The 57671-nt window shown below is 66.0% G+C and carries 46 protein-coding genes and 1 tRNA gene (2 of these 47 cut by a window edge); 6 read left to right on the top strand and 41 right to left on the bottom strand.

Translation table 11 applies throughout. The annotated features are described in order from the left end of the window. The 12 genes from ABQJ54_RS13350 to ABQJ54_RS13405 form a co-directional block, all read right to left on the bottom strand. Positions 1 to 1225 carry the 5' portion of a TnsB C-terminal domain-containing protein gene (locus ABQJ54_RS13350; protein WP_367854797.1) on the bottom strand. Its footprint begins 803 nt before the window's first position, so 1225 of the gene's 2028 nt are visible here — the first part of the coding sequence; it begins with the start codon at positions 1223 to 1225; its stop codon lies off the left edge, out of view. Further along, a complete protein-coding gene (locus ABQJ54_RS13355) occupies positions 1201 to 1992 on the bottom strand; it encodes a PDDEXK family nuclease (protein WP_367854798.1) in 792 nt (263 codons plus the stop codon). Before ABQJ54_RS13355 ends, ABQJ54_RS13350 begins: the two co-directional genes overlap by 25 nt. 1001 nt (positions 1993 to 2993) lie before the next feature. Next, complete coding sequence (locus tag ABQJ54_RS13360) at positions 2994 to 4307, bottom strand: hypothetical protein (RefSeq protein ID WP_367854799.1); 1314 nt, start codon at positions 4305 to 4307, stop codon at positions 2994 to 2996. 154 nt (positions 4308 to 4461) lie between these two features. Beyond that, positions 4462 to 5193: a hypothetical protein gene (locus ABQJ54_RS13365; protein ID WP_367854800.1), complete on the bottom strand. Its 732-nt coding sequence runs from the start codon at positions 5191 to 5193 to the stop codon at positions 4462 to 4464. Next, positions 5193 to 6473, bottom strand: coding sequence for an HNH endonuclease (locus ABQJ54_RS13370; RefSeq protein ID WP_367854801.1), 1281 nt, complete (start codon positions 6471 to 6473; stop codon positions 5193 to 5195). Before ABQJ54_RS13370 ends, ABQJ54_RS13365 begins: the two co-directional genes overlap by 1 nt. Before the next feature lie 250 nt (positions 6474 to 6723). Continuing rightward, on the bottom strand, positions 6724 to 7116 hold the full coding sequence (locus ABQJ54_RS13375) for a hypothetical protein (RefSeq protein ID WP_367854802.1): 393 nt from the start codon (positions 7114 to 7116) through the stop codon (positions 6724 to 6726). Positions 7117 to 7131: 15 nt separating this feature from the next. Beyond that, a tRNA-Ile gene (locus tag ABQJ54_RS13380) sits at positions 7132 to 7230 on the bottom strand. 284 nt (positions 7231 to 7514) lie between these two features. Further along, positions 7515 to 8984 carry an ATP-dependent nuclease gene (locus ABQJ54_RS13385; protein ID WP_367854803.1) on the bottom strand — a complete coding sequence of 490 codons (1470 nt, stop codon included), beginning with the start codon at positions 8982 to 8984 and terminating at the stop codon, positions 7515 to 7517. A gap of 317 nt (positions 8985 to 9301) precedes the next feature. Then, positions 9302 to 13417, bottom strand: a complete 4116-nt coding sequence (locus ABQJ54_RS13390) for a HigA family addiction module antitoxin (protein ID WP_367854804.1) — start codon at positions 13415 to 13417, stop codon at positions 9302 to 9304. Positions 13418 to 13664: 247 nt separating this feature from the next. Next, positions 13665 to 14435 (bottom strand): TSCPD domain-containing protein, encoded by a 771-nt coding sequence (locus ABQJ54_RS13395; RefSeq protein WP_367854805.1) that lies wholly within the window; start codon positions 14433 to 14435, stop codon positions 13665 to 13667. 245 nt (positions 14436 to 14680) lie between these two features. Further along, a complete protein-coding gene (locus ABQJ54_RS13400) occupies positions 14681 to 15280 on the bottom strand; it encodes a hypothetical protein (RefSeq protein ID WP_367854806.1) in 600 nt (199 codons plus the stop codon). A 45-nt stretch (positions 15281 to 15325) separates the two neighbouring features. Then, the gene (locus ABQJ54_RS13405) at positions 15326 to 17488 is read right to left on the bottom strand and encodes an adenosylcobalamin-dependent ribonucleoside-diphosphate reductase (RefSeq protein WP_367854807.1); all 2163 of its coding nucleotides are present in this window, start codon (positions 17486 to 17488) and stop codon (positions 15326 to 15328) included. Between the two features lie 340 nt (positions 17489 to 17828). Here ABQJ54_RS13405 and ABQJ54_RS13410 point away from each other — a divergent pair, with 340 nt between their 5' ends. The 5 genes from ABQJ54_RS13410 to ABQJ54_RS13430 all read left to right on the top strand — a co-directional run bounded on the left by ABQJ54_RS13410 (position 17829) and on the right by ABQJ54_RS13430 (position 24857). Then, a complete protein-coding gene (locus ABQJ54_RS13410; RefSeq protein ID WP_367854808.1) occupies positions 17829 to 19211 on the top strand; it encodes a Do family serine endopeptidase in 1383 nt (460 codons plus the stop codon). A gap of 298 nt (positions 19212 to 19509) precedes the next feature. Beyond that, complete coding sequence (locus ABQJ54_RS13415; protein ID WP_367854809.1) at positions 19510 to 20733, top strand: substrate-binding domain-containing protein; 1224 nt, start codon at positions 19510 to 19512, stop codon at positions 20731 to 20733. Positions 20734 to 20737: 4 nt separating this feature from the next. After that, positions 20738 to 21436, top strand: a complete 699-nt coding sequence (locus ABQJ54_RS13420; RefSeq protein WP_367854810.1) for an HAD family hydrolase — start codon at positions 20738 to 20740, stop codon at positions 21434 to 21436. Between the two features lie 73 nt (positions 21437 to 21509). Beyond that, entirely contained in the window at positions 21510 to 22892 is a 1383-nt protein-coding gene (locus tag ABQJ54_RS13425) for a leucyl aminopeptidase family protein (protein ID WP_367854811.1), read from the top strand. 234 nt (positions 22893 to 23126) lie between these two features. Then, positions 23127 to 24857, top strand: a complete 1731-nt coding sequence (locus ABQJ54_RS13430) for a M1 family metallopeptidase (RefSeq protein ID WP_367854812.1) — start codon at positions 23127 to 23129, stop codon at positions 24855 to 24857. A 139-nt stretch (positions 24858 to 24996) separates the two neighbouring features. Here the strand turns inward: ABQJ54_RS13430 and ABQJ54_RS13435 are convergent, their stop codons facing one another. From ABQJ54_RS13435 to ABQJ54_RS13515, 17 genes are all read right to left on the bottom strand, one after another. Beyond that, positions 24997 to 25596 (bottom strand): DUF4126 domain-containing protein, encoded by a 600-nt coding sequence (locus ABQJ54_RS13435; protein WP_367854813.1) that lies wholly within the window; start codon positions 25594 to 25596, stop codon positions 24997 to 24999. Positions 25597 to 25746: 150 nt separating this feature from the next. Further along, positions 25747 to 28002, bottom strand: coding sequence for a carboxy terminal-processing peptidase (locus ABQJ54_RS13440; RefSeq protein WP_367854814.1), 2256 nt, complete (start codon positions 28000 to 28002; stop codon positions 25747 to 25749). Between the two features lie 22 nt (positions 28003 to 28024). Next, on the bottom strand, positions 28025 to 29026 hold the full coding sequence (gene lipA / locus ABQJ54_RS13445; protein WP_367854815.1) for a lipoyl synthase: 1002 nt from the start codon (positions 29024 to 29026) through the stop codon (positions 28025 to 28027). Positions 29027 to 29035: 9 nt separating this feature from the next. After that, positions 29036 to 29704 carry a lipoyl(octanoyl) transferase LipB gene (gene lipB, locus ABQJ54_RS13450; RefSeq protein ID WP_367854816.1) on the bottom strand — a complete coding sequence of 223 codons (669 nt, stop codon included), beginning with the start codon at positions 29702 to 29704 and terminating at the stop codon, positions 29036 to 29038. 75 nt (positions 29705 to 29779) lie between these two features. After that, positions 29780 to 30070 carry a DUF493 family protein gene (locus tag ABQJ54_RS13455; protein WP_367854817.1) on the bottom strand — a complete coding sequence of 97 codons (291 nt, stop codon included), beginning with the start codon at positions 30068 to 30070 and terminating at the stop codon, positions 29780 to 29782. Further along, positions 30070 to 31332: a D-alanyl-D-alanine carboxypeptidase family protein gene (locus ABQJ54_RS13460; RefSeq protein ID WP_367854818.1), complete on the bottom strand. Its 1263-nt coding sequence runs from the start codon at positions 31330 to 31332 to the stop codon at positions 30070 to 30072. Before ABQJ54_RS13460 ends, ABQJ54_RS13455 begins: the two co-directional genes overlap by 1 nt. A 66-nt stretch (positions 31333 to 31398) precedes the next feature. Next, on the bottom strand, positions 31399 to 32310 hold the full coding sequence (locus ABQJ54_RS13465) for a septal ring lytic transglycosylase RlpA family protein (RefSeq protein ID WP_367854819.1): 912 nt from the start codon (positions 32308 to 32310) through the stop codon (positions 31399 to 31401). Beyond that, a complete protein-coding gene (gene mltB / locus ABQJ54_RS13470) occupies positions 32307 to 33251 on the bottom strand; it encodes a lytic murein transglycosylase B (protein ID WP_367854820.1) in 945 nt (314 codons plus the stop codon). Before mltB ends, ABQJ54_RS13465 begins: the two co-directional genes overlap by 4 nt. Positions 33252 to 33410: 159 nt before the next feature. After that, positions 33411 to 35003, bottom strand: coding sequence for a tetratricopeptide repeat protein (locus ABQJ54_RS13475; RefSeq protein WP_367854821.1), 1593 nt, complete (start codon positions 35001 to 35003; stop codon positions 33411 to 33413). Positions 35004 to 35305: 302 nt separating this feature from the next. Next, positions 35306 to 36691 carry a c-type cytochrome gene (locus ABQJ54_RS13480; protein ID WP_367854822.1) on the bottom strand — a complete coding sequence of 462 codons (1386 nt, stop codon included), beginning with the start codon at positions 36689 to 36691 and terminating at the stop codon, positions 35306 to 35308. Continuing rightward, positions 36688 to 38463 carry a GMC family oxidoreductase gene (locus ABQJ54_RS13485; RefSeq protein ID WP_367854823.1) on the bottom strand — a complete coding sequence of 592 codons (1776 nt, stop codon included), beginning with the start codon at positions 38461 to 38463 and terminating at the stop codon, positions 36688 to 36690. Before ABQJ54_RS13485 ends, ABQJ54_RS13480 begins: the two co-directional genes overlap by 4 nt. After that, entirely contained in the window at positions 38460 to 39167 is a 708-nt protein-coding gene (locus ABQJ54_RS13490) for a gluconate 2-dehydrogenase subunit 3 family protein (RefSeq protein WP_367854824.1), read from the bottom strand. The genes ABQJ54_RS13485 and ABQJ54_RS13490 overlap by 4 nt, the downstream gene beginning before the upstream one ends. Before the next feature lie 359 nt (positions 39168 to 39526). After that, the gene (gene rodA, locus ABQJ54_RS13495) at positions 39527 to 40642 is read right to left on the bottom strand and encodes a rod shape-determining protein RodA (RefSeq protein WP_367854825.1); all 1116 of its coding nucleotides are present in this window, start codon (positions 40640 to 40642) and stop codon (positions 39527 to 39529) included. Continuing rightward, the gene (gene mrdA / locus ABQJ54_RS13500) at positions 40639 to 42624 is read right to left on the bottom strand and encodes a penicillin-binding protein 2 (RefSeq protein ID WP_367854826.1); all 1986 of its coding nucleotides are present in this window, start codon (positions 42622 to 42624) and stop codon (positions 40639 to 40641) included. Before mrdA ends, rodA begins: the two co-directional genes overlap by 4 nt. 16 nt (positions 42625 to 42640) lie before the next feature. After that, entirely contained in the window at positions 42641 to 43126 is a 486-nt protein-coding gene (mreD, locus tag ABQJ54_RS13505; RefSeq protein ID WP_367854827.1) for a rod shape-determining protein MreD, read from the bottom strand. Continuing rightward, positions 43123 to 44133, bottom strand: a complete 1011-nt coding sequence (gene mreC, locus ABQJ54_RS13510; protein ID WP_367854828.1) for a rod shape-determining protein MreC — start codon at positions 44131 to 44133, stop codon at positions 43123 to 43125. Before mreC ends, mreD begins: the two co-directional genes overlap by 4 nt. Positions 44134 to 44151: 18 nt before the next feature. Next, the gene (locus ABQJ54_RS13515) at positions 44152 to 45198 is read right to left on the bottom strand and encodes a rod shape-determining protein (RefSeq protein ID WP_077482186.1); all 1047 of its coding nucleotides are present in this window, start codon (positions 45196 to 45198) and stop codon (positions 44152 to 44154) included. 271 nt (positions 45199 to 45469) lie between these two features. On the opposite strand from ABQJ54_RS13515, the gene ABQJ54_RS13520 reads away from it, so the two are divergent. Continuing rightward, positions 45470 to 46405: a carbohydrate kinase family protein gene (locus ABQJ54_RS13520; protein WP_367854829.1), complete on the top strand. Its 936-nt coding sequence runs from the start codon at positions 45470 to 45472 to the stop codon at positions 46403 to 46405. An 83-nt stretch (positions 46406 to 46488) separates the two neighbouring features. On the opposite strand, the gene glpK is transcribed toward ABQJ54_RS13520, so the two are convergent. The 12 genes from glpK to ABQJ54_RS13580 all read right to left on the bottom strand — a co-directional run. Continuing rightward, positions 46489 to 47988, bottom strand: coding sequence for a glycerol kinase GlpK (glpK, locus tag ABQJ54_RS13525; protein WP_367854830.1), 1500 nt, complete (start codon positions 47986 to 47988; stop codon positions 46489 to 46491). Between the two features lie 130 nt (positions 47989 to 48118). After that, positions 48119 to 48601, bottom strand: coding sequence for a hypothetical protein (locus ABQJ54_RS13530; protein ID WP_367854831.1), 483 nt, complete (start codon positions 48599 to 48601; stop codon positions 48119 to 48121). A gap of 162 nt (positions 48602 to 48763) precedes the next feature. Next, positions 48764 to 49117, bottom strand: coding sequence for a hypothetical protein (locus ABQJ54_RS13535; protein WP_367854832.1), 354 nt, complete (start codon positions 49115 to 49117; stop codon positions 48764 to 48766). Between the two features lie 135 nt (positions 49118 to 49252). Continuing rightward, positions 49253 to 49552, bottom strand: a complete 300-nt coding sequence (locus tag ABQJ54_RS13540; RefSeq protein ID WP_367854833.1) for an STAS domain-containing protein — start codon at positions 49550 to 49552, stop codon at positions 49253 to 49255. A 10-nt stretch (positions 49553 to 49562) separates the two neighbouring features. Next, entirely contained in the window at positions 49563 to 50741 is a 1179-nt protein-coding gene (locus ABQJ54_RS13545) for a methyl-accepting chemotaxis protein (protein ID WP_367854834.1), read from the bottom strand. A 16-nt stretch (positions 50742 to 50757) separates the two neighbouring features. Further along, positions 50758 to 51849: a protein-glutamate methylesterase/protein-glutamine glutaminase gene (locus ABQJ54_RS13550; protein WP_367854835.1), complete on the bottom strand. Its 1092-nt coding sequence runs from the start codon at positions 51847 to 51849 to the stop codon at positions 50758 to 50760. Positions 51850 to 51919: 70 nt separating this feature from the next. Next, the gene (cheD, locus tag ABQJ54_RS13555) at positions 51920 to 52570 is read right to left on the bottom strand and encodes a chemoreceptor glutamine deamidase CheD (protein ID WP_367854836.1); all 651 of its coding nucleotides are present in this window, start codon (positions 52568 to 52570) and stop codon (positions 51920 to 51922) included. Beyond that, the gene (locus ABQJ54_RS13560) at positions 52570 to 53454 is read right to left on the bottom strand and encodes a CheR family methyltransferase (RefSeq protein WP_367854837.1); all 885 of its coding nucleotides are present in this window, start codon (positions 53452 to 53454) and stop codon (positions 52570 to 52572) included. Before ABQJ54_RS13560 ends, cheD begins: the two co-directional genes overlap by 1 nt. Positions 53455 to 53456: 2 nt before the next feature. After that, on the bottom strand, positions 53457 to 55172 hold the full coding sequence (locus ABQJ54_RS13565; RefSeq protein WP_367854838.1) for a methyl-accepting chemotaxis protein: 1716 nt from the start codon (positions 55170 to 55172) through the stop codon (positions 53457 to 53459). 13 nt (positions 55173 to 55185) lie between these two features. Beyond that, the gene (locus ABQJ54_RS13570; RefSeq protein WP_367854839.1) at positions 55186 to 55692 is read right to left on the bottom strand and encodes a chemotaxis protein CheW; all 507 of its coding nucleotides are present in this window, start codon (positions 55690 to 55692) and stop codon (positions 55186 to 55188) included. Positions 55693 to 55794: 102 nt separating this feature from the next. Further along, positions 55795 to 57513, bottom strand: coding sequence for a methyl-accepting chemotaxis protein (locus ABQJ54_RS13575; RefSeq protein ID WP_367854840.1), 1719 nt, complete (start codon positions 57511 to 57513; stop codon positions 55795 to 55797). A 40-nt stretch (positions 57514 to 57553) separates the two neighbouring features. Further along, on the bottom strand, positions 57554 to 57671 hold the 3' portion of the coding sequence (locus ABQJ54_RS13580) for a chemotaxis protein CheA (RefSeq protein WP_367854841.1). The gene runs 1871 nt beyond the window's last position; the window shows 118 of its 1989 coding nt (coding positions 1872-1989); its start codon lies off the right edge, out of view; it ends in the stop codon at positions 57554 to 57556.

Consider the following 57671-nt stretch of genomic DNA (forward strand, 5'->3'; position numbering starts at 1 on the left):
CCAATAGCCTGTTGTTGAAAGTGCGGAAGAATCGCTCCAGCTTGCCCTTGTACCAAGGCTTCTTCCGCGGACAGAACTGAAGCTTGATGCCGAAACGCTCGATCGCATGCTCAAGCGCCGTACCGTGAAGTTCGAGTCCGTTATCTGCCACGAGGGTAGAAAAGATGCCCCAGGCGTCCCACGCGTTGACGACTTGCGGATGGGCGGTAAGCAGCTCCGTCTTGGGCATCAGGGCTTGAGAAACAGCTCGCCCGACGCTGACCGCACTGGGCTCTTCGAAACCGATGTAAAAGCCAAGGACGTACCGGCTTCTCTCATCCAGGATCAGCGTGAGCCACGGTCGGCCCAAGGGCAGCCGACTTTCCTCATCCACCACCATGAGATCGAGGCGGCAATGATCGATGCTTGCGCGGGCCAGTAGCTTCTCTGCAGGCATGCCCAGACCCGCGGCACGAAACTTGATATCCGCGAGGCGCTTCCCATAGCGCGCCACGCATCTGTCATAGACTGGAATCTCGCTGATGCGACGCTTAACGTAATTGAAGCTGGGCCGGGGTAGCTTCTCCGAGGCCAGCCGCCCCAGGTTCTGCTGAGCCACTCTCCCCCTCAGCGTCTCCAGCACTTCCTGAGCGGTTCGCCGCTCGAGCGTCATGTAGACGGTTTCGATCACGTCATCGGCGATCGTCTCCATCAACTCGCCAAGCCGGCTTTCTCGATTTCCCTTGTCCGTGTGCCGATCGATGAGGGCTCTGATGTCTTCGCCTGCTTTACGGTAATCGCGTATCCATCGGGCAACAGTGGTGAAGTGCGGCGGCCGCACCATAGGCCAGTCGGGTAACTTCACCGCTTGCTGCCAACTTTCCTCAATAAGCGGGCTCATCGCCGTTTCGGAAGAAGGAACTGCGGCCAGCTTTCTTACGAAGAAGAGCTTGGCCACCGCCCTCTTCCAGAGCGCATCGGGATAGCTTTGGCGGTATGCATCCTCAACGGCACTCGCCAGTGCCACGGACTTCGCCGACGGACGTGGAGCGATATCGGCGCCTTCATAGAATCGCAGTTCACCGCAACTCCATCGATGCAGGAGGCTTGCCTGGTCTTCTTCGCGGAAAGACCCTGTTCCGAGATCCTCCACGACCCAGGCACCGTCACCCACAGGGCGATACAAACGGAACGAAGTCTCACCACAAACGAATCGCTGACCTACTTGGAAGCTGCCGGTAGCCATAGCCGGTTCTCCTGATTGAGATCTTTGGCCCGATAAACCAGTGTCGAGGAAGTGATCTGTCTCGACATGTCGACATGCAGGTGGCCGTCGATGATCAGCCTGGCTACGCCAGCAGCTTCGACACTTCCGCTCACCGACCAGGAGAACTCGGACAGTGGTATGGCTCCGCGGCGCCGGATGGCATCGCAGGTTTGGATGACCCAGAGTTCTGAAGGAACAGCCCGGCCGCGCATAAGCAACATCTCCGCGTTGGCCAGTGCACAGCCCGCACGAATCGCTCCTTGGGTGACGAGCCGGTAGTTGATGCGGAAGGGGCGCAAGAGCTCCTGCAGCAACTGGGTCCTATTTCGAATCTCGCGATTCAGGTCGCGGGCGAATTTGACCTCGACAAACTCCACGTCATCGCCTGTTCTGACAACGAAGTCAGGGATATGCCATTTCACGTTGCCGTCGTGCCAGTAACGCAACTCGGCGGCCTGCTCTGCGAATGCTGTAACGCCTGGGCAAGCGTCGAGAATGGACGCAAGGTCAGCCTCCAGTACAGATTCGCATTGCACGATGCGGCCTAGGGTGACAGACGGCACCTTGGTCACAGGGCGCGGCGCGCCCCGATAAACCAAGTGGTGAACGCGTACTTCGCCGGGAGCCGGAAGCCTGATTGAGATGCCCGCCGCTGAGTCGGTACCGTCAACTGGTATGCGTGACAGCGCCGCGACGAGCGACGTCCACCCGGCACTCTCAGGAAATGCCCTGGAATAGGTTTTCATGGATTGGTCCGTTCAATTCGGCGTGTGCCAGACGCACACGCCGTAGGAGGGACCGGGCAACACCTGCCCGTCGAGCCCGGTCTGGCTCGTTGAAAAAGCCGGACGGACTCGTTGACAGAAGACGCAGGTGGGGCGCACCATTACGACAAAGCGGACGAAGCTCTATCGCTTTTAGGCCCAGCGCTCCTGGCAGAGCGCTGGGCTTTGTGCTTTCTGGACCCGGCATCAGCAAGAAACTCAGAAGCCGTGTTTAGGTCATAGGGGCGCTCCTCTTCCGTAGGGCAGTCGACTGAGCCGCTTCAATTCTCTTGGGGCGGCGTCCAGGCGCCGTGGGCTCGGATGCTGCGCTCGGCGAGCGCAAGCTATCCAAGTAGCGGGCCACATCGTGGGGCGTTGTCCACCAACCACGCCGGTGGGGGATGCGCATCATCGGTAAGGCAAGAGCGCCTCGCGACCGGGCTTTGATCAGCGCTTCGGCGGAGGGATAGCCGAGAACCTTGGCGGCCGTCGCCGAGTCGAGGAGTCCTCCGTACCGCTGGAAGAGGCTCGACTCGATGTGCTGTGCAGTTTCGAGCAAGACGGGGGTATCCGGCGCAAGACTGACCCGGACAGTAGCGGACCGCAAGAAGTCCGTCAACACGTTGATTTTACTGCATTTTCGTTAGAGTAAAAGGACCGCCTTTACCCCAACGATAGTCGACATGATGAGTGTCGCGATCGCGCGATGCGCCCTCAGCCACTGCAGTGCCTCGGTTTGAGCATCTGCTGAACTTCGATTGCTAGATGCCCCCAGGGGAACCCGCGCAGCGCGTAGTGCTTTGGCGTCTACAAGTGCGTGGTGGCAGCTTCGTGCATCCTGGGGATGCCCCCTCTCCCAACATTCCACGACCCTACTCAATACAGTCGCCAACGGCTCAATCCGCACGGCTATCGCACAAGAACGGCTGCGCTACGCCGCATAGTGTTCCGACTGAACGTTACGCGCTACAAGCCGAGCAGCGTTATCGGAGAGGCGCGATGGCAGGGTCGATCTCGCCGAAGCGAATTTCGACCCAATCGTCGTTATCGTCCTCGTCTGTCTTGATGATTTCGATTGACGCCGGCAAGCGGCCGTCCCTCAAGTTGCGCAACACGATGGCCTGCAACTGGCTCGGTTCCTGAGGCAATTTCCTCGCCGCTTCGATGTTTTTGGCGCCATTGTCCTGGAGTGTCCGTAGCCCCGCGAAGATCTCTGTAAATTCGCGTAAGCCGAGGCGCACCACACCTGAACCCGTCATAGAAAAGCCTCCGTGGTGACCTAGATCGTAACCTTCTTCGCAAGCCCGAAACGCACCGTTAACTGGCATCATCGCAGGCTTTGGGAAGTGCTCGAGCATCGCCTGGAACAGAGTGCTCAACTCGGAACGGGCGTCACAACCGTCGCGAACAAACAGGCGTGCATCGTTCTGCAGCACTGGTGGTGGGTAAGATGACCAGCCATGTCGACTTTCACGGACGCACAGGAGCAGGACGAAACCGACCGACGAGAATTGCCGGAAGAACTCCGCAACGATCTGCTCGGTCGACACCTCGTCCCAGTTCGCCGATCGGTCCGAAAGTGCAGCGCAATTGCCGTCGCCAACGATGATTCCGGTGGTACCTTCTGCACCACGAAGCTGCTCAGCTTTGGCCTTGAGAGCGTTATAGAGAGGATTTCGGTCCCTGATCTTGGGCGCGTCATAAGTGGCAAAGCCGGCCGAGCTGTAGGGTGACCTAATCGGATCGATAGTGATGTCGAGGCTGACATCAGCCTCATCGATCGCAATGCGCAGCGGAGATGCTCCGGCAGTCATCTGCTCGCGCAACTGCGGCAGAATCAACTGGTTAACGAACTCCTGCAGCTTCCCCCGAGGTGGCAGCAGCAGCACTGTACGGTTCCCACGCTTCGTACTCTCGTGCTTAGCCCGGATACGCAAGTCGACGCCGCCGATAGGTAGCTTGAGCTTGCACTTGGCGGCTTCGATCAGTTGACTTAGCTCGCGGTAGGGATTGTTGTTGTTGAGACCTTCGTCCGAAACCGCCGTCACGTCAGCGGTCAGCCGCAAAGCATCCCGTTCGAACAGGATGTCAGGCCGCCGCATGGAAGCTAGGGCTACCTCGTTCTGCAGGGAGCCGCAATTCGAAAGGCCGTGCATCACGACTACTTCCCACATGGCCGCGACTCGATCTTTGCCGGGCCGGTTGAGGCGTTCCGCCAATTTTTCGACCGCCTCATCGCCCAACACGTCGCGAAGATCGTTAAGGCGGCGCTGAAGGGCTCGTCTTCGGTAGATCATGTCGAGGGCTCCAAACACATTGCGTAATGCTCGGTTAGCTCGCATACGCCACGCACCACCTCATGCGGAGATGCAGCCACTGCAGCGCTCTGGTTTTGAGCACCTGCGATCTAGGAAGGCGTCGGCGATCGTCGGCCCGCCAAGGCGGCATCTTTTACCTCAGCAGGTCGAGTCGGTCAGAAACACGCTCAACAAGTCCCACGAGGTTGGAGTCCATCGGGTCACAGGTCTGATCCACGCGCCTGAGCTCGCCCCGATGATGTCGTGGAACCCGGAGACCGTACTTGTCGCTGACATAGACGCACCTCTTGCGCTTGCCGCGGATCGCCGCAAAGGCTGGGTCTTTCATCAGCTCTTCGGCCAGTTCATCTAGGGTTTCTTCATCCAGCTGGAGTTGTGCATCCTTCGCCTCTGCACGCCGATCTTCAGCGTTCTCGCAGAACGCCTGCAGCGCAGCCAGCAAGTCTTCATAGGCCTGGGCTAGCACCCCAGCTAGGACAAACCCGCCCTGGTGGAGCACATTGAGTTCAGCGTAGAAGTGAGAAGAACACGCGGCCTTGGCACGCTTCACCAGCAACGCATGCTGGGTTTCGAAAGCGCGCACCATCAAAGCGGGATCCTCGCCCTCCTCGCACACGTCTTCGATCCTGGAACTAATGCGCACCGAGACGTCGCAATCGCCCCGATACAGAAACACCATGGGCTGAGCGGTCGCCTTGATGAAATCGCGGAAACCCTCAGTGGGCAGGATGACGCAGTTGGCGTGCTCCTGAATGAGGTCGGTACACTCCACAATCACTATGCCGGCGGCCTTTAAGGCCTGAGTTTCCTCATCCACCCACTCCTGCACGTCGCCGTTGTATCGCTCATGCGAATCGAGGTCCATCAGGATTCCCCTTGTCGAGCTGGAAGTCGGGCGGTGTGCTTCCGATGGTGTGTCAGGTGTTCCGCGTGCGGCTGCACCGCAGGATCCGCCGGCGCGCGGAGCTTATGCCCCCGTAGTGGCCCGTACTCGCTTCCGGACAACTTCTCATCGAGCTGCACGAAGCCTTCGGCATCGACCCAGATCAGGCCCTTGTCGAAGAGGGTGTGGATGTCAGCACGGAGCAACAGGCCATTGTCCGTGCGATGGGTGTACTCGCCACGGTATGGCCGGATGTGTGCGGCCTCCAGGATTTCCACGACGCCGCAGCCGGTGATCGCGCATTTACGGTCATAGGCATCCAGGAGCGCCGCGCGGAAGTCGCTCTGACCCTCACGCAAGGCCACGGCACGGAGTTCGTACACACGCGCATCGTGGTCATTGCCGATGGGAGGTACTGGTTCGGACGCGACGAGTACGCGTGCTTCGCGCAGCGCATGATCCACGGGACTCACCGGACCTTCCAACTGCTTGGCCACCCACTTTCCATCCTCTTCCAGGATGTCCCAGAAGCCATGGACCGAAGGGTCATAGAGCTCGTAGCTCACATCACGATGACGACCCACGCGGTACAGGGCATCCTTGGGGTTGCCCTGATCCGTTCGGAAGTCTTTCCGACCGTGATCGTGATGGCGACGATTGGCGTCGTTCACCGACAGCAAGCACGCATTGTCGCGCGCGTCGCTGCTATCTTCGTGGGGGTAATTCTCTCCCAGCCAGGTGGTGATTTCCTTGACTGATACGGAGCCACCCAGAGCGCGTACAGCTTCAAGAACGTGCCAATACTTCCAATCGCCCAAGGCTGGTAACGGCTCGTTCGCTTCGAGTGCGGCGCGCTCTGCCAGCAAGACGATCACCGTTTCTCCAACGGCTGGGTCGATGTGCTCCTTCGTTTGCCTCGGCGGGTGCGTGCCTACCTTGGCCGCCCGAATGCCATGGGACACATCCCGGACGAAAGGACCCCACTGAACCTTACGCTCATGCTGATGCGAGGACAGAGAACCCTCGGGAACATCCTTGTGGAGCTGGTAGCTGCCGGTACCGAGCACTCGGCCGGCGCCAACAAATCCAGGACCATTACAGTAAGCAAGAACCCAATCGCCCTCTTCGAGCTGATTGAGTACCTGATCGCCACGATCACCGGCCTCTCCATCCCAACCAGCGGTGATGACGCCACGCGCCAAATTTTCTTGCCACCACGCGGTCGTTGGCGGATGACCAATGTTGAAAGTGTAGTAGGCCATTCCGTGGGCTCCCCCAATGCTGAGCCGTCAGTTTACTGGGGGAGTGGTCTCATGGATGGAGATCGGAGCTGGACGACGGGCACCACTGGCTACATGCGCATTATCCGGGTGTCGGTGACCTTGCCTACGACGCGGAGCGTGGCCCACATTGCGGGAAGCGGTGGGCCCACACGCAGGCCCAGAAGCGACCGACTGCATCCTCGATACCCTGACGCGCCGCGACTATCTCGACGCAGCAATAAGTGAATGATCAATGCATCCGCCTGCAAGATTCGCAGAGGGTGGAGCACCATCCCTTCGCTACAAGGGTTCCAGGCGCACCGCAAAGCTCGCAGATCGTTGCTGACTCTTGCTCAGCCGCCGCGATTAGCCCAAAAACCTCCTTGTCTCCGCCATCGATATAGAATCGCAACGTGCCGAACTTCTCCTTCACCTGCGTCGCAACGATGTTCAGCCCGGTGGATTCGATGTGCTTGGAGATAGCCTGGCTAAGGCGATAGACCAAGTCCATCCAGCCATCACCGCACTCGAAACCCCAGAGCGCGAGTACGGTAGGTTGATCTTGGCGAAGAGGATCAAGTCTTTGTGATCGGTACAGCAGCGGAAAGTCCGACTGCAGTCGTCGAGAATTTTCAGGATTCATATGGGCACCTTGAATTGGTGCCCCCGGCAGGACTCGAACCTGCATGGGTGGCTTATCTGGCCACTGCCTTTATCCGGATATAAGCCGGACGCCTAACCTCTCGGCCACGGGGGCGAACAACACGCGAGCATGCTTCAGCTGCTCGTCGGTATTCGCTCGCGGTGGAAGGCAAGACGGATCATGTTGCGAGCCTACCAGATCGCGCAACGACATGGGTGTACGTTTATGGGATGCGCACGGACAGGGACTTGAGCCTCACGAACGACGCTCGGAACGTATGCGCTCCATCCGCAACAATTCTGATTGCCTTGCCGACATACCGATCATTGCCAGGGTCGGCTGATTTCGACCTAAAACGACCGGCTTGTCCCCAAGCGGTCGCTAGGCATCAACCCTCATTATCCGAGGGTCGCTTCGCCTTCGAACGCTAAGCGAATTGATTCGAAGATTGACACCATCGGCTCGCGATATTCTTCGCGCAGGTCTCTGGCGTTTTCGAGCAAGCCGGTTACCGCGTGGCGTGCGATGACAGCATCTTTGTCACGCACGTCCTTGGCTGGGATCGAGAAGAACTTGTAGTTCGGGAAATCCTGTTCGAGCTTGGGCAAGGTCGCCGCCTGGTCATTGTCCAGAAGCCCAGCCACCTTCTTGTAGCCCATGTCCTGCAGAAGACGGCAGAGGTGCTGCATGTTCCCGGCACCGCCGACGCCCCAGCCGAAGAGGTGGCCCGGCACACGACCGATCGGAAGCTGACGCGCCACGATCGGGTACAGCATCACGTCGTCCTGGCCCTCGGTGAGCACGATGCCGTCATCCTGGAAGAACAGCTCACGGGCATCCAAACCAAATGTGTGTGGTGCCTTGGTGTTCGGGCTCTCTGGATCATGGATTTTCTTGAGCGCCATCCGGCCTTGGTCGCTGAGCTGGTAGACGTTCGAGCCAGCACCCTCGGAGGTAACCCGGACGAGTGCAGCACCTCGTGCGATCGCTGCGGGGTCGACAAAGTACGGGGAATGCGTCGCGACGATGATCTGCCTTTCGGCGGACAACCGGACGATGGCGCGCACAAGACGTCGAATGATCGCCGGGTGCAGGGACAGTTCGGGCTCGTCAATGGCGACGATGCCGCCGGGAGGGGTGCTCGTGAGCGCATCGGCGATGGAGAACAGGCTGACAATTCCTTCGCCCGCACCATCACTGGAGTGGCTCGCATCCCCATTGCGTAGACGAATGTAATAGTTGCCCTCCGATGACTGGTCGATGGTCCACTTGGGGGTGTACCCCAGCAGCTCACCGAGCAATGCGTTGAACTTGCTCGGCTCTTTCTCGATCTCGAAGAGCCGCATCTCAAACGAGGACAGCTCCGCCATCCGGCGAGCTGGTAGGCCACTCTGTCGTTGATAGTCCTGCAATGTTCCCAGCGAACGCTGGAAATACGGCTGGAAGCCCCGGCGCGAGGGAACCACGCGGATTGGATCTGATTCACGCTCGCTCCAATTCGTGATCTCGACGCCCGCTTTTTTATGAACCGATTGGCTGCTGCCCGCTGCCTTACTCTCGATCACCTCAGTCAGACTTTCGAGAAGGACGGGCTGATCGCCCTCTGCCTTGGACCGTTTCTCGAATTCGAATCCTATCCGCACGAAATCCGCCCGCTTATTGCGAATCCCCTCGGAGAAGCTTGGCGTCTGGTGGCCTGATCGTGCACGTAGCGCCTCGATCACCGTGGACTTGCCCGAGTTGTTGGCGCCGGTAATGACCGTCAGGCCACTGCCTTCGTGCTGATCCTTGGGCACGGCCAGATGAATCACTCGGAGCTCGTTGAAACCGCGGTACCCGGCGATCGAGAGTGACTTCAAAAAGCTCAAGGGGAACTCCGAGGTTAGCTGGGGGCAGTTTGGTTATGTTGTCGACGCGCCCTAAGCGCGGCTTGATATATGCATTACGCATGCGCAGAGGCTTCAGTGAGTTCTATCGCAAGGCAAACGTTGAATTCGGGAAAGTCGCCTATAGAGCCTTTCAGTGTGCCGTGCCTCATTGAACCCCATGCGATCGTCCACACGATGCCGCTGCCGAGATGCCCAACGGATCAAACGAACTGCTCTCGGCAGTGCTTGAGATAACCTGTGACACCTATCTATCGCGTCCCTGCAGATAACAAATACATCGCCCGCGAAATCTGACCTCAGCGCAGGCGCCTACGCAGAGTCGACGCGGTGTCTTCGTCACTGGCCTCGCGCTCGTAAGTTCTGACCATGCCCATGAGCAACTTTGAGGATACAAACGGATGTGAGATCTGCAGCGCCTTGGCCCAACCCCGGTACTTCTCCGCCAAGCCCCGTTCCTGGTCACCACCTTCACCCCGCCAGTGGACACCCCGCAAGTTGTACAGGCCCGTATGTGCGCCATGCATCATGTCCTCGAGTTGCAGTTCTTCCATGACATCGCGGACTGGCTTGCAAGGCCACACCCCGTCCTCTCCGGCTGGAGCGTGTGCCAAGAGCTTGCCAATCGATACATCGGCGATTTCCGTCCGATCGAGTTCAGCGGCCATTTTTCGAACCGTCGCGATCCACCTTGAAAGCCGGGATGCGTCTAGGTTGCCTAGATCATCATGGCCAGGGATACGACGGATTGCCTCCAACAGATGATGGCCGCGTTTCGCCATCTCTCTCACTCGATCGGGCGCGATTCGAAACGGTTCGGGGTCAGTTTGCTTGTCTCCTCGCCGGTAAGCCCAAACAAGAGCATGCACGTACATTTCCGGATTGGCCTCGATATGCCGCTCTAGATTGGGAATGCCATAGCCACTGCCCCCACCTCCAAGTTCTCTGAGGCCTTCCATGTAGGCGAATTCCAAGGACGCCATCTGGTCGATGGTAAATCGCCCGCTTGAATCAAGGCGTTTGAAGGCCTCTGCAATATGGTAGGTGTCGAGCTGGTACTCGCCCGCCTTATCGTTTCCGTCTTTGGCGATCGCCGACATCAGGCTGAAGAGCAACTCCGCATCGAGAATCTCCAGGTCGTACTTGACACTGTAAAACCCAGCACGCGGACGACGAGCGTTGATCAGCCTCATCACTCCCTCTTGCTCTTCGTCTGCCTCTCCCCGCTTAAAGTTCGGCCTGACCTCTTCCCAATACTTACTCGCAGCTTCCTTTCCGAGGCCGTCAACTAGCTTCCATGTGCTTCTTACAAATGGCGCCAGCATCAGCAACCGTGCCCTTTCAAATTCGGAGCGTGTGGCAGAAACAGCCTCAATCACAGCCTCGCGCCTCGCATCGTCTGCAATTGCATGGAGCGCCCCTTCAATTAAGTTGGCATACGATGCTATCTCCGACGCACCTTGCACCACTGCATCAAATGCTGCCGTCAGGAGCGATTTCAGGTCACTCTCCATCCCTATCGCTTCGGGAGCCAGTACTCCGACGACCCATGACGCACGGCCGCGACTCGCCAGCTCCAGCAACCCCGTAGCTCCCACAGACCTATAAACCTCTCGCAGCGCACTCATGCGCAGGGCGCTAAGCCTCTTCTCGCGCTCCTGATAGTCGATCTTTTCGACATCTTCCAATTCATCGACAGATTCATCGACCCAGTGATCCTTGAACAGCCACAGGTGCTTGTTGACGATCCCTGTGGGCTCGAGCGCCTGGAACGCTGCCTTAGCTGCGGTCACCAGCGCCTTGTCGCCACCCTTCCTTTTTCCTTGCAAAGCTGCGCGTCTTGATAACGCAGACGTGCGAATTTTTTCGCGCAATAAGGCTTTGTCTGAGTCACTCGCTGAGCCGACTCCCCAAGCAGCAACCAAGTCCCACACCCTGACTTGGTGCTCCGGCGACAAGAGCTGCATGCGCTCCACCAGATCAGAAAGTGTCTCGAGCGAGTGCTCCTCCCGCGAAAGTGCGAGTTCCACCATGTCGCGCTGAAAAGCGTGGATAGGGCCCCACGTCGGAAACGGCTCTCCAAATCCATAACCATCTGGGCGCCATCGAGGTTTGTGGCTGTAGTGCCCGGATCCGTGATGCACTAACTGGCCCATGCAGATCTCCCAGCCAATGCGAGGAAATTTCTGCGCCAGCATCTTCACCACGTTGACACGCGTGCTGTGGTCAGCCGCGGTTTGCGGCATCCATGCACGAAAGATTGACTGCAACGAATTGATCGGCTTATTGGTCCAGTTGTCGTTGATTTCGACACTAGCCAGCAGTGCAAGCACCAAAGCAGTTCGCGGCAGTAGATCCGGATTCCATGCCAGCCCTTCCAAAGCCCACAGCAATCCGGTCCGGACTGGGCTGCTGAAGAAGTCCCCACCTACTGGCCTCATCAATCCCAGCGATGCCGCTGAGTCGGTTCGGAGATCGCGTTCGATGATCCCCAGGAACTCCTCGGGCGCCGCTTCTGCGTAAAGGGGCAAGTCGCGATCATTCGCTTCGAGGGCGCGAGTCGTCAGCGGGTCGGGGAGTAGCTCGCGCACCACCCTTACCGCTTCCAACTCAGTATCCACCCCAAGTCGATGTTTGAAGAGTTGGGGGCCTTGCACTGCGAGCAAGACCAGCGTCTCCGAGATGCCTTCACGGAAGGCGCTGGAGAACTGGCGTGTTTTCCCGTGTATAGAAGCCGCCCAACGCTCGTTCTCTTCGAGGTCAAGTGAAGGATCGTCTTCCCCCAAAACTCGCCGCGCCACTTGGAAAAAGGCATTTAGGTCGTCTTGGGTTACGACACCGGCGATCGCGTGCAGAAGGTCAAGCTTAGACACAACGCCGCGAAACGTACCGATTGACCAAGTCGGCGCATCGTCCAGCAAGACCAGACCCTGACAATCTTTTTCTAGTTCCACGTAGCTCTTGCCACCAGCGACAAGAGACAGGGCGCTCTTATCCGCTTCATTGGTGCTATCCCACGCACCGACGAGCAGGAAGGGAACCAGCTTCCTTGCCAACTGAAGATCGCCTGCCCATTGCGGCACTTTAATGGCAGGCACCATTGAAAGCTGACGTCGCAGCACCGTCAGCGAACGACCTGAATCGGACGAAAGCCTGCCGATTTCATCGCGCTGCTTGCCCATCGCTTCCAATGCAGCTTCGAAAACCTCGTGGCTTGCAGGTTCGAGAACCACATCAGGCTTTCCCGGGGCTGCATTGCGGGGGTAGATCGCGATCGTGTGCAGGTTCTTGGCATAGGGAGCGAACTCTCGCTCCACATCACGCGAGTGAGTAACCGCAATAAACCCTTGCGCGGAGGCAGCCAAACCAGGAAAAACTCCCGGCTTGTCAAAGACCAAGACACGATCGCGAAAGGAGTGAAGCTCCTCGTCGCCAGTCAGCAGCTGCGCAAGGAAGGCCGTAGCCTCTTCGTGCGAGTCTGCCGCCAGCAAAATCGGACCTTCGCTTGGCTTGGAGAGTCGCGACCTGATTGTTCGATTGCTCGCCTCGATCGCGGACTTGAACAGCATTCCGGACAAAGGTGGCGATGACACATTCGCCCAATCGGCCCAGCAACTGTCGAGCGTACGGACATCGCGCGACAGACGATTAGTTTCGTTGGCAAACCAAGCTTGACCTTGTAGGGACTGTTCGAGCCACTGCTCCAGATCACTGGCGTCGTAGACCAGAACGTCTTTCCACTGGCCAAGCTGCTTCTTTTCCTTGCGCCACGCATCCTTTGCCGTCCAGCGACGTGGAGAAACGAACACGAAGGTCATCTCGGCGCGCTCGCCTGCCTCCATCCCATCGACACTCTTGTCGAAGTCGTGGTCAGCCTTGCGCTTCACGTTCTCGTCAGTTCCGAATTCCCACGCAGACCGTCCGCTTGGAACCCACGGGCTACCTTCATTTGCTTCCACCTGACCATCACAGCCTTTTCGCTGGGAATCGTCATTGCCCGGAAAATCGACCTTCGTAAGGCCCCTTCCGGTGGAATGCACCAGTGTCCGAAGTAGCACGGCCAATCGAGCGCGTGCTTGGAGGTTGTTTGTTGCCCAGGCCTCGATGTCGTTGGCTTTGATCTGCAGGAAGGGAGGCACGTACGCTGCAATATTGGCGGGAGCGGTGCGACTTCGTGCTTGGGCCGCGCCAAAGCGCGCCTGCATTTCCATCAAATCGGCCCTAGGCACTTGGAAAGCTTTCTCCAGGCGCGAGGCCATCTCTGGCGAGAGGGAGGCGTTGCCGTTGAGGAGGTTTGAAAGCGCCGGGCGCCCCACCCCCATGAGCTTGGCGGCCTTGGTAACCGACATGCCACGTGGAATTACTTCGGCCCGAATCCGGCTTCCGGGATGGGCTGCGTCATCTTGGGGTGCCATGGCTGCCTCCTTGAAAGGCCGACATGGAAACTGTAGCGTGTTACGCTACACAATACAAACAACGTCACCGAACCGACTACGGGCTGTCGAAGGTGGCTATTCGACGAAAAAGGGCCCGCTTGGGCCCTCTAGGTGCTCGGTATGTCCACTAGCACTTTATGGCGTCAGCGCTAGCGACTTATGGGGCCCCAACTAGCGCCTTTTGGCATTCCCCACACAACACCCCCTGATCAACAGTCAGCGGGGCTCACCCGCACTTCGAATACCCGCAATTCAAGCAAGTCTGGCACCCGTCCATCAGCACCAGCGCCTGGGTATTGCACTTGTGGCAGAGCGTGGCGCCCGGCGGGAAGCTCCCGGCTCCGGCTTCAGCCTGCGTGGTCGCGGCTGAAGCCGCTCCTACGGGAGAGGTGGTGCCGTCGTCAGAGTTTTTTTTTGCGCTGGCCGCCTCGTAGGCGGCACGCTTCTCGGCGATCAGCGCACGCTGGCTGTCGCTCATCTCGGGATCATGGATCAGCCCGATGTTCTTCATGTGCTGCTCGATCACCGCGCCGATCTCGGCGACGATGCTGGGCATGTAGACGCCGCCGGCCTTGAAGTAGCCGCCGCGCGGGTCGAACACGGCCTTCAGCTCTTCCACGATGAAGGTGACGTCGCCGCCCTTGCGGAACACGGCGGAGAGGATGCGGGTGAGTGCCACGATCCACTGGAAGTGGTCCATGTTCTTCGAGTTGATGAAGATCTCGAAGGGGCGGCGCTGCTCGTGTTTGGTGCCGGCGTTGAGCACGATGTCGTTGATGGTGACGTACAGCGCGTGCTCGAACAGCGGCGACTTGATCTTGAAGGTGGAGCCGACCAGTGTCTCGGGACGCTCCAGGCTCTCGTGCATCTGGATGACTTCGGCCTGCTTGGGCTCGGCGGCCTTGGCCTTGGTTTCGGGTGCGGCGGCCGGCGCGGCCTTGTCCTCGGGCTTGACGACGTTGTAGCCCTTGATCTTCTTTTCGATCTTGATCGCCATGGGGTGTTCTTTCCTGATGTGGATGGCGGCGCGCGGCGCGTGGAAAACGGACTTGCGGACTTCCAAAGCTTGTCATTCCGACGCACGCCGGAAGCACTTCAAAACAGCGAAGCTGGTCATCCAGTGTCTCCGGAGCATGACGAAAACACTGGACCCCGGCCTTCGCCGGGATGACGAGCCTCAAGCCCGGGGCATTGAGAAAGCACGGCCGGCCCAGCGCGAAGCCGGGCCGGCCGTGTCGGGACTTACTTCTTGCGGGCGGCCTTCTTGGCGGGCTTCTTTGCCGCCTTGACGCTCGCCTTCTTGCTGGCAGTGGACCTCTTGACCGCCTTGGCGGCCTTCTTCACGGCAGCCTTCTTGGCTGTCTTCTTGGGAGCGGCTTTCTTTGCCGTCTTCTTGCTGCTGACCTTCTTCTTTGCGGCCTTGGCGACCTTCTTCGCCTTGCCGGCAACCTTCTTCGCGGCCTTCTTCACCGCTTTCTTGGCGGCGGCCTTCTTCGCGACTTTCTTCTTGGCGACTTTCTTGGCAGCTTTCTTGACTGCCTTCTTCGCCGTCTTCTTGGCAGCGGCCTTCTTCACGGCCTTCTTCGCCGTCTTCTTGGCGGCCGCCTTCTTCACGGCTTTCTTGGCCACCTTCTTCGCGGCAGCCTTCTTGGCCGGAGCCTTCTTCGCGGCGGCCTTCTTCGGCGCAGCCTTCTTCTTGGCCGGCTTCTTCACGGCCTTCTTCGGCGCTGCTGCCGGGGCGGCCGGCGCAGGCGCGGCGGCGACCGGAGCGGCGACCACCGGTGCCGCGGGGGCGTCCGGCGTGACGGCGTCTTTCACTTCGAATTCGTTATCGATGGACATACGGGTGTTCCCCTCGGGCGGTGATCGTTGCGTCGTGGATACGGGTCAGAATTTGCCGTAATACCCTTCCTTCAAGGCATCGAACAGGTTGGCTGCGGTGTGCAGTTCGCCGTCGTATTCCACTTCCTCATTGCCTCGAAGTTCGATAACGCTACCGTCTTCCAGTTCGAAGTGGTAGAGGGTGTTGGCAAGGTCGGCCTCCTTCACCAGCACGCCCTGGAAGGCGGCGGGGTTGAAGCGGAAGGTGGTGCAGCCTTTCAGGCCCTGCTTGTAGGCGTAGAAGTAGATGTCCTTGAAGTCTTCGTAGGGGTAGTCGGTGGGCACGTTCGCGGTCTTGGAGATCGACGAATCGACCCACTTCTGCGCGGCGGCCTGGATGTCCACGTGCTGCTTCGGGCCGATGTCGTCGGCGGCCACGAAGTAGTCGGGCAGCCTGGCCTGCGGATCGTCGGAGAACGGCATCGCGTTCGCGTTGATCAGGGCGCGGTAGGCCAGCAGCTCGTAGCTGTAGACCTCGACTTTTTCCTTCGATTTCTTGCCTTCGCGGATCACGTTGCGCGAGTAGTGGTGGGCGAAGCTGGGCTCGATGCCGTTGGAGGCATTGTTGGCCAGCGACAGCGAGATGGTGCCGGTGGGCGCGATCGAGCTGTGGTGGGTGAAGCGCGCGCCGGTCTCGGCGAGCTGCGCCACCAGGTTCGGCGCCACTTCGGCCACGCGCTGCATGTAGCGGCTGTACTTCGCGTGCAGCACGCGGCCGGGGATGGCGTCGCCCACCTTCCAGCCGTCGGTCGCCATTTCCGGACGGCGGCGCAGCATGTCGCCGGTGACGGTGTAGTCCTTGGCGAGGATCGGCGCGATGCCCTTCTCCTTCGCCAGGTCCAGCGCCACTTCCCAGCCGGCCACCGCCATCTCGCGCGAGACGTCTTCGGTGAAGGCCACCGCCTCGGCGCTGCCGTAGCGGTGCTTGAGCATGGTGATGGTGGAACCGAGGCCGAGGTAGCCCATGCCGTGGCGGCGCTTGCCCATGATCTCGTCGCGCTGCTGCTGCAGCGGCAGGCCGTTGATCTCCACCACATTGTCGAGCATGCGGGTGAAGATCTTCACCACCTCGCGGTACTCGTCCCAGTCGAAGCGTGCCTTCGGTCCGAACGGGTCGCGCACGAAGGTGGTGAGGTTGATCGAGCCGAGCAGGCAGGAGCCGTAGGGCGGCAAGGGCTGCTCGCCGCAGGGGTTGGTGGCGCGGATGTGTTCGCACCACCAGTTGTTGTTCATCTCGTTGACCTTGTCGATCAGGATGAAGCCGGGCTCCGCGTAGTCGTACGTGGAGACCATGATCATGTCCCACAGGTGCCGCGCGCGGATGTGGCCGTAGATCTTGCAGGCCACGAGACCGTCTTCGCGGTCGACGTAGTTCTCGTGGGTGGGCCACTCGCGCCACACCACCTTGGCCGGATCGTCGAGGTCGACCTCGTCACGTTCCTTGACGTGCACCGGGAACACCAGCGGCCAGTCGTGATCGTGCTCCACCGCCTGCATGAAGCCGTCGGTGACCAGCAGCGAGAGGTTGAACTGGCGCAGGCGGCCGTCCTCGCGCTTGGCGCGGATGAATTCCTTCACGTCCGGATGGCTGACGTCGAACGTGCCCATCTGCGCGCCGCGGCGGCCGCCGGCGGACGAGACGGTGAAGCACATCTTGTCGTAGATATCCATGAAGGACAGCGGGCCGGAGGTGTACGCACCCGCGCCCGACACGTACGCGCCGCGCGGGCGCAGCGTGCTGAACTCGTAACCGATGCCGCAGCCGGCCTTCAGCGTGAGGCCCGCCTCGTGCACCTTCTCCAGGATGTCGTCCATCGAGTCGCGGATGGTGCCGGACACGGTGCAGTTGATGGTGGAGGTGGCGGGCTTGTGCTCCAGCGCGCCGGCGTTGGAGGTGATGCGGCCGGCGGGAATCGCGCCGCGGCGCAACGCCCACAGGAAGCGCTCGTTCCAGTGCTCGCGCAGTTCGGGCGTGGCCTCCACCTCGGACAGGGCACGCGCCACGCGTCGCCAGGTGCCGTCGATGTCGGCGTCGACCGGCTCGCCGGCCTTGGTACGCAGGCGGTATTTCTTGTCCCAGATGTCCTGCGAGGCGGGCTGCAGCGGGATCGCCGTGGCGGCGTCGCGTTGCAATTCCGAACCCGTGACTGGCGCACGCGCTGTGCTCATCGGCTTCCTGACCTCCCAGTGCGGCCTCGCGGCCGTTCTTGCCTTGTTGATGTCGATCCACGCCATCTGCAGTGACGCGGCAACGGGCGGATGCCGCGGCGACGCCATGCTGATCGACTGCCGGACCCGCCCCCGAATGCGATCCACCCCACCAGTGCTTGTCCGATCGTTTGCGAGCAGACACAAGATGTTGTGGTTGCGACCAGGTGGCAAGTTACCCCCGGGAAAGCCCGATGTAAAGTGGCGCGAGCGCCCGATGGAATGCACCGGCCGCGGGGAACCACGGCAAGCCGCCAGCAGTCGAAGGCGCGCCGTTCTTGATTCGACAGGAGTGAGTCCGATGTCATCCCGTCATCCGCGTTTTCCGCACTGGCTGACCGGCGCGCTGGCGCTGCTGCTCGGCGTCGCCTTGCCCGGCTTGAGCCGCGCCGCGATGCCGCCGGCGGTGGACGGCCAGGCAATGCCTTCGCTGGCGCCGATGCTGGAGCACGTGACGCCGGCGGTGGTGAACATCTCCAGCAAGACCCGGGTGCAGGTGCGCAACGCGTATTTCGACGATCCGATCTTCCGCCAGTTCTTCGGACTGCCCGCGGTGCCGCGCGAGCGGGTGGAGCAGAGCCTGGGCTCGGGCGTGATCGTCGACGCGGCGAAGGGCTATATCCTCACCAACAACCATGTGGTGGGCGGCGCCGACGACATCACGGTGACCCTGCAGGGCGGCCGCACGTACAAGGCCACCCTGGTCGGCACCGACCCCGACACCGACGTGGCGGTGGTGCAGATCCACGCGCCGGACCTGCAGGCGCTGCCGCTGGCCGATTCCTCGAAGCTGCGCGTGGGCGACTTCGTGGTGGCGGTGGGTGAGCCGTTCGGGCTGAGCGAGACGGTCACCTCCGGCATCGTCTCCGCGCTGGGGCGCTCGGGGCTGGGTGGTTCCGGCTACCAGAACTTCATCCAGACCGACGCCTCGATCAACCCGGGCAATTCCGGCGGCGCGCTGGTGAACCTGCGCGGCGAACTGGTGGGCATCAACACCATGATCTTCTCGCCGTCAGGCGGCAACGTGGGCATCGGCTTCGCGATCCCCAGCGACCTCGCCGCCGAGGTGATGCAGCAGCTGATCGCGCACGGCAAGGTGCAGCGCGGCACGCTGGGCCTGCAGTCGCAGGACATCACCCCGCGCATCGCGCGCCTGCTGAACCTGGCGCAGGACAAGGGCGTGGTGGTCACCGGCGTCAACGCGGGTTCGCCCGCCGAACAGGCCGGCCTGCAACCCGGCGACGTGCTCACTACGATCGACGGCAAGCCGCTGCACGACGTGAACGAACTGCGCAACACCGAGGGCCTGCTGCCGGTGGGCAGCACGGTGCGACTGGGCGTACTGCACGACGGCAAGGCGCGCGAGGTCAGCGCCGTGCTGCGCCCGGAGAAGATCGCCAGCCTCGACGGCGCCAGGCTCGATCCGCGCCTGGCCGGCGTCACCTTCAGCGAACTGGGCCAGACCGAGCGCAGCCAGGGCATGTACGGCGTGGCAGTGAGCACGGTGCAGCCGAGCAGCCGGGCAGCGGCCGCCGGCCTCAGCGTGGGCGACATCGTGATCGGCGTGGGCAACATGCGCATCACCGGCCTGCGCATGTTGCGCGAACTGGCTGGCGCGCGGCCGCGCCAGCTGGTGCTGGTGGTGGCCGACACCGACGGCACGCATTACGTATTAATCCAGTAGGAGCGGCTTCAGCCGCGACTAGGACTGAGGAATCGCGGCTGAAGCCGCTCCTACAGTCGCTCCGCCTGGCAGCGGCTCGCCCACCGCAGCCCCCATGCGCCGACGCATGGGGCTTGCATGACGGAACGCACCCGTACGGGTGCGTCTGCGTCGCACAAGCGCATGGGCACGCTTGATGTTTTCTGTTCAGGCCGATGAAATATCCTGCGAGCATCCACCGTCGTGCGTCGGCCGGGATCACGCGCCGCCACCCTCACCACTTCCACCCACCCATCCTTTGTCGGGGTTCTCCGTCATCATGTCCGTTCGTGCTGTTCGCCTGTTGCCCGCCCTTCTGCTCGGCGCCTGCCTCGTCGCACCCGCCGTCGCCAAGACGACCCATCACCCCGTCCACCACAAGACCACCAAGAGCAAGGCGCCCGCGCTGATCTGGCGCGGCGACGTCACCACCGCGCACGGCGTGGTCACGGAGATGGCCAAGCTGTGGGAGCAGGAAGGCCACGGCCGCGTCGAGCTGCAGCCGTTCAACACCGCTTCGGGCATCGATGCGGTGGCCAGCGGCGCGGCCGACATCGCCGGCAGCGCGCGCCCCAGCGACGGCAGCCCCGAGGACAGCCACCTCACCTTCACCCCGGTGGCCTGGGACGGCCTGGCGATGATCACCAATCCGGCCAACCCGGTGCGCAGCCTCACCCTGCGCCAGCTGCACGAGATCTATTTCGGCAAGATCACCAACTGGAAGGACGTGGGCGGCAAGGACGCGCCGATCGACCTGTACGCGGTGATCAGCCCCAACGACGGCGTGGAATACAGCCTGCGCAGCCTGCTGTTCGGCCGCGGTGACCAGCAGATCTCCGCCCCGCGCCTGTACCTCAACACCAAGGCGCTGGAGGAAGGCATCGCGCTGAACCCGAACGGTCTGGGCCTGTCCACGCTGAGCAACGTGGTCGGCAACCCGAAGCTGCGCACGATCCCGATCGACGGCGTGGCGCCCACCGTGGCGAACATCGCCGACGGCAGCTACCCGCTGTACATCCCGCTGTTCCTGGTGACCAACCCGAACAGCCCGAAGGCAGCGCAGACCCAGGCTTTCCTCGACTTCCTGCAGACCGACAAGGCCAAGACCGTGCTGCGCGACCACTCGGTGCTGCCGTACCAGGACGGTGCCGCGCTGGTGTCGATGAACGAGGCGCGCCGCGACAAGGTCTACGCCGAGTCGACCGCCTCCTCGGCCAAGCCGCCGCTCGCCGCACCGGGCGCCAGCTATGCCGCGGCCGCCGCCGTGGCGCCGACCTCGGAGCGCACGCTGGCCGCGCGCAGCGCGATGGAAAAGCGTGATGCCGATGCCACGGCCGCCGCTTCCACTGGCGGCACGGGCAAGACCTACACCGTGGTCAAGGGCGACACCTTGTCCGGCATCGCCAAGAAGCAGGGCGTGACCGTGACCGACCTGCGCGACTGGAACCACCTGAAGAACGACAACATCAGGCTCGGCCAGTCGCTGCAGGTCAGCCGCAACTGACATCGTGCCGATCCGCGCCGTCACGCTCGATCTCGACGACACCCTGTGGCCGGTGCTGCCGGCCCTGGAGCTGGCGGACCGGGCGGTGGACGACTATCTGCGCGAGCACTGGCCCGAGGTGGCTCGCGCGTGGCCGATCCCGGCCATGCGCGAGCTGCGCGCCCAGGTGGCGGCGGAACGACCCGATCTCGCCCACGACTTCACCACCCAGCGCCGACTCACCCAGCAGCAGGCCTTCGCCGCCTGCGGCATCGCCGACGCGCCGCTGGACACGCTGTGGGAGATCTACTTCGCCGCGCGCAACGCGGTGGAGCCCTGGCCCGACAGCCTGCCCGCGCTGGAGCGCCTCGCCGCACGCTGGCCGCTGGCCAGCCTCACCAACGGCAACGCCGACCTTGCGCGCACCGGCGTGCAGGCGCATTTCGCCCATCATGTCTGCTCGCGCGACGTGGGTGCGGCCAAACCCGATCCACGCATCTTCCTCGCCGCCGTGGCGCAGTTCGGCGTGACGCCGGACGAAGTGCTGCACGTGGGCGACGACCCCGAACTGGACGTGATCGGCGCACGCAGCGCCGGACTGCGCGCGGTCTGGATCAACCGCCACGGCGAAACCTGGCCCGCCGTACTGGGGCCGGCACCCGAACTCGAACTGCGCGACCTTGGCGAGCTGGCCGACTGGCTGGAATCCCACGCCACAGCGTGACACCGACAGCGTGACCCCTTGGCGGCATCGGCGCATCATTGGTGTTTGCGCGCCCGTCCGCTGAAGGAAAGTCATGTCCGCCCTGATCGACCGTTCGTCCGCTCCCCGTCACCTCGTCACCATCGAGGCCACCGACGCCCGTCACCTGCCCGCCGCGAGAAAGCGGCTGGACACCGCGCAGCGTCGCTGGCTGGACACGAACGGCTTCGACGCCAAGCCGGGCAGCGCGATCCTGCTCGCCGATGCGCAGGGCAAGCCGGCGCGCGTGCTCGCGGGTGTGGACGCCGCCGACCCGCTGGCCGCGCTCGCCGCGCTGCCGATGACGCTGCCCGAAGGCGCCTACCAGCTCGCCACCGAGGGCGTGGCGCTCGATCCCGTGCAGGCTGCGCTGGGCTGGGCGCTGGGCGCCTACCAGTTCACCCGCTACCGCAAGGCGAAGCGCGCGCCGGCCACGCTGGCGGTGGACGCCGCCACGCTCGCCGCCGTGCAGCCGCTGGTCGAAGCCACCGCGCTGGTGCGCGACCTGGTCAACACGCCCACCGAGGACATGGGCCCTGAACAACTCGGCAAGGCGATCAAGCACCTCGGCAAGACACACAAGGCCAAGGTGCGCGACTGGGTCGGCGACGAACTGCTGCAGGCGAACTTCCCCACCATCCATGCCGTGGGCCGCGCCAGCCATCGCGAGCCGCGGCTGGTGGAGCTGAGCTGGGGCAAGGCGGACCACCCGAAGCTGGTGATCGTGGGCAAGGGCGTGTGCTTCGACACCGGCGGCCTCGACCTCAAGCCCTCCGACGGCATGCGCTGGATGAAGAAGGACATGGGCGGCGCCGCGCACGCGATCGCGCTGGCCGGCCTGGTGATGCAGGCCAAGCTGCCGGTGCGGCTCACCCTGCTGGTGCCCGCGGTGGAGAACGCGGTGAGCGGCAACGCGTTGCGCCCCGGCGAAGTGGTGGTCACCCGCGCCGGCCACAGCGTGGAGATCGACAACACCGACGCCGAGGGCCGGCTGGTGCTGTGCGACGCGCTGGCCTACGGCGCCGAGCAGCAGCCCGAACTGATGATCGACTTCGCCACGCTCACCGGCGCCGCGCGCGTGGCGCTGGGTCCGGACCTGCCCGCGCTGTTCGGCAACGACGACGCGTTGGCGGAAGCCGCGCTGGCCGCGGGCAGGATGGTGGCCGATCCGCTGTGGCGACTGCCGTTGTGGCGCCCGTACCGCAAGATGCTCGATTCCTACCTCGCCGACTTCGCCAATGCCGGCCCCTCGCGCCATGCCGGCGCGATCACCGCCGCGCTGTACCTGGAACGCTTCGTGCCCGACGGCCTGCCCTGGCTGCACCTGGACACCTACGCCTGGAACGACGCCGACCGTCCCGGCCGCCCGCGCGGCGGCGAGGCGATGGGTCTGCGCGCACTGTTCGCGCTGCTGGAGCAGCGCTACCGCAAGGGTTGATCCTCCCAAGCCCCGCTCCAGCCCGCCGGATGCTGGGCAAAGGGATTGGAGTGAGGGTTCGGTAACACCGCGACGCCGCGCTCCGACCGGACCCTCACCCGGCTGCCGCCACCCTCTCCCAAAGGGAGAGGGATTCACCCGGCGGCGGAACAGCCATGCATGACTTCCGGCGATGTCGTGCCGGCACGCGAAGTGGCATGGTGCGGGGCTGGCCCTTCCGCGGAGAATCCCCCCATGCGCCACCACCTGCTCGCGCTCAGTCTCGCCATCGGCCTCGGCATCGCCGGCCCGGCACTGGCCCAGACCGCCACGCCCAGCCAGCCGCCGCTTACCGCGCTGACCAAGGATTCCGGCACGCCGGAACCGGCCGAGCAGAAGCGTGTGCATTTCGACCACGCCGAGCTGCACATCGCGGTCAAGCCCGCCACGCAGAGCATAGCCGCCAGTGCCACGCTCACGTTCAGCGCGCTGGCGCCCACCGACGTGCTGCTGGTAGACCTGGATCGCAACCTGCCGGTCAGCGCGATCAGCGTGGACGGCAAGGCGCTGCCCGCCAGCGCTTGGAGCAACCCCGAGGGTCGCCTGCGCATCCAGTTGCCGCACGCCGTGGCCAAGGGCGGCAAGGTCAACGCCACCATCGCCTACGGCGGCAAGCCGCACGTGGCGAAGAAGGCGCCGTGGGACGGCGGCTTCGTGTGGAGCCACACCAAGGATGGCCAGCCCTGGGTGGGCAGCGCGGTGGAAGGCGAAGGCTGCGACCTGTTCTGGCCCTGCGTCGACCAGCCCGACGGCAAGCCCGACCTGGTGGATCTCTACGTCACCGTGCCCAAGCCGCTGGTGGCGCCGGGCAACGGCGTACTGGTCGGCGTGACCGAGCAGGGCGACACGCGCACCTACCACTGGCGCGCCAAGCACCCGACCACCTACGCCATCTCGATCAACGTGGGGCCGTACCAGGAACTGAAGGGCGAGTACCACAGCCGCTACGGCAACACGATCCCGCTGTACTACTGGTACCTGCCCGGCGAGGAAACGCAGGCGAAGGCGCTGTTCGCCGAGTTCCCGCACATGCTGGATTTCTTCGAGGCGAAGATCGGCCCCTACCCCTGGGGCGACGAGAAGATGGGCGTGGTGGAAACCCCTTACGAGGGCATGGAACACCAGACCATCAACGCCTACGGCAACCACTACGCGAAGGACGGCAACGGTTTCGACTGGCTGCTGCAGCACGAGTTCTCGCACGAGTGGTTCGGCAACCAGATGACCAATGCGAACTGGGACGACATGTGGTTGCACGAGGGCTTCGCCACCCTGATGCAGCCGCTGTACGCGCGCTACCTTGACGGCGATGCGGCGTACTACGCCTGGCTCAACCGCCTGCGCATGATGGTCGGGAACCGCCACCCGGTGGTGTCTGGCCAGCCGCGCACCGAGGAAGAAGTCTACGACGACAGCCGCGGCGGCCCCGGCCAGGACATCTACAACAAGGGCGCGCTGATGCTGCAGACCCTGCACCACCTGATCGGCGACAAGGCGTTCTACGACAGCATCCGCGAACTGGTCTACGGCCGGCCCGACCCGAAGCCCGGCAACTTCCAGCCGCAATACCGCACCACCGCCGACTACATGCGCATCGTGGACCAGGTGACGGGCAAGGATTACGACTGGTTCTTCAAGGTCTACCTGTACCAGGCCGCGCTGCCCAGGCTCGACGTGCAGCGCCACAACGGCACGCTGGACCTGCGCTGGCAGGCGCCCGCCAACCTGCCGTTCCCGATGCCGGTGGAGGTGCAGGTGGATGACGCCGTGCACACCGTGCCGATGACCGACGGCCACGGCAGCCTTGCGGTACCGGCCGGCGCGCTGGTAACGATCGACCCGCACTCGGTGCTGCTGCGCGACGAGCCGCGCATCACCGAGTTCCAGCAGTGGATGCGGCAGCATCGCAAGGCGGCGAAACCGTAGGGTTCCACCCGCTGGAACGGCGCAAGAGCGGCCGTAGGAGCGGCTTCAGCCGCGATGCTTCTCGGCTTTTTCGAGCATCCCGCCCGAGGCATCGCGGCTGAAGCCGCTCCTACGGCAGCGAGATCGCCGCGTACGACCGTCAGGACAAGAAACCGCCGATCTGGCGCAGCCGCTGCCCCAGCGTGCGCAGGCCACGCACCAGCTTTGGCAGCAGCCAGCACAGCAGCAGCACGAACAACGCCAGCAGCACCAGCAGCACCAGCGGATGCCGCCACATCAGGTAGAGCCCGCCCAGCCAGGTGAGGTCCTCGCCGGCGCTGGCGGCCCAGTTGCTCACGGGCTCGGGCGAGGTGTTGATCAGCGCGCGACCACCGCTCTTGGCCAGATGCGTGCCGGCAGTGAGCGCGCCGCCGAGCAGGGCCGCCGCCACCTGCGTGCCCGCGCCCGAGTCCCGGAACACGCCCCACGCCAGCAGCATGCCCACCGGGATGCGGACGAAGGTGTGCAGCGCGTCCCACACGCTGTCGAAGGCGGGAATCTTGTCGGCGAGAAATTCGCCAAGCGCCAGCACGCCGGACACCACCAGCACCCAGCTGTCCGTGAGCAAGGCCAGGCCCGGCGGCAGATGCACCCAGCCCAGCCGCCCCAGCAGGCCGGCGACGAACACCGTGGCGTACAGGCGGAAACCGCTGGCCCAGGCCAGGCCACCGGCCAGCGCGACGTTCGACAGCGGATCCATGGCGACGCTCCCGGCAATCGGCAACCCGTGCCTGGCGACACGCTCGCGCGCGACCGCCGCAGCGTCAAGCCTCCGGTGCAGGGTCGGCCGTACCGCCTGAAACGACAAGGGGCGCCGCGGCGCCCCTTGCGTTGACCGGCGATGGACGCTTCAGTGCGTCGCGGCGGTAGCGGCCGAGGCCGCGGCGGCAGGCTTGTCCGTGCCCGCCAGCACCGTGGCGAGATAGTCGCTGCCGGGCGGCAGGATGTCGGCGGCCAACTTGGGATTGGCCTTGAGCATGCCCACCTCGTCGGCCACGATGTGCGCGGCCTCGCGCAGCTGCGCATCGGGCGCCTTCTTGGCGTCCTGCTCCTGCTTCAGCTCGCTCTTCAGGCTGCGCTCGCCGGGGTCGAGGCCGTCGTCGAGCGCGCTGTCCTCGTCCTTCAGGAAGGCATCGCCGCCATCGATCGCCTTCTGCCGCGCACGGAAGCTGGCCTGGGTGGCATCCAGCTGCTTGCGCTCGGCTTCGCGCTGGGCGAAGTTCAGCGACACCGTGGTCTTGGCGCGCATCTCCTTGTACTGCGCCAGCTCGTCCAGCATCAGCTTCCACGACGGCGACTTCAGCACGCGCGCGTCATGCAGGCTCTCCAGCTGCGGCAGGTAACCCTTCAGGTCGCCCTCCGGCTTGTAGTCGGCAGGCGGGATGTGCGTCCACGGCAGCGCGTTGTCGTAGGTGGACTCGCCGAAGTCCTTGTCGTCGCCGTTGTTCGGGAACGCAAGGTCCGGCGTGACGCCCTTGATCTGGGTGGAGCCGCCGTTGATGCGGAAGAACTCCTGCACCGTCATCTTCAGCTCGCCGTACTGCGGCTTGCCGTCGGGGTTCTGGCTGAAGCGGTCGAGGTCGATCAGGGTCTGCACGGTGCCCTTGCCGAAGGTGGGCGTGCCGATGACCAGGCCGCGGCCGTAGTCCTGAATCGCGGCGGAGAAGATCTCCGAGGCCGAGGCCGTGCCGCGGTTCACCAGCACCGCCAGCGGGCCGTCCCACACCGGGTCGGCATTGTCCGCGCCCTGCACGTCGACCTGGCCGCGCGCGTCGCGCACCTGCACCACCGGGCCCTTGCCGGTGAACAGGCCGGTCATCGAGTCGGCTTCGGCCAGCGAGCCGCCACCGTTGTTGCGCAGGTCCACGATCACGCCCTGCACGCCGGCCGCCTTCAGCTCGCCGAGCAGCTTGGCCACGTCGCGGGTGGCGCTGCGGTAGTCCTTGTCGCCTTCGCTGCGCGCACCGAAGTCGGAGTAGAAGCTCGGCAGGTCGATCACGCCGATCTTGTGCACCACATCGCCATCCTTGATGTCGATGATCTTCTTCTTGGCCGCGCTTTCCTCGATGTTGACCTTCTTGCGCACCAGGCTGATCAGCTCGTGCTTGCCGTCCGGGCCGGCGTCGGCGGGCAGGATCTCCAGCCGCACGGTGGTGTCCTTCTTGCCGCGGATCAGGTTGACCACGTCGTCGAGGCGCCAGCCGATCACATCGGTTATCGGGCCGCTGTCGCCCTGCCCCACGCCCACGATGCGGTCGCCGGGCTTGAGCTTGCCGGACTTCTCCGCCGGGCCGCCGGGCACCAGGCTGAAGATCATGGTGTAGTCGTCGCGCGCCTGCAGCTGGGCGCCGATGCCCTCCAGCGAGAGCTTCATCTGGATCGCGAAGTTCTCCGCCTGGCGCGGGCTGAGGTAGTCGGTGTGCGGATCGGTAGTCTCGGCATACGCGGTCATGAAAGTCTGGAACGCGTCTTCGCCGTCCAGCTGCTTCAGCCTCTCGATGTAGTTGGTGTAGCGCTTGGTCAGCGTCTTGCGGATCTCGTCGTCGCCCTTGCCGGCGAGCTTGAGCCGCAGCCAGTCGTTCATGGTGCGCTTGCGCCACAGGTCGTTCAGCGCCGCGTCGTCCTTCGCCCAGCTGGCGTCCTTGCGGTCGTAGTTGTAGCTCTCGTTGCCGTTGAAGTCGAAGCCGTCCTTGAGCAGCCCGCGCGCGTAGGTCATCCGCTCGACCGCGCGCTGCAGGAACTTGTTGTAGATGGCGAACGGCGCGCCGAGATCCTGGTTCCAGATCGCGTCGTCGAGCTTGGTCTTGTACTGGTCGAACTGGTCGATGTCCTGCTGGGTGAAGAACACCTTGTCGCTGTCGAGCAGCTTCAGGTAGTCCTTGTAGATCTTCGCCGACATCGTGTCGTCGAGCGGCTGCGCGTCGTAGTGGAAGCGGGTGAGGAAGCGCGCCGAAAGCTGCGCCGCCTGCGCCTGGGTGGCGGTGGGCTGGAGCGGCCACACGGCAGCCTTGCGGTTGCCGCCGGCGCCGAGGTCGGCGGCCGATTGCGCGTACGTGCAGGTGACGGTCAAGGCCAGCAGCAGGGCCAACGCGGGACGGAAGGTCATGGGAATGGCGACTCTCGACGAGTTAGGCGACGCCGGCCGCATGGGCCTGCAGGTCGGCATGGTAGGAGGAACGCACCAGCGGGCCGGACGCGACGTGATGGAAGCCCATCGCCTCGCCTTCCTTGCGCAGGTCGTCGAATTCTTCGGGCGTCCAGTAGCGCACCACCGGGTGATGATGCGGCGTGGGCTGCAGGTACTGGCCGATGGTGATCATCTCGACGTCGTGCGCGCGCAGGTCGCGCATCGTCTCGAGTACCTGCTCCATCGTCTCGCCCAGGCCCAGCATGATGCCGGACTTGGTCGGCACGTCCGCATGCTGCGCCTTGAAGCGCTTGAGCAGGTCCAGCGACCACTGGTAGTCGGCGCCCGGGCGCACTTCGCGGTACAGGTGCGGCACGGTTTCCAGGTTGTGGTTGAACACGTCCGGCGGGAAGTCCCTGAGCACTTCCAGCGCGCGTTCCATGCGGCCCTTGCCGCGGAAGTCGGGCGTGAGGATCTCGATGCGGATATTCGGGCTGGCGTGGCGCACCGCGCGGATGCACGCGGCGAAGTGCTCGGCGCCGCCGTCGCGCAGGTCGTCGCGGTCCACCGAGGTGATCACCACGTACTTCAGGCGCATGTCGCGGATGGTCTCGGCCAGGCGCGCCGGCTCCAGCGGATCGGGCGGCTGCGGGCGGCCATGCGCCACGTCGCAGAACGAGCAGCGCCGCGTGCACACCTCGCCGAGGATCATGAAGGTGGCGGTGCCCTTGCTGAAGCACTCGTGGATGTTCGGGCAGCTGGCCTCCTCGCACACCGTGACCAGCGCGTTCTCGCGCAGGCGCGCCTTCAGCTGCTGCACGGCATTGCCCTGCGGCAGCCGCACGCGGATCCAGCTCGGCTTGCGCAACACGGGCACCGCGGTGTCGAAGCCGGCGCGGTTCAGCGCGATCTTGTCGTTGCCCAGCTGCTTGTCGACCGCGGGGGCTCCGCTGACGACGCTGATCGGAATGGTCTTGTTCGGGGAAACGGAGATATCGCTCATGTACTCGGCTCAGACCGCCACGCGCGCGGGGAGTTCGGGGATCACGGGGGCGGCCGGCTCGGCGCGGAAACCGAACTGGCGGCAGAACTCCTCCACCAGCACGTCTTCCACGTCCGCCAACCGCGACGGGCCGCCCAAGTCTAGCACCTGGGTCACCGCCAAACCCTTGTAGCCACAAGGGTTGATGCGATGAAAGGGTTCCAGGTTCATGTTCACGTTGAAGGCCAGGCCATGGAAGCTGCAGCCGCGGCGCACGCGCAGACCCAGCGCGGCCACCTTGGCCTCGGCCACGTAGACGCCGGGCGCGCCCTCCCGGCGCTCGGCGACGATGTTCCAGTGCGCCAGCGTATCGATGATGGCCTGCTCGATCTTGTTGACCAGCTCGCGCACGCCCACGCCGGCGCGGCGCAGGTCGATCAGCGGGTAACCCACGATCTGGCCGGGGCCGTGGTAGGTCACCTGGCCGCCCCGGTCCACCGGGACCACCGGAATCCCGCCGGGCGCCAGCACGTGCTCCATCTTGCCGGCCTGGCCCAAGGTGAACACCGGGTCGTGCTCCAGCAGCCAGAACTCGTCCACCGTGTCGGCGGTGCGGTGGTCGGTGAACGCGCTCATCGCCTTCCACGTCGTCTCGTAGGGCTGGCGGCCGAGACGACGGATCTGGAGCGGCAGGGACATGGCGAAACCCGGCAAAACAGGAAATGGAAGAGATGCGGCCGGTCGACGGAAAGCCAAGGGCGGTGCGGCAGCCGGTTACAGCGTGTAGCGGACGTCAGGATCGGCGCGCAGCACGCCGTGCGCGCTGTCGTACTGCTCGCGGTTGTCGCAGCGGAAGCTCACCGTGACCGAAACGTAGTTGCCGCCGCCGGAGTGGCGATGCCGCACCGTTTCGTGCAGCACGTGCAGGCCGGCGCGCTCGAGCAGCTGCGGCACGCGGGTGGGCAGGCCGGCGCTGGCCTTGCCCACCGCGGTGATCTCGAACTCGCCGGGAAACTGGAAGCCCTTGCCTTCCCGCTTCGCCTGGCTGAAGTCGATCTCGTGCATCACTTCGCGCCCGTCGCCGCGGCCGGCGCGGGCGCGTCGACCTTCTTGCTGCCGTGGAACCACAGCAGGATCGAATCCCACAGCCGCGAGAAGAAGCCGCCCTGCGGCGCGTCGTTCAGCGCGATCAACGGCACGCTCTGGATCGGCTGGCCGTCTAGCGTGACGCGCAGCGTGCCCACCTGCTGGCCCTTCTTGAACGGGGCGATCAAGGTGGCCGGAATGTCCATGGTGGCCTTGAGCCTGTCGTACTGGCCGGTCTTCACGGTCACCATCACGTTCTCGGCCACGCCGATCGGCAGCTGATCGGCTTCGCCCTTCCACAGCTTCGGCGTGGCCAGCGGCTTGCTGGCGTCGTACAGCTTGTGGGTCTCGTAGAAGCGGAAGCCGTAGTTGAGCAGGGCCATCGCCGCGTCGGCGCGGCCCTTGTCGGTGCTGGAGCCCATCACCACTGCGATCATGCGCTCGTCGCCGCGCTGGGCCGAGGCGTCGAGGCAGAAGCCGGCGGCGGCGGTGTGGCCGGTCTTGATGCCGTCCACGGCCGGGTCGCGCCACAACAGCGCATTGCGGTTCTGCTGCTTGATGCCGTTCCACTCGAACTCCTTGATCTTGGAGATCGCATAGTCCACCGGGAAGTCGTGGATCAGCGCGCGCGACAGGATCGCGATGTCGCGCGCAGTGGAGTAGTGGTCGCTCACCGGGTAGCCTGACGCGTTGGAGAAGTGCGAGTTGGTCATGCCCAGCTGCTTGGCATAGGCATTCATCAGGTTCGCGAACGCGTCCTCGGAGCCGGCGGTGTGCTCGGCCAGCGCGATCGCCGCGTCGTTGCCGGACTGGATGATCATGCCCTTCAGCAGGTCGTCCAGCTCCACCTGGCTGCCCAGCTTGAGGAAGCTGGTGGAACCGTCGGTGCCGCCGCCGCCGCTGCGCCAGGCATGCTCGCTGATGGTGACCTGGTCGTTCGCGTGGATGCGGCCGTTGGCGATCTCGGCGGAGACCACGTAGTCGGTCATCACCTTGGTCAGCGAGGCCGGCTCACGGCGCTCGTCGGGGTTCTTCGAGGCGAGGATCTGGCCGGTGGCGTAATCCATCAGCACCCAGCTCTGGCCGTCCACTTCCGGCGGCGGCGGCACCGGCATCGCCGGCACTACCGGGCGCGGCACCGCCGAGGGATGCGGCGGCGCTGGCGGCGTCTGGGCAGCGGCGGTAGCCGCCACCAGCGCGGCGACGGCGAACGGAGTCAGGATGCGACGGAGAAAGCTCATCGTGGTATTCGGTCCGATTGGGTTGCAACACGGCGCCAGCGGACGCCGTTGGTGGAAAAACATCGCTCAGTCTACCGCGACCTGCGGCCGCGGCAGACCCATGCCCTCGATGCGGGCAGTCACCTGGTCGGCGCGATCCACGCCATCCAGCGGACCCACCCGCACCCGGCGGATGGTGCGGCCGTTGACCTGAACCTGCTCCACCTGCACCGGCGCGAAGTTGGCCTGGCGCAGCTGCGCGGCCACCCGTTCGGCGTTGGCCGGATCGGAGAACGCGCCCACCTGCAGGTAGATGCCCGGCGAGCCGGTGCCGGCTATGACCGTATGCGGCGCCGGCGGTTCCCCGCCCGGCGCCGACGGATCGATACCCTGCACCTCGACCAGGCCGGTGCCCTTGGGCCAGATGCCGATGCGTACCGCGGCGGCATAGGACAGGTCGATGATGCGGTTCTCGTGGAACGGCCCGCGGTCGTTGACGCGCACGACCACGCTCTTGCCGTTCGTCAGATTGGTCACCCGCGCGTAGCTCGGCAGCGGCAGCACCTTGCTGGCGGCGGTGAACTTGTACATGTCGTAGTCCTCGAGGCTCGAGGTCTTGTAGCCGTGGAACTTGTTGCCGTAGAACGAGGCGATGCCGCGTTCGTCGTAGCCGCGCGCGCTGGACAGCACGCTGTAGGTCTGGCCCAGCACGCTGTACGGCGACTTGTTGCCGTACAGCGAGCGCGGCTCCGCCTTCGGCACCGGCTCGGGCAGGCTGTAGATGAAGGACGGCGGCGCGCCGGTCGGCGAGCTGTCGCTCTTGTCGCCGTAGCGGCGGTCCTGCGACAGGCTGGTGTCGTCGCGCTGAAACCCGCCGCGTTGCGTCCCGCTTCCCGCGGCCGCCGTTGCGGGCCCGGCGGGCCGCGTGGCATGGCGGCCGCCGCAGGCGGTCAGCGCCAGTGCCACCGCCAGCAGCGCCAGGCCGCGTCGGAACCTCATTGTGCGCTGTCCGCGCTGCCCACGCCGTCGACGATCGCCTGCGCGAGCTGGTGCACCGCCATCGCGTACATCGGGCTGCGGTTGTAGCGGGTGATCACGTAGAAGTTGTTGAAGGTGAACCACTGCTCCGGCCCGCTCGCGCCAGCCAGCGTCAGCAGGCTGGTCGGCTCGCCTGGGTTCATGTGCTGGAATGGCGCATAGCCCCAGGCCTCCAACTGCTCAAGCGGCCACTGCGGCTGCGCCTGCCAGGCCAGCGGCTTGGCCGCGCCATCCGGCTGCGCGCGCGCCGCCACCGGACCGCCGTCGACCCAGCCATGCTTCGCGAAGTAGTTCGCCACGCTGGCGAGGATGTCGGGCAGCGAGTTCTGCAGATCGATGCGGCCGTCGCCGTCCGCGTCCACCGCGTAGTCGCGGATGCTGTCCGGCATGAACTGACCCCAGCCCTGGGCACCGGCGTAGGAGCCGGTGAGCGTGGCCAGCGGGCCGGCGAGCTGGTTGTCCGGCAGTTCCAGCAAGGTCTTCAGCTGCTGGCGGAAATAGGGCGCGCGCGGCGGGTAGTAGAAGCCCAGTGTCACCAGCGCATCGAGCACCTTGTACTTGCCGGTGATCCGCCCGTAGAACGTCTCCACGCCGATGATCGCCACGATGTACTGCGGCGCCACTCCATATTGTTTGCCGATGCTCTCCAGCAGCGCGCGATGCTCGCGGTAGAACGCCACGCCATCGTCGATACGCTTCTCGGTGAGGAAGATCGGCCGGTACGCGCTCCACGGCTTCGCCTCGGCCGGGCGGCTGATCGCGTCGAGGATGCCCTGCTGCACCTTCGCCTGGTCGAGCAGCGCGTTCAGCACCTGCGGGTTCTTGCCGGTGTCGCGGGCCACCTCGCTCACCAGCGCGGCCTGGCCGGGGTGGGTGTCGGCCAGCGCCGGAAAGCACGGCATGCAAGCCAGGACAAGAAAAAGCAATCGGAACCGGGAAAGAGAGAGCATGCCTTGCTGATGGAATTCTTGTATTGAGGCAAGCCTAGCATGCCCGTTCGCAACGGCTGCCATTGGCACAAACCCGCCGGCACCCACGGTGCCGGACACGCCAGTTCGACCTCATTTCAAGGGCGTGCGCACATTCTTCAGCACGGACTCGAAGCTTGCGATGGCCTTGGCCTGCTGGGGGTCGTCACGATCCGCCACGGCAAGGAAGCGCTTGATATCCTCCGAGGAAATGCCTTGGCCCAGCCGAGCCACACAGTCGAAGTGGTAGAGCCAACCCCTGCCATCCGTGGGGTACTCGCTCAGCAACCGGTCCACATGCGGTCTGGCCTTGATGGCCCCCGCCTTCCGATCCAATCCTGCATCGTAAAGCCACATCGCGCTCAGCTCGCGCAGCGAGGCCTGGCGATAATCCGGATCCTTGATCGCTGCGGCGTAATAGCGCTGCGCCTCCGCATAGCGATGCGTGTTGTAGTGCGCCGCACCCAGCAGGTATTGCAGCATCCCGCTATCCGGCGCGAGCTTCTGCGCACGCGCGAGGTACTGCATCGCCCACTCGGGCTCGTACCGCACCAGATACTTTGCAATAACACGATCCGCCCAGGCATCACCATGCCTGAAACGAGCCTCCTGCAATAGCAGCGCCAACCCACGCCAAGTGTCGACAGGCGCATCGATCCGGTTGAGCGCGACCTCTCCCGTCTCGTGCAAGGACTGGTCGTGGGAACCCACGTCAACGGCATGGTCCAGCAGAGCCGCGGCCTGCGATTTGTAGAATTCATCACCCTCGAACTCACTGGCGCGATCCTCATACGGCCAAGGGAGATAGATCGCAATGGCCGGGTGCTCCTGCAGGCGCAGCGTCAACGTCTCCATGTACGCCGCAAGCTGCTCGTAAGAACCACCCCAACGTGGCCGCAGGGATTGCATGCGTTGCCGGATCAGGTACAAACAAGCCGGATCCTGTTTCTCCGCAGCAGCGAATGCCGCCTCGCCGAGCTCGTCGCGCCCGGTCAGCATGGCCGCCTCCATCAGCCCGACATAGGCAGGTAGCAGGCGAGGCTCGAGCTTGCTGGCCTTGTCGAACAACGGGATGGCCTGATCCACCTGCGCCTGCATGTTCTCCAGATTGCCCACCGAGGTGTCAGCGACATATTGCTTGCCGCGCGCCTTCCAGGCCCTTTGCAGCAGGTAGTCGGCCCGCGCCAGGTTGGCATAGGGATCGTTCGGCGCCGATTGCAGCCAACTGCGGGAAAGGTTGTCGCTGCGCTCGCTCGCGTCGAACTGCTCGAACACCACGTCGATGTCCTCGCCCAGCGCACCCTTGGCATAGTGCCGCGCGAGGTAACCATCCAGCCTGACGCGCAGACCCTTGGTATCGCCGCGCGCAAGATAGCCGTCCAACTCATCCAGCTTGATGGCCGGCGCATCCTGCATGGCGTGGAAAGCGCAATGGGCTACCGCATGGCCCTCGGGCCAGTGGTTGCCGGGCAGATCAGGGAACGCCAGGCAGCGCTGCAGCGGATCGGCGATGCGCTCGGCGGCGCGCGCCTTGGCCAGGTAATCCCGCCACGGCTCGGGCGCATCGGGGAACACCTTGGCTGCATCTTTCGCCGGGATGGGCGGCACCCGCAGATCCGTCGCCCCGGCCGCCACGCACACCGCGACACCGACAAGCGCCGCCCAAGCCCTGTTCCTGGCCTTCATATCTTCCCCGGATGGATTCCCCTCGTCGACACATCTTGCGATGCATGCAGGCCGGACGACAAGCGCGTGCCTGGCCGTGTCACTTGCGGTGCACTTGGACAGGAAGTCCGACCGCGACCGCGAGCTGCGCATCCAGTCCTTGCCGAATCCGAGCCTACCGGGATCTGCGGCTGGACGATGCGCCGACCGCAGCCCCACGTACCAGGCCTTGGAGCAGGGTTCCATGCAGACCAATAAGCCTTCCGCGTCACCAAAAGCGTACGCAGACGGCAACGCGGGACCGACCCGCAATCGCCGCGGCGTCAGCGCTTCCGCGGGTCGTAATCGGTCATGCCCGCGCGCCCCGCCGGCACGGCGCCACGCAGCTTGCGTACCTGTGCGGCGCTGACCGCCGCCGCGCGATTGCCCCAGCTCGTGCGCACGAAGCTCAGCACGTCGGCGATCTCCCGGTCCGACAACCGCTGGTCGAACGGCGGCATGGTGAACTGGGTCGGCGCCGCCTGCGCGCCGGGCATGGTGCCGCCGGCCAGCACCAGGTGGATCAGCGAGGCGGGGTCGTCGCCGTTCACTACCGGGTTGCCGGCCAATGTCGGGAACACCTGCGCATAGCCTTGTCCGTCGGTGCGGTGGCAGGTGGCGCAATTGTCCACGTAGAGCTGCGCGCCGGTCGCCGCGACCTTGCCCGCGAACAGCGCCTGGTGCGTCGCCGGGTCGTATTTCACGGCCGTTTCCTGACGATGCGGCGCCAGCGACTTCAGGTAGCGCGCCACGGCCTTCAGGTCGGCCTCGCTCATGTATTGGGTGCTGTGCGCCACCACGTCGGTCATGCCGCCGAAGATCGCGCTGCGGTCGGTGCGGCCGGTCCCGAGCAGGGTTGCCAGGCCGGCCTCGCTCATGCCGCCGAGGCCGCTGGCGGCATCGCCGCGCAGGCTGGGCGCCACCCAGTGGTCGTTGACGCCGCCGCTGAGGTACAGCGAGCTGTCGTGGTCGCTCAGCGCCTTCTCCTGCAAGGTGACCGCGCGCGGCGTGTGGCAGGCGCCGCAATGCCCAAGGCCCTCGACCAGGTAGGCGCCGCGCGCCAGCGGATCGTCGCCCGGCGCCGGCACGCTGGCCGCGACCCTGGGTGCGAACAAGCCGCGCCAGTAGGCCAGCGGCCAGCGCATCGACAGCGGCCACGGGATGCCTTCGGCATGGTTGGCCTGCCGCACCGGCTGCACGCCATGCATGAAGTAGGCATACAGCGCAGTGAGGTCGGCATCGCTGACCTTCGCATAGGAGGGATACGGCATCGCCGGGTACAGCGTGTGGCCGTGGCGGTCCACGCCGCGGCGCACCGCGCGCTCGAACTCGCCATAGCTGTAGGCGCCGATGCCGGTGTCGCGGTCGGGCGTGATGTTGGTGCTGTAGATGGTGCCGACCGGCGAAGCGATCGCCAGCCCGCCGGCGAATGGCTTGCCGCCGGGCGCGGTATGGCAGGCGGCGCAGTCGCCCAGCTTCGCCACGTAGGCGCCCTGCGCGATCAGCGCGGGCGTGGCGGCCGCCGGCGCCGCTGCCTGCGGATCGCCGCCGGCGCGCACCAGCTTGCTGCCCAGCCAGGCCAGGATCACCAGCACGATCAGCACGATCACGATGGTCGCGATCACCGTGGGCCAGCGCCGCCTGCGCGCGGAGTGGGTCGACGCGTTCATGCCTGCACCAGCGGTCCGGGGTTCTTGAGGTAGTTCTCGCGGATCGCCTTGGCCGCCCAGTAGGTGAGGCCGCCGATCAGCCCGGTGGGGTTGTAGCCGATGTTCTGCGGGAACGCCGAGGCGCCGGTGACGAACACGTTGGGCACGTCCCAGCTCTGCAGGTAGCGGTTGAGCGCACTGGTGGCGGGGTCCGCGCCGGTGATCACGCCGCCGGTGGTGTGCGTGGTCTGGTACTGGCGGATGTCGTAGTGGTCGCCCGGCTGGCGGATGGTCAGCGAGGACTGGCGCGGCTTCATCTGGTCCACGATCTGCTGCGCGCGGTCGCTGAGGAAGCGCGTCATCTTGTACTCGTTGTCGTGCCAGTCGAAGGTGATGCGCAGCAGCGGCTGGCCGAACGCGTCCTTGTAGGTGGGGTCGAGGTCGAGGTAGCGGTCACGATAGGCCATTACCGAACCGTGCGTGCCCACGGTGGCGGTATGCAGGTAGCTGTCCCTGGCCGCCTGTTTCCACTTCGCGCCCCAGGCCGGCGTGCCCGGCGGCACCATCAGCTGCTGGATCGGCCGCCCGCCGGTCTGGCCGCCGAAGATGTAGCCGCCGCCGACGAAGCCGTGCGGGCCGTGGTCGAAGTGGTCGGAGTTGAAATCGTCCACGATCTCGGTGCCGCCGGAACCGGCCGCGATGAACGGGTTGATCGCCACGTCCTTGTCGAAGAACACCGAGATGCCGCTCATCATCTGGTAGGCGTAGTTGCGCCCGATCACGCCGCTGCCGCTGGCCGGGTCGTAGGGCTTGCCGATGCCCGACAGCAGCAGCAGCCGCACGTTGTGCATCTGGAACGCGGCCACGATCACCAGCTCCGCCGGCTGCTCCACCTGCTGGCCTTGCGCGTCGACGTAGGTGACGCCGGTGGCGCGCTTGCCGGTGGAGTCGAGGTTGACCTTCAGCACGTGGCTGTTGGTGCGCAGCGCGAAGTTCGGCTTGCGCATCAGCACCGGCAGGATGGTGGTCTGCGGCGAGGCCTTGGAATACATGAAGCAGCCGAAGCGCTCGCAGTAGCCGCACAGGTTGCACGGCCCCAGCCGCACCCCGTAGGGATTGGTGTAGGGCCGCGAGGCGTTCGACGAGGGCTGCGGGAACGGATGGAAGCCCACCGCCCGCGCCGCGTCGGCGAACAGCTTCGCGCCATAGGTGTCGGCCACTGGCGGGTTGGGATACTCGTGCTGGCGCGGCCCCTCGAACGGATTGCCGCCGATCTGCACCTGCCCGCCGAGGTTGCCGGCGCGGCCGGAAGTGCCGCAGACGTACTCGAACTTCTCCAGGAACGGCTCCAGCTCGTCGTAGCTCAGGCCGTAGTCCTGGATCTGCATGTCCGCCGGCATGAACTTCGCGCCGTAGCGCTGGGTGATGTGCGTGTGTAGTTCCAGGTCCTCGGGCGAGGGCCGGTAATGCTGGCCGTTCCAGTGCGTGCCGGCGCCGCCCACGTTGTTGCCGAGCAGGAACGAACCGTACTGGCGGTATGGCACCGCGGTCTCGTTGACGGCGTGGCGGATCGTCACCGTCTCGCGCGCCAGCGGCTGGAACAGCTTGCCGCGGATGCCGTAGGCCAGCTCGTCGGCGATCTGCGGATAGCTGAAGTCCGGCGAGGTGTCGCGGTAGTCGCCGCGCTCCAGCGCCAGCACCTCGAGGCCTGCCTCGGCCAGTTCCAGCCCCATCATCGCGCCGGTCCAGCCGAAGCCGACGATCACCGCGTCCACCGGCTTCATGCGCTTCATGCCTTGTCTCCGCGGATCGACACCGGCCCGAACGGATAGACCTTGCCGGGTTGCTCGATCCAGTCGGCGAAGTCCGCGCGCGCGCCGGGGAAGCCGATCATCTTCCAGCTGCCCATGTCGCGGTTGCCGCCGTACATCGGGTCGGCGAAATAACCCTCCTTGGTGTTCTGCAGGAGCTGGCCGAAGAAGGCCGCGGCCGGCACGCCTTCGAGGGAAATCGAACCGTGCTCCAGTTGCTGCAGCACCTGGTCGCGCACTTCCGGCGCCAGCGCCGCGAAACCCTTGTTGTGCTGCTGGCGGCACCACTGCTCCACCGCCTTGATGCCGGCGCGATACAGCTCGCGCGGAGTGAAGCGCAGCTGGTAACCCAGCGTCGCCGGCGCATCCGGCACGAACGGCCCCTGCATGTACCACAGCTCGCCGCGGCCGTAGGCGTCATCCATCTGGCGGTCGATGAACTCGGCCACGCCCAGCTCCAGCGCGCCAGGGCCGGTGTCGTCGGCGGGAATCAGCCGGTCCACCGCGGCCTGCACGAATGCCCATTCGTCCGCATTGAAATAGCGTGGTGCGTAGGCTTGCCGCGCTGCGGCCGACACGCGCCCCGGCGCGATCATGGCACCGCCGAACAACCCGAGCGCGGGTACCGTTGCCAGGCTGTGCCGGATGAAATCGCGGCGCGATCGCGAAGGCGGCTGGGACGACATGGCGACTCTCCCTACGGCTGGCGCGACGAAGCCTCGCCGCGGCTGGCTGCAAGCGCGAGGCACGAACTGCCGCGGAACCATGGAGGGTATGGCGGCGGACGCCCGGGATGCTGTCGTGGCCTTTTAGACCGCCGACCGCGAAACAGGCGTGAAGCGGCCGGGGCGCCGTTCGGGGTTTGTGGAAATTCCTTGTGGAGTTTCCCTGTCGCACGTCCGGCACCTGGCGCGACAGCCCGCGCGTAGGAGCGCACCCTGTGCGCGAAGGCTTTTGCTCCGATCAGCGCCAGAGCCTTCGCGCACAGGGTGCGCTCCTACAAGCCCGGCCATCCGCCCGGAGGCCGTGAATTCTTCACAAGCGCTCAATCATGCCGCTTGCGGTGCGCGTGGATCGACATCAGCATGCCGAAGCCGGTCAGCAGGGTCACCGCCGAGGTGCCGCCGTAGCTCACCATCGGCATCGGCACGCCCACCACCGGCAGCATGCCGGACACCATGCCGCCGTTGACGAACACGTAGACGAACAGGCTCATGCCGATCGCGCCGGCGAGCAGGCGCGAGTAGGTTTCGCGCGCTTCCATCGCGATCCACAGGCAGCGGCCGATGATGAAGACGTACAGCGCCACCATCAGGCACACGCCGACCAGGCCGAACTCCTCGGAGAACACCGCGAAGATGAAGTCGGTGGTGTGCTCGGGCAGGAAATCCAGCTGCGCCTGCGAGCTGTGCATCCAGCCCTTGCCGAACACGCCGCCGGAGCCCACCGCGATCTGCGACTGGATGATGTGCCAGCCGTTGCCCAGCGGATCGGACTCGGGGTTGAGCAGGGTCAGCACGCGCTCGCGCTGGTACTGGTGCATGAAATGCCAGGCCACCGGCACCAGCGCGCCCGCGCCCGCCAGCAGCACGCCGATGCGCCACCACGCCATGCCAGCGAGGAACAGCGCGAACGAGCCGGCCGCCGCCACCAGCAGTGCGGTGCCGAGGTCCGGCTGCTTGGCGATCAGCGCGGCGGGCACCACGATCAGGATGCCCACCACCGCGATGTCCTTCCAGCCGGGAGGCAGCTGGCGCGGATGCAGGTACCAGGCCACCATCATCGGCATGGTGAGCTTCACCAGCTCGGAGGGCTGGAAGCGCATCACGCCCAGGTTGAGCCAGCGGTCGGCGCCGCGGCCTTCGCCGAGCACCGCCACCACCACCAGCAGGAAGGTGCTGCCGGCATACAGCCACGGCGTCCAGTTGCGCAGGGTCGACGGCGGAATGCGCGAGATCAGCAGCAGCAGCGCGAAGCCCAGCACGAAGCGCGCCGCCTGCCCGCCCACCAGCGCAAGGCTGCCATCGGCGGCGCTGTACAGCGTGCCCAGCCCGGCCAAGGCCAGCAGCAGCAGGCCCATGGCCAGCGGCAGGTCGATCCGCGGCCGGGTCAGCACGCGATGCAGCAGGCGCCGCATCCGCACGTGCAGCAACTCGATCATGGCGGCGTCTCCGGTGTCGACGCCTCGGCCGGCACATCCTCCGGCTCGACCGAAGCGGCTGGTGCCGGCACGGATGGCGGCAGCCCGGAGCCAGGCTTGCCCTCCGGCGGCAGTGGCGTGTCCGGCGGCGCATCCGGCTGGGTGGCCAGCCAGGCGTCGAGGATCTTGCGCGCGATCGGGCCTGCCGAGGAAGCGCCCCAGGCGCCCTGCTCCAGCACCACCGCCACCGCGATGCGCGGCGCCTCGGCCGGCGCGAACATCTCGAACCAGGCGCGATGGCGGCTGGCCAGGTAGGCGAGGTTCTTGTTCTCGTTGTAGGCGTCGCTGCGGCGCGAGTAGCGCTCGGCGGTGCCGCTCTTGCCGGCGATGGTGTAGGGGAAGCCCTTGCCCAGCCCGTAACCGGTGCCGCGCGGATCGTTCACCACCATCTGCATGCCCTGCTCCACCGCCAGCCAGCTGGCCTGGTTGGTGACCAGCGAGGGGCCGCTGGGCGGATTGGACAGCGGCAGCTTCGGCGTGTCCACGCCGACCTGGGTGGCCATCACCAGCCGCGGCGCGTACGGCATGCCGTGGCCGGCCAGGGTGGCCAGCGCGTGCGCCAGCTGCAGCGGGGTCACCGCCCAGTAGCCCTGGCCGATGCCGGCGATCACCGTCTCGCCGGGATACCACGGCTGCTTGAAGCGCCTGGCCTTCCACTCGCGCGAGGGCAGCACGCCGCTCGCCTCGCCGTCCAGGTCGATGCCGGTGGGCTTGCCGAAGCCGAACCGGCCCATCCACGCACTGAAGCGGTCGATGCCCATGTCCAACGCCAGCTTGTAGAAGTAGGTGTTCACCGACCACATGATGGCCTTGCGCAGGTCCACCGTGCCGAAGCCGCCGCGGCGGTCGTCGCGGTAGCCGCGCGACTGGCCCGGGATGTAGAACGTGCCGGTGGAGAGCACCGTGTCCTGCGGTGTGCGCAGGCCCAGCTCCAGGCCGCCCAGGCCCACATAGGGCTTCACCGTGGAACCCGGTGGATACACGCCGCGCAGCGCGCGGTTCAGCAGCGGCTTGTCCGGCGCGCTGGTCAGCGCGTCGTAGTCGGCGTGGCTGATGCCGTCGACGAACAGGTTGGGGTCGTAGGTCGGCACGCTGACCATCGCCAGCACCTGGCCGTTGCGCGGATCGATCGCCACCGCCGCGCCGGGGCGGCCGTCGAAGGCCTGTTCGGCGGCCTTCTGGATGCGCGCGTCGATGCTGAGATAGATGTTCTTGCCGGGCGTGGCCGGGTGCGTCTGCAGCACGCGCTGGGTCTGTCCGTTCGCGTTGACCTCGACCAGCTCGTAGCCCGGCGAACCGTGCAGCACGTCCTCGTAGGAGCGCTCGATGCCGATGCGGCCCACGTGGGTGGTGCCCTTGTAGCGTGCCGGGTCGAGCCGTGCCAGGTCGTCTGCGTCGATGCGCGAGACGTAGCCGATCACGTGCGCGAACAGCGGGCCCAGCGGGTAGCGCCGATTGAGGTAGGGCACCACGTCCACGCCGGGGAAGCGCCAGCGGTTCACCGCGAAGCGGTCGATCTCGTCCTCGGTGAGGCGCATCTTCAGCGGCACGCTCTCGAAACGGCGGCTCTGCTTCAGCTGCTTGCGGAAGGCGTCGAGGTCGTCCTGGCTGAGCGGGATGACCTGGCCCAGTTGCGCCAGCATCGCCTGCATGTCGTCGACCTGCTCGGGCACCACCTCGAGCCGGAACGCGGGCACGTTGTTGGCCAGCAGCACGCCGTTGCGGTCGTAGATCAGGCCGCGCGCCGGCGGGATCGGGATCGGCTTGACGCGATTGTTCTGCGAGCGCGTGGCGAACTCGTCGTAGCGCGACACCTGCAGGAACACATAGCGGCCGATCAGCCCGGCCAGGCCCAGCAGGATCAGCGCAAAGCCCGCCAGCGCGCGACGGCGGAACAGCTCGCCTTCGCTCCGTGCATCCTTGATCGCGCGGCGCAGCTTCATGTCACGGGTTCATGTCTCATTGGATCCGCAGCCGTGCACGCAGGTCGTCCAGCAGCAGGAACAGGAACGGCCACAGCGCGGCACCCACGAACGGGGCGATCCACCAGCTTGCCGGCGGCACCGGGACGCCGGACAGCACCCGCACCACCAGCAGCAGGATGCGGTCGTTCAGCAGCAGCGCCAGCACCGCCAGGGTCTGCTGCCACATCGGGAAGAAGCGCAGCCGCGAACGGAAGCGCAGCGCGATGAACACCAGCGCTGTGAGGCGCAGCGCCTGCTCGCCCAGCAGCACGCCATCGAACAGGTCGGCGCCCAGGCCGAGCAGGAAGGCCAGGCCCAGGCCGACGCGATCTTCCGACTCCAGCGCCCAGTACAGCAGCACCAGCGCGGGCCAGTACGGCTTGAACGGCTCCAGCGGCGCCGGCAGCGGCACCAGCATCGACAGCAGTGCGAACAGCAGCGTGCCGATGAACCACCACAGCGACAGGCGCTGGCGGTTCATGGCGCGCCCCCGGTCGTGCCGGACGCGGCGGCACGCCGCGCCGCCGCCCTTGGACTGCCCGGTGGCGCAGTGGTTGCCGGGGCGTTGCCGCCGGCCGCGCCCGGCGCGGGCGCCAGCGTCGCCGGCGGCCCGGCTGGCGACGCCGGCGCGGGCGGGCCGTCGGGCTCGGCCTGGTCGTGCAGCAGCAGCACGTCGTCGCTGCGGTCGAGGTCGGCCGCGGGCTGCACCTGCGCCACGCGGAACATGCCGGAGGCGCCGAGCGCCACCGACTGCACCTTGCCTACCGGGAAGCCCGGCGGGAAACGTCCGCCCAGGCCCGAGGTGAGCAGCTTGTCGCCCGGCCGCACGTCGGCGGCCAGCGGAATGTTCGGCAGCACCAGGCCGCTGCCGTCGCGCGCGCCGTAGGCGACCGTGCGCAGGCCGGAACGCTCCACCACCACCGGGATCGCGTGCTCCGGATCGGTCACCAGCATCACCACCGAGGTGGTCGGCAACACCTCGGTCACCTGGCCCATGACGCCGTGCGCGTCGATCACCGGCTGGCCCGGCTTCACGCCGTCGCGGGCGCCGAGGTTGAGCACCAGCCGCTGCTGGTAGGCGCCCAGGTCCACGCCCACCACGCGCGCCAGCTGCACGTTGAGGTCCAGGCTGTGCCGGGTGTCCAGCAGTTCCTTCAGGCGCTGGTTCTGCTCGGCCACGCCGGCCATGCGGTTGAGCCGCGCGTTGGCCAGCAGCAGGTCCTCGCGCAAGCGCTGGTTCTGCTCGGTGAGCAACTTGCGGTCGGCGAATGCCACGGTCAGCGTTCGCATGCCGGCGCTGGGCAGGTTGGCCAGCCGGTACACCGGCTCCACCACCACCGAGGCCGCGTAGCGCACGCGCCACAGCCAGTCGTTGCGATGGTCGAGCACCATCAGCACCATGGCCAGGGCGAGGTAGAAGATCAGCCGCAGCGTGCCCGCGGCGTTGCCGGCGAACAGCGGCGAGGACTCATCGCGCGGACGCGCCACGGCTAGAGCCTGCCCTGCTTATTCGGGGGCGAAGAAATCGCTGCCGTGCTGATCGATCAGCTCCAGCGCCTTGCCGCCGCCGCGCGCCACGCAGGTCAGCGGGTCGTCCGCCACCTGCACGTGCAGGCCGGTCTCCTCGGAGATCAGGCGGTCCAGGTCGCGCAGCAGCGCGCCGCCGCCGGTGAGCACGATGCCGCGCTCGGCCACGTCGGAGCACAGCTCCGGCGGGGTCTGCTCCAGCGCCGACTTCACCGCGGCCACGATGCCGGCCAGCGGCTCGTGCAGCGCCTCGAGGATCTCGTTGGAGTTGATCGTGAACATGCGCGGCACGCCCTCGGCGAGGTTGCGGCCGGAGATCTCGATCTCCCTGACCTCGCTCTGCGGGAACGCGCAGCCGATCTCCAGCTTGATCCGCTCGGCGGTGGATTCGCCGATCAGGGTGCCGTGGTTGCGGCGCACGTAGTTGATGATCGCCTCGTCGAAGCGGTCGCCGCCCACGCGCACGGACTGCGAGTAGACGATGCCGTTCAGCGAGATCACCGCCACCTCGGAGGTGCCGCCGCCGATGTCCAGCACCATCGCGCCGCGCGCCTCGTGCACCGGGATACCGGCGCCGATCGCGGCGGCCATCGGCTCCTCGATCAGGAACACGTCGCGGGCGCCGGCGCCCTCGGCCGACTCCTTGATCGCGCGGCGCTCCACCTGGGTGGAGCCGCAGGGCACGCAGACCAGCACGCGCGGGCTGGGGCGCAGCAGGCGCGACTTGTGCACCTGCTTGATGAAGTGCTGCAGCATCGCCTCGGTCATGGTGAAGTCGGCGATCACGCCGTCCTTCATCGGGCGCACCGTGGCGATGTTGCCCGGCGTGCGGCCGAGCATGCGCTTGGCGTCGCTGCCCACCGCCGCGATCGCGCGCGGGCCGCCCGGACCGCGGTCCTGGCGCACCGCCACCACCGAGGGCTCGTTCAGCACGATGCCCTGGCCGCGCACGTAGATCAGCGTGTTGGCGGTGCCGAGGTCGATCGAGACATCGTTGGAGAAGATCCCGCGAAACTTCTTGAACATGAGGTCCGCCGCGCGCCGGCATGAGTAAAAAATAAGCTCACCAGTCTAGTCAGCGCATCGTGCCGGCGCAACCGGAAAGACGTTAAGAAAGCCTTGTACAACGCCGTTTGCCGCACATTCCGGCGATCCGGACCGGGCGGATCGCGCGATCCGCAGGATTCGCCATGAACGCACGTTCAAGATAGGATGCGGGCCTTTGGCCGGATCCGCGGATCCGGGTTCGTCGGTCGCGCCGCGCGCGCCATCCTTACATCGGGGCAATCACGCAACCATGTCTGCCGTCATCTGCGGATCGTTGGCCTATGACACCATCATGGTGTTCCAGGACCAGTTCAAGAACCATATCCTGCCCGACCAGATGCACATCCTGAATGTGTCCTTCCTGGTGCCGCGGATGCGCCGCGAGTTCGGCGGCTGCGCCGGCAACATCGCCTACAACCTGAAGCTGCTGGGCGGCGACCCGCTGCCGGTGGCCGCGGTGGGCCAGGATTTCGCGCCCTACCGCGCGCACCTGGAGAAGTGCGGCATCCGGCTCGACCGCATCCGCGTGTTCGACGACCAGTTCACCCCGCAGTGCTTCATCACCACCGACCTGGACAACAACCAGATCACCGCCTTCCATCCCGGCGCGATGTCCAGCGCGCACGACAACCACGTGCGCGAGATCCCCGACATCGACTTCGGTATCGTGGCCCCCGACGGCCGCGAGGCGATGCTGCAACACGTGGACGAATTCGCCGCGCGCGGCGTGCCCTTCATCTTCGACCCGGGCCAGGCGATGCCGCTGTTCAGCGGCGACGAATTCCGCGCGATGATCGGGAAATCCACCTACGTCATCGTCAACGACTACGAATCGCAGCTGCTGCAGACGCGCACCGGCTGGAGCGCCGAGGAGATCGCCGCCCGGGTGAAGGCCTATGTCGTCACGCTGGGGCCGCGCGGCTCGCTGATCCACGCCGACGGCACCACGCACGAGATCCCGCCGGCGCACGAGCGCCAGATCGTCGACCCCACCGGCTGCGGCGACGCGTACCGCGCCGGCCTGATCTTCGGCATCATGCGCGGCAAGGACTGGCCCACCGTGGGCCGCATGGCCTCGCTGATGGGCGCGCTCAAGGTCGAACACCCCGGCACGCAGAACCAGCGCTTCGACTACGCCGAGTTCTCGGCCGCGTTCAAGGAGCAGTTCGGCTACGCGCTGGACTGACCGCATACCCGTAGGAGCGGCTTCAGCCGCGATTCCTCGCCGAACCGATCGCGGCTGAAGCCGCTCCTACACGATTCAACCGTCTACGCCGGCGTGAACGCGCAGGCGGCATGCACCGCCGCCTGCCAGCCGCGGTAGCGCCGCTCGCGTTCCGGCGCGGGCATGCGCGGCTCGAAGCGCCGCTCCATCTGCCACAGCTGCGCGAGCTGCCCGCGGCTTTCCCAGAAACCCAGCGCCAGCCCGGCCAGATAGGCCGCGCCCAGCGCCGTGGTCTCCTGCACCCGCGGGCGCAGCAGCGGCACGTCCAGCATGTCGCTCTGGAACTGCGCGATGAAGTCGTTGGCGATCGCGCCGCCGTCGCAGCGCAATTCCTTCAGCGGGATGCCCGCGTCCGCCTCCATCGCCGCCAGCACGTCGCGCGACTGGTAGGCCATCGCCTCCAGCGCTGCGCGCACCAGGTGCTCGCGGCGCGTGCCGCGGGTGAGGCCGAACATCGCGCCGCGCACCTCGCTGCGCCAGTACGGCGCGCCCAGTCCCACGAAGGCCGGCACCAGGTAGACCCCGTCGCTGGAGGCCACGCTTTCGGCCAGCGCCTGCGAGTCGGCGGCGCATTCCAGCATGCGCAGGCCATCGCGCAGCCATTGCACCACCGCGCCGGCCACGAAGATGCTGCCTTCCAGCGCGTACTCGACCCGGCCGCCGATGTCCCAGGCGATCGTGGTCAGCAGGCCGCGGCGCGACGGCACCGCCTGTGCGCCGGTGTGCATCAGCATGAAGCAGCCGGTGCCATAGGTGTTCTTCGCCATGCCCGGTTCGAAGCAGGCCTGGCCGAACAGCGCCGACTGCTGATCACCGGCAAGGCCGCCGATCGGCACCGCGGCACCGAGGAAGCGCGCGGGATCGGTCTCGCCGTAACGCTCGCTGCAGGTGCGCACCTGCGGCAGCATGCTGCGCGGCACCTTGAACATGCGCAGGAGTTCGTCGTCCCAGTCGCGCGCATGGATGTCGTACAGCAAGGTACGCGCGGCATTGCTGGCGTCGGTGACGTGCAGGCGGCCGCCGGTGAGGTTCCACACCAGCCAGCTCTCGATCGTGCCGAACAGCAGCTCGCCGCGTTCGGCGCGCGCCTGCGTGCCCTCGACGTGGTCGAGGATCCAGCGGATCTTGCTGGCCGAGAAATAGGCGTCGATCAGCAGGCCGGTCTTCGCGCGCACCGTCGGTGCACAACCCTCCGCCTCCAGCCGCTCGCAGATCGCCATGCTCTGCCGCGACTGCCATACGATCGCGTTGTGCACCGGCTGGCCGCTGCGGCGGTCCCACACCACCGTGGTCTCGCGCTGGTTGGTGATGCCGATGCCGGCCAGGTCGCGCAGCTCGACCTGGCTGCGCGTCAGCAGCTCGGTCACCGTCACCAGCACGCTGGCGAGGATCTCGCGCGGATCGTGCTCCACCCAGCCTGGCTGCGGATAGATCTGCGCGAATTCGCGCTGCGCCATGCCGGCCACACAACCTGCAGCGTCGACCAGGATCGCCCGCGTGCTGGTGGTGCCCTGGTCCAGCGCCAGGATGTATCGCTTCGCCACGGGACACCTCGTGCGTCGACAACCGCGCGAAGATTAGCAACGAAACTGTTTGCGCGTTGCGAGCACCCTGTGGACGATCGCCGAAGTCAAGTCGAGCCGCGAAGCGGTCTCGACTTGAATGAACAACTGGTTAGACCATGCCGTCCATAGAATTGGCGGTCAAGACTTTGCGGTGAAAGTCGTTGATGTGCATGACGGCATCGTGTCCACGAGCAATATGAGGTAGCACAATCTCGCTCGATTTGGTGAAGCGATGCCCGATGCGCACGGTATAAGACTTGAGCAACCAACCGAGGAAGTTGGGAAAGTAAACGGCATCCTCGACATCGCGCCACTTGACCCCACTCGTGCCCTTTGACCAAGGGAAGATGCCGCTGTACACCCAAACGCCTTGATCGTCCGTGTAAAGGGCGACACTGTGGATGGTAAGGACTTGGACGATGAGGAGGCCAAGCCCGAATGCCATGAAGATACCGCCCAGCCAGCCGTTGACGTCGATCAGGACGTAACCGATGCCAAACATGATAAGAAAAACAATGGCAGGGCGAACGTAGGCCACCCACGACACGGTATAGCGCTGGCCGATCCCGACGGGCTGTTGCTGTGACCCCATGAATCCTCCTTGGATGCGTGGTGTATGGCCTCACACCCGATTAGCGTCGAGTCTCAGCACTTCCTTCCCATGCAAGGGAAAGAGGAGAGCCATCGCGTCGCTCACCAACCGATGACTCGACGCTAGCCCTGAGCTGCAGTCATGACCTCGGAATAACCTGGTTTACCAGGTGCGCACGTCCACCACGCTGGCGGTGAAGGTGCTCATGTCCGGCTGGGCGTGGAACATGCGGCCCAGGTCGAAGTTCACCGTGTCGCCCGGGGCGATGTTGGAGGTGCCGGCCGGCCATGCCTGCTTGCTCTGCAGCACGGCGCCCGATGCGTCCTTGATCTCGACGCGGATCTGTGCGGCCGAGGCCGTGGTGCAGTGGTTGACCAGCTCGCCACGCAGGCTGAGGCGGGCTCCCGGGGCCGCGCCGGGCTTGAAACCCTCGATCGCGAAATCTTTGGGTGCGCAGGCGGCATGGGCGACCAGCGGGGCGAGCAGCAGGACGGCGGAGACGACGAAAGCTTTCATGGGAGACTCCATGGGGCAGTGGGAAACCGTGGCACGTAAGTGACCCGTAGTCCCCGCTTTCGGCATCTCCGCGAAAAACTTTAACGTCCTGCCCGGCCCCCTCGCCACCCCGCCGGCCACGCCCGCCGGCAAACGTCAGTGCAGCACGAACAGCTTGTCGAAACCGGCCACGCGCAGGGTGCCGCGCAACTCGCCCGAGGCGTTGACGATGCGGATGTCGGCGCGGTCGGCGCCGGCATGCTCGCGCAGCAGCAGCAGCATGCCGAGCGCCGAGCTGTCCATGCCGGTGACCTCGCCCAGGTCGATCACGTAGCTGCGCGCAGGCTTGCCTTCGCCGAGGCAGGCATCGTGGAAGTCGCGGTGGATGCTGAAATCGAAGCGCTCGCCCAGTTGCAGGGTGAGGCAGTCGAGTTCGGGGTCGTGGTGGACGATCATGGGACGATCCTCAGAAGAGTTCGATTTCGCCGGCATCCATCGAGTTCTGCAGCGCCGGGCCGCGCGAGCGCAGCCGCGCCTTCTCGCGCTGGATCGCCAGCCGGCTGCGCACGCGCCGGGAACGCTCCTCCAGCGCATCGGCCTCGAGCGCAGTGCAGGCCAGTTCCTCGATGTCGCGGGTGCATTCGGTGGTGATGTCCTGCAGCTCGGTGAGCCGGGTGCGGGTCTGCGTGATCAGCTGGCGCAGGATGTCCTCGAACTGCAGCGAGCGCACGGTGGTGGAAACGTCGCTGCCGAGGCCGCGACTGATCTCGACCACCTTATCGGCCACCTTGCTGGTGCGTGCGTCGCTCTCGGTGACATGGGCCGTCATCGCGTCGATGCCGCCCTTGGCCGACAGCGCCACGTTGAGGTCCTGCGAGGCCATCGCGCCGATCAGGCCGCGCAGCTGCTCCATCGCCGTGCGCGCGCGCTCGACGTGGCCGCCGATCCGCTCGTTGAGCTGGTTGGAGTTGCTGGCCAGGTTGCGGATCTCGCCGGCCACCACCGCGAAGCCGCGCCCGGACTCGCCGGCGCGCGCTGCCTCGATCGCGGCGTTCAGCGCCAGCAGGTTGGTCTCCTCGGCGATGGTGTTGACGTTCCTGAGCAGGCCGAACACCGCGTCCATCTCCTTCGCCATGCCGTCGATGCGGTAGACGATGCGCAGGCTCTCGCGCGACATCTGCACGATCATGCCCACGAAATGCTCCAGCAGGTCGCCGGTGCGCGCGGCGAAGTCCTGCACCGACACGCCGCCGTCCTGCACGTCGATGATCTGCTTGAGCAGCGACTGCTGCAGCGCGGTCTTGCTGGACAGGCCGTCGAAGCCGCCGCCCAGTTCGGACACCGCGTCGCGCAGCAGATCCAGGCCCTGGTGCAGCTCGCGGGTGGCGTGACCGAGTTCGTCGACCAGCGCGCTGCGCACGTCCTCCAGCGCTTCGCGCACCGGCTCGCTGCTCGTGGGCGCGGCGACGACAGGCGCCGCGGGCGGCTCGGCGCGCGCGGCGACGGCCCAGGCCGCGGTCAGGGCCAGCACCAGCAGCGGTGCCAGCCAGGCCGGGTGCCACGCCAACGTCAGCAGCAGGGCGACGGCGCTGGCGGCCCAGCCGGCCAGCGGACGTCGGAAAAGAAGGGCGGGAGTGAATGACATGATCCGTATTCCGCGTTCAGGCGCAGACCGCGCCGGTATGGAAGTGGCGGGCGAGCGCGAGCAGGCGCGCCGCGATGTGGTCGACCGGCAGCATCTCCGGCGCGGCGCCGAGCTTCCAGGCGGCGCCGGGCATGCCCCACACCACCGAACTGGCCTCGTCCTGCACCAGGGTGGCGGCGCCGGCCTGGCGCAGTTCGAGCAGTCCGCGCGCGCCGTCGTCGCCCATGCCGGTGAGCAGGGCGGCGATGGTGGCGGCGCCGGCGCTGGCCGCCAGCGAACGGAACAGCACGTCGACGCTGGGACGGTGCCGGTTCACCGGCGGCCCGTCGTGCAGGCGGCACACGTACTTCGCGCCGTCCCACATCACCAGCAGGTGGTGGCTGCCGGGTGCGATGTAGGCGTGGCCCGGCTGGATCGGCTGGCCGTCGCGCGCCTCGCACACGCGCATCGCCGAGCAGCGGTCCATGCGCGCGGCGAACGGCCCGCTGAAGGCGGCGGGGATGTGCTGGGTCACCAGGATCGGCGGCGCGTCCGGCGGCATCGCCTCCAGCACCACGCGCACCGCCTCGGTGCCGCCGGTGGAGGCGCCGAGCGCGATGATCGGGCTGCCGCCGCGGCTGCCTGCCGCCTGCGAGCGCGGCAACACCGCGTCGGCCGAGAGCCGCGGCGCCACGTCCAGCTTGCGCACCGTGGTGCGCGCGCGCGGCTTCGCCCGCGCCGCCAGCTTGACCTTGGCGCAGATTTCCAGCGCGCTGTCGCCGAAGCTGGTGGCCAGGTCGCTGCTCGGCTTGGCCAGGAAATCCACTGCACCCAACTCCAGCGCGCGCAGCGTCACCTCGGCGCCCTGGGTGGTCAGCGACGACACCATCACCACCGGCATCGGCCGCAGCCGCATCAGGTTTTCCAGGAAGGTGAGGCCGTCCATGCGCGGCATCTCGACGTCCAGGGTGAGCACGTCGGGATCGAGCTGCTTGATCTTCTCGCGGGCGATCAGCGGGTCCGCCGCCGTGCCCACGACTTCGATGCCCGGGTCGCAGGCAAGCATGGTCGACATCAACTTGCGCACCAGGGCGGAATCGTCGACTACCAGTACGCGCACTCTTTCCATTGCTCACCTTGGCCAGGCGGCCCCGTCGCCGAAGACGATGGCCCGGTCGATGCCGCGCCGGCGCCCGGCGTCAGAACAGCTCGACCTCACCCTTTATCGGATCGTTTGCCAAACGCTTGAGGTAGCCGCGCTCGTCGGCCACCAGCGCCACGTCGTCGCTGCGGCGCAGCTGGCGCACGCGTACCCGGCCGCTTTGCGGGAAGAACTGCACCTGGCGCGGGTACACGTCGCCCAGGTCCTCGGCCACCAGCGGCAGCCGCTCGGCCGCGATGTAGCGGCGCACGAAATCGATGTTGCGCTGACCCACGTCGCTGAGCTGGGCGAGCACGCGGCCGCCGCCGAACACCTTGATCCTGAGGTCCGCGCGCTGGCCGCCGGCCTTCAGCACCGCGTTGATCAGCTGCTCCATCGCGTCGCTGCCGTAGCGCGCCGCACGGCCCACGGTGGACGACCAGCTGTCGCTGGCTCCCCTCGGCTCGGGCAGCATGAAATGGTTCATGCCGCCGATGCCGCGGTTCGCATCATGGATGCAGGCCGCCACGCAGGAACCCAGCACGGTGCTGACCAGTTCGTCCTGCGCGCTCACGTAGAACTCGCCCGGCAGCACCTTCACCACCATGCAGTTCTGGGTGGGATCCCAGAACCGGCGCAGGTGCTCGAAGCCGGGCATGGCCTCGGGCAGCGTGGGCGTGGCCCGGCGTTCGGCCGTACGCGCCAGCATCAGGCGCGCTTCCGGTAGACGGTGCGCCCGATCAGCTCGAAGTCGTCGCTGATGCCGTGCAGCGACTCGGAGTGGCCCAGGAACAGGTGGCCACCCGCCGGCAGCAGCGCGGCATAGCGGCTGAACAGCCGCTGCTTGGTCGGCTGGTCGAAGTAGATCACCACGTTGCGGCAGAAGATCGCGTCGAACGGTCCGCGCATCGGCCAGTCGTGCAACAGGTTCAGCGGCTGCACGGTCACCAGCTCGCGCAGGCGCGGATGCACGCAGGCGTAGCCCTCGTACTCGCCGGCGCCGCGCAGCATCCAGCGGCGCCGGCGCTCGTCGCTGATGCCGCCGAGCCGGTCCAGCGGATACACGCCGTTGCGCGCGGCCTCCAATGCCTGCGGCGACAGGTCGGTGGCGAGGATCTTCGCGTCCATGCCGGTCGCGTCATGCCGTTCCAGCGCCTCGGCCAGCACCATCGCCAGCGCATAGGGTTCTTCACCGGTGGAGCAGCCGGCCGACCAGATCCGCAGGCGGTCGCCGTCGCGGCGCTTGTGCGCCAGCCACTGCGGCAGCAGCTCGTGCTCCAGCAGCTCGTAGTGGTGCGGCTCGCGGAAGAACGCGGTGACGTTGGTACTGATCGCGCTGGCCAGTTCGCCCAGCTCGGCGTGCGGATCATCGCGCAGCAGCGCGCAGTACGTGGCGTAGTCGGGCAGGCGCAACGCGCGCAGGCGCCGCGCCAGCCGCCCTTGCACCAGCTGGCGCTTGTGTTCGCCCAGCGCGATGCCGCAGTGCCCGTAGACGAAATCGCGCAGGAAGCGGAATTCGGCATCGCCAAGCAGGATCGCGCCGTCGCCCGCCGGGGCCGCATCACGCAAGACCGCGCCGGCAGCGACGGCCACGCTCAGAACTCCTTCCAGGCGCCGGCATCCGTCTCGGCGGCGGCGCGCGGCGGCGCCTTGCGCACGGCGGCGAACACCGCCTCGGTGGCCTTGGCCACTTCCTTCGCGCGCTGCGGCAGCACGTCCTCCGCCGCCGCGGCATCGCCGGCCAGGCGGAAGAAGCCCACCTGGCTGGTCAGGTCGCCGGCCTGCTCCTGCATGGCGCGGGCGGCGGCCGAGGCTTCCTCGACCAGCGCCGCGTTCTGCTGGGTCATCTCGTCCATCTGCATCACGGCGTTGTTGACCTGGTCGATGCCGGCCGACTGCTCCTGGCTGGCCGCGGCGATCTCGGCCACGATGTCGGTGACCTTCTTCACGCTCTCGACGATCTCGGCCAGCGCCTTGCCGGACTGGTTGACCAGCTCGGAACCGCCGCGCACCTTCTCCTCGCTCTCGGCGATCAGGCCCTTGATCTCCTTCGCCGCACCGGCGCTGCGCTGCGCCAGGCTGCGCACCTCGCTGGCCACCACGGCGAAGCCGCGGCCCTGCTCGCCGGCACGCGCCGCTTCCACCGCGGCGTTCAGCGCCAGCAGGTTGGTCTGGAACGCGATCTCCTGGATCAAGCCCACGATGTCGCCGATCTTGCGGCTGGAAGCGTCGATCTCGGCCATCGCGGCGATCGCCTTGCCGGCCACCTCGCCGCCGTGCTCGGCCTGCTCGCGCGCGCCGCGCGCCAGCTGGTTGGCGTGGCTGGCGTTCTCCGCGTTCTGCTTCACGGTGGAGGTCATCTCCTCCATCGACGAGGCGGTCTCTTCCAGACTGGACGCCTGCTCCTGCGTGCGCTGGCTGAGGTCGTCGTTGCCGCGCGCGATCTGCTGCGCCGCGCTGCTCACCGCGTCGGAACCCTGGCGCACCTCGCCCACGATCGCGCCGAGGCGCTCGTCCATCAGCCGGAAGGCGTCGAGCAGCTGGCCCAGCTCGTCGTGCCGCTTGACCTTGATGTCGTGGCCCAGCCGGCCGTCGGCGATGGCATGCGCCACCTTCATCAGGTGCGCCAGCGTGCCGCTGATCGAACGCACCAGCAGGGTCGCCACCAGCAGCGCGAAGATCAGGCCGCCGGACAGCGCGGCCAGCACCAGGGCACGCACCACGCCATAGCGGCTGACCTCGCTCTGGTAAATCTGCTTCACCTCGTCGCCCTGCGCGCGGATCAGCTGGTCGAGTGCGTCCTGGCGCATCATCAAGCTCGGCCGCACCTCCATTTCCAGCGTGTCGCGCGTGCCGTCGTCGCCCTGGGCCAGTGCGTCGTAGACGTCCTTCACGCTGCTCATGTAGTCGGCCGTGGTCGCCTGATAGGCCTTGTACTTCTTCGCGATCTCGGCATTCATCGGCAACGCCGACAGCTGCTTGTTGACCTCGGTGATTTCCTTCTCGAGCTTCTCGGACTCGGCGACCTTCTGCTTCACCTGGTCGGCCTTGCCGATCACATCGGCCGCCTCGCCCAGCACGACGAAGTTCAGCAGCGACTTGGCGCGCAGCTCGCCCATCAGCTGCACCGGCACCATGCCGTTTTCGTAACTCTGGCGCATGCCCTCGTTCTGCCAGGACATCACGCCCAGGCCCACGCCGGCGCCCGCCACCAGCATGATCGCGAGCAGGGCGAAGGTGCCGACCAGGCGGGCCTTGACGGACAAGGCCGAAAACTTGGCGAGACGCGCAGTGAATTTCTTGATGTTCATCGTGGTTCCCGGATCAGGCGGCAATTTCGACATCGCGGACGTCCGGCAGCGCGGCATCCAGCGTTTCAACGTCCTCCGGACGCATGAGCTTCTCCACGTCCAGCAGCATCACCATGCGCTCGACATGGGTGGCCAGGCCCTTCAGGTAGCGGGTGTCGACGATCGCGCCCATGTCCGGCACCGGCTTGACCGCCGCCGGGTCGATGTCGACCACGTCGGACACCGCGTCCACCACGATGCCGAACAGGCGCTCGGCCACGGCCACCACGATCATCACCGTGTTGTCGCCGTAGCCCTCGCGCTCCAGCCCGAAGCGCAGGCGCAAGTCCAGCACCGGCACGATCGCGCCACGCAGGTTCAGCACGCCGAGCATGTGTGCGGGCGCCTGCGGGATGCGCGTCACCCGCGACCAGCCGCGGATCTCGCGCACTGACAGGATGTCGACGCCGTACTCCTCGCCGGCCAGGCTGAAGGTCAGCTGCTGCACGACGGGTGCCGTGTCCGCGTGGTGTTCGTGCATGGATCGTCTACCTCGTGATGGGCGCCTGCGGACGCCCGGCCTCGATGCTGTATCGGCGTTGCCGGAAAGGACTTGAGCGCGCCGCGATGGCGCGCACCGGGCTCAGAACTCGGTCCAGCCACCCGCGGCCACGGCCACAGCGGGGCGCTCGGCCCTTGCCTTTGCCGCCGGCCGCTGCGGCAGCGGCACCACGCGCGCAGACAGCGGTTCCGGCGCCGCGACGACCTCTTCCGGCTCGGTCGCATTCGCGTCCAGCCGGAAGAACGCCATCTGCCGCCGCAGCTCCGCCGCCTGTTCCTGCATCGCCTGGGCGGCCGCCGCGGCTTCTTCCACCAGCGCCGCGTTCTGCTGGGTCACCTCGTCCATCTGCATCACCGCGCGGTTCACCTGGTCGATGCCGGCCGACTGCTCCTGGCTGGCCGCGGCGATCTCGGCCACGATGTCGGTGACCTTGCGCACGCTCTCCACGATCTCCTTGAGCACCGTGCCGGTCTGTTCCACCAGTGCGCCGCCGGCCTGCACCCGGTTCACGCTTTCGCCGATCAGCGCCTTGATCTCCTTCGCCGCCGCCGCGCTGCGCTGCGACAGGCTGCGCACCTCGCCGGCCACCACGGCGAAGCCGCGACCCTGCTCGCCGGCGCGCGCCGCTTCCACCGCCGCGTTCAGCGCCAGCAGGTTGGTCTGGAACGCGATCTCGTCGATCAGGCCCACGATGTCGGCGATCCTGCGGCTCGATGTGGTGATCTCGCCCATCGCCGCCACCGCCTGCGCCGCCACCTGGCCGCCACGCTCGGCCTGCTCGCGCGCGCCGCTGGCCAACTGGCTGGCATGGCTGGCGTTCTCCGCGTTCTGCCTCACGGTGGAGGTCATCTCCTCCATCGAGGCGGCGGTTTCCTCCAGGCTCGATGCCTGCTCCTGCGTGCGCTGGCTGAGGTCGTCGTTGCCGCGCGCGATCTGCTGCGCCGCGCTGCTCACCGCCTGCGAACCGTGCTGCACCTCGCCAACCACGTCGATCAGTTTCATGTGCAGGCGCTGCATGGAGTGCATCATGCTGCCCGGTGCCAGCTGGATGCCTTCGGCGCCTTCGAGCGACAGGTTGCCGTCCGCCATGCGATTGACCATCTTCACCGAAAACGACGGCTCGCCGCCGATGCTGCGACGGATGCTGCGCATCGACAGCCACACCAGCGCGATCACCAGCAGGCCCAGCAACCCGGCCCAGGCCAGGTTCACCAGCAGGCCGTGGCGGAACTGTGCGTCGATGTCGTCGAAGTAGGCGCCGGCGGCGAAGTGCAGGTTCCACGGCTTGAACAGCTGCGACCAGGTGACCTTGCCCACGATCTTCTTCGTGCCCGGCTTGAGCCAGTCATAGTGGACGACACCATGGCCGTCCTTCATGTCGATGTCGTGCATCAGCTGGTAGATCGGCTTGCCGTTCGGGTCGGTCATGCCGCGCACGCTCGTGCCGACCTTGTCCGTCATCACCGGGTGCTCGACCAGCGTGTAGTCGTCGTCAAACGCGAAGATATAGCCGGCACCACCGTTCCACTGCATCTCGCGGATCTGTGCAAGCGCCAGCTTCTTCGCCTCGGCCTCGCCGAGTTCGCCCTTGGCGACGCGTGCCTCATAGCCCTGCGTCACCGATACCGCCGACTCGACCTCGCTGCGCAGCAGGCGTTCGAGTCCATCCATCTGGCTGGCGCGACTGTGCAACGCGTTCATCACGGTGAGCCCGGCCAGACCGGCGACAACCACCACAACCACCAATGCCGTGCGAGCACTCAGGCTCAGACTATGAAACGACCACTTCGGGGACCACATCCTGCAAACCTCATTCGGACAAAAAACATCGGCGGGACACTTACGCAGCCTTGCTGCGCCGCCCCAGCCGTACCACCCCACCCACGTCGACGATCAGGGCCACCGAACCATCGCTGACGATGGTGGCCCCGGACACGCCCTGCACCCGCTCGTAATGC

The organism is Rhodanobacter lycopersici, assembly GCF_040812335.1.
Taxonomy (GTDB): domain Bacteria; phylum Pseudomonadota; class Gammaproteobacteria; order Xanthomonadales; family Rhodanobacteraceae; genus Rhodanobacter_A; species Rhodanobacter_A lycopersici.

What these genes read in the sequence shown, in the direction of transcription:
- ABQJ54_RS13355 (WP_367854798.1), bottom strand. Translation starts at nt 1,992, where the DNA reads ATGAAAACCTATTCCAGGGCATTTCCTGAGAGTGCCGGGTGGACGTCG.
- ABQJ54_RS13360 (WP_367854799.1), bottom strand. Translation starts at nt 4,307, where the DNA reads ATGATCTACCGAAGACGAGCCCTTCAGCGCCGCCTTAACGATCTTCGC.
- ABQJ54_RS13365 (WP_367854800.1), bottom strand. Translation starts at nt 5,193, where the DNA reads ATGGACCTCGATTCGCATGAGCGATACAACGGCGACGTGCAGGAGTGG.
- ABQJ54_RS13370 (WP_367854801.1), bottom strand. Translation starts at nt 6,473, where the DNA reads ATGGCCTACTACACTTTCAACATTGGTCATCCGCCAACGACCGCGTGG.
- ABQJ54_RS13375 (WP_367854802.1), bottom strand. Translation starts at nt 7,116, where the DNA reads ATGAATCCTGAAAATTCTCGACGACTGCAGTCGGACTTTCCGCTGCTG.
- ABQJ54_RS13390 (WP_367854804.1), bottom strand. Translation starts at nt 13,417, where the DNA reads ATGGCACCCCAAGATGACGCAGCCCATCCCGGAAGCCGGATTCGGGCC.
- ABQJ54_RS13395 (WP_367854805.1), bottom strand. Translation starts at nt 14,435, where the DNA reads ATGGCGATCAAGATCGAAAAGAAGATCAAGGGCTACAACGTCGTCAAG.
- ABQJ54_RS13400 (WP_367854806.1), bottom strand. Translation starts at nt 15,280, where the DNA reads ATGTCCATCGATAACGAATTCGAAGTGAAAGACGCCGTCACGCCGGAC.
- ABQJ54_RS13405 (WP_367854807.1), bottom strand. Translation starts at nt 17,488, where the DNA reads ATGAGCACAGCGCGTGCGCCAGTCACGGGTTCGGAATTGCAACGCGAC.
- ABQJ54_RS13410 (WP_367854808.1), top strand. Translation starts at nt 17,829, where the DNA reads ATGTCATCCCGTCATCCGCGTTTTCCGCACTGGCTGACCGGCGCGCTG.
- ABQJ54_RS13415 (WP_367854809.1), top strand. Translation starts at nt 19,510, where the DNA reads ATGTCCGTTCGTGCTGTTCGCCTGTTGCCCGCCCTTCTGCTCGGCGCC.
- ABQJ54_RS13425 (WP_367854811.1), top strand. Translation starts at nt 21,510, where the DNA reads ATGTCCGCCCTGATCGACCGTTCGTCCGCTCCCCGTCACCTCGTCACC.
- ABQJ54_RS13430 (WP_367854812.1), top strand. Translation starts at nt 23,127, where the DNA reads ATGCGCCACCACCTGCTCGCGCTCAGTCTCGCCATCGGCCTCGGCATC.
- ABQJ54_RS13435 (WP_367854813.1), bottom strand. Translation starts at nt 25,596, where the DNA reads ATGGATCCGCTGTCGAACGTCGCGCTGGCCGGTGGCCTGGCCTGGGCC.
- ABQJ54_RS13440 (WP_367854814.1), bottom strand. Translation starts at nt 28,002, where the DNA reads ATGACCTTCCGTCCCGCGTTGGCCCTGCTGCTGGCCTTGACCGTCACC.
- lipA (WP_367854815.1), bottom strand. Translation starts at nt 29,026, where the DNA reads ATGAGCGATATCTCCGTTTCCCCGAACAAGACCATTCCGATCAGCGTC.
- lipB (WP_367854816.1), bottom strand. Translation starts at nt 29,704, where the DNA reads ATGTCCCTGCCGCTCCAGATCCGTCGTCTCGGCCGCCAGCCCTACGAG.
- ABQJ54_RS13455 (WP_367854817.1), bottom strand. Translation starts at nt 30,070, where the DNA reads ATGCACGAGATCGACTTCAGCCAGGCGAAGCGGGAAGGCAAGGGCTTC.
- ABQJ54_RS13460 (WP_367854818.1), bottom strand. Translation starts at nt 31,332, where the DNA reads ATGAGCTTTCTCCGTCGCATCCTGACTCCGTTCGCCGTCGCCGCGCTG.
- ABQJ54_RS13465 (WP_367854819.1), bottom strand. Translation starts at nt 32,310, where the DNA reads ATGAGGTTCCGACGCGGCCTGGCGCTGCTGGCGGTGGCACTGGCGCTG.
- mltB (WP_367854820.1), bottom strand. Translation starts at nt 33,251, where the DNA reads ATGCCGTGCTTTCCGGCGCTGGCCGACACCCACCCCGGCCAGGCCGCG.
- ABQJ54_RS13475 (WP_367854821.1), bottom strand. Translation starts at nt 35,003, where the DNA reads ATGAAGGCCAGGAACAGGGCTTGGGCGGCGCTTGTCGGTGTCGCGGTG.
- ABQJ54_RS13480 (WP_367854822.1), bottom strand. Translation starts at nt 36,691, where the DNA reads ATGAACGCGTCGACCCACTCCGCGCGCAGGCGGCGCTGGCCCACGGTG.
- ABQJ54_RS13485 (WP_367854823.1), bottom strand. Translation starts at nt 38,463, where the DNA reads ATGAAGCGCATGAAGCCGGTGGACGCGGTGATCGTCGGCTTCGGCTGG.
- ABQJ54_RS13490 (WP_367854824.1), bottom strand. Translation starts at nt 39,167, where the DNA reads ATGTCGTCCCAGCCGCCTTCGCGATCGCGCCGCGATTTCATCCGGCAC.
- rodA (WP_367854825.1), bottom strand. Translation starts at nt 40,642, where the DNA reads ATGATCGAGTTGCTGCACGTGCGGATGCGGCGCCTGCTGCATCGCGTG.
- mrdA (WP_367854826.1), bottom strand. Translation starts at nt 42,624, where the DNA reads ATGAAGCTGCGCCGCGCGATCAAGGATGCACGGAGCGAAGGCGAGCTG.
- mreD (WP_367854827.1), bottom strand. Translation starts at nt 43,126, where the DNA reads ATGAACCGCCAGCGCCTGTCGCTGTGGTGGTTCATCGGCACGCTGCTG.
- ABQJ54_RS13515 (WP_077482186.1), bottom strand. Translation starts at nt 45,198, where the DNA reads ATGTTCAAGAAGTTTCGCGGGATCTTCTCCAACGATGTCTCGATCGAC.
- ABQJ54_RS13520 (WP_367854829.1), top strand. Translation starts at nt 45,470, where the DNA reads ATGTCTGCCGTCATCTGCGGATCGTTGGCCTATGACACCATCATGGTG.
- ABQJ54_RS13530 (WP_367854831.1), bottom strand. Translation starts at nt 48,601, where the DNA reads ATGGGGTCACAGCAACAGCCCGTCGGGATCGGCCAGCGCTATACCGTG.
- ABQJ54_RS13535 (WP_367854832.1), bottom strand. Translation starts at nt 49,117, where the DNA reads ATGAAAGCTTTCGTCGTCTCCGCCGTCCTGCTGCTCGCCCCGCTGGTC.
- ABQJ54_RS13540 (WP_367854833.1), bottom strand. Translation starts at nt 49,552, where the DNA reads ATGATCGTCCACCACGACCCCGAACTCGACTGCCTCACCCTGCAACTG.
- ABQJ54_RS13545 (WP_367854834.1), bottom strand. Translation starts at nt 50,741, where the DNA reads ATGTCATTCACTCCCGCCCTTCTTTTCCGACGTCCGCTGGCCGGCTGG.
- ABQJ54_RS13550 (WP_367854835.1), bottom strand. Translation starts at nt 51,849, where the DNA reads ATGGAAAGAGTGCGCGTACTGGTAGTCGACGATTCCGCCCTGGTGCGC.
- cheD (WP_367854836.1), bottom strand. Translation starts at nt 52,570, where the DNA reads ATGCTGGCGCGTACGGCCGAACGCCGGGCCACGCCCACGCTGCCCGAG.
- ABQJ54_RS13565 (WP_367854838.1), bottom strand. Translation starts at nt 55,172, where the DNA reads ATGAACATCAAGAAATTCACTGCGCGTCTCGCCAAGTTTTCGGCCTTG.
- ABQJ54_RS13570 (WP_367854839.1), bottom strand. Translation starts at nt 55,692, where the DNA reads ATGCACGAACACCACGCGGACACGGCACCCGTCGTGCAGCAGCTGACC.
- ABQJ54_RS13575 (WP_367854840.1), bottom strand. Translation starts at nt 57,513, where the DNA reads ATGTGGTCCCCGAAGTGGTCGTTTCATAGTCTGAGCCTGAGTGCTCGC.